At 50.3% G+C, this 56,541-nt stretch carries 55 protein-coding genes (1 of these 55 only partly in view); 34 read left to right on the forward strand and 21 right to left on the reverse strand.

The window, feature by feature from the left end; genetic code table 11:
- Positions 1-238 precede the first annotated feature (238 nt).
- Genes ABD028_RS02255 through imuA form a run of 3 tightly spaced genes read right to left on the reverse strand, consistent with a single transcriptional unit; the run spans position 239 to position 5,414 of the window.
- Positions 239-3,316 (reverse strand): error-prone DNA polymerase, encoded by a 3,078-nt coding sequence (locus ABD028_RS02255; protein ID WP_343841254.1) that lies wholly within the window; start codon positions 3,314-3,316, stop codon positions 239-241.
- On the reverse strand, positions 3,316-4,722 hold the full coding sequence (locus ABD028_RS02260) for a Y-family DNA polymerase (RefSeq protein WP_343841257.1): 1,407 nt from the start codon (positions 4,720-4,722) through the stop codon (positions 3,316-3,318). Before ABD028_RS02260 ends, ABD028_RS02255 begins: the two co-directional genes overlap by 1 nt.
- 8 nt (positions 4,723-4,730) lie before the next feature.
- Positions 4,731-5,414: a translesion DNA synthesis-associated protein ImuA gene (gene imuA, locus ABD028_RS02265; protein WP_343841260.1), complete on the reverse strand. Its 684-nt coding sequence runs from the start codon at positions 5,412-5,414 to the stop codon at positions 4,731-4,733.
- A 96-nt stretch (positions 5,415-5,510) separates the two neighbouring features.
- Between imuA and ABD028_RS02270 the strand changes: the two genes are divergently transcribed.
- Positions 5,511-5,975, forward strand: coding sequence for an EVE domain-containing protein (locus ABD028_RS02270; protein WP_343841263.1), 465 nt, complete (start codon positions 5,511-5,513; stop codon positions 5,973-5,975).
- Between the two features lie 44 nt (positions 5,976-6,019).
- Here ABD028_RS02270 and ABD028_RS02275 read toward each other — a convergent pair whose 3' ends face one another.
- The 3 genes from ABD028_RS02275 to ABD028_RS02285 form a co-directional block, all read right to left on the reverse strand.
- Positions 6,020-7,702, reverse strand: coding sequence for a DUF885 domain-containing protein (locus ABD028_RS02275; RefSeq protein WP_343841482.1), 1,683 nt, complete (start codon positions 7,700-7,702; stop codon positions 6,020-6,022).
- A gap of 162 nt (positions 7,703-7,864) precedes the next feature.
- Positions 7,865-8,188, reverse strand: a complete 324-nt coding sequence (locus ABD028_RS02280) for a DUF1820 family protein (protein ID WP_102798532.1) — start codon at positions 8,186-8,188, stop codon at positions 7,865-7,867.
- Between the two features lie 65 nt (positions 8,189-8,253).
- Entirely contained in the window at positions 8,254-8,829 is a 576-nt protein-coding gene (locus tag ABD028_RS02285; RefSeq protein ID WP_102798533.1) for a TetR/AcrR family transcriptional regulator, read from the reverse strand.
- Between the two features lie 125 nt (positions 8,830-8,954).
- Here ABD028_RS02285 and ABD028_RS02290 point away from each other — a divergent pair, with 125 nt between their 5' ends.
- Entirely contained in the window at positions 8,955-10,580 is a 1,626-nt protein-coding gene (locus ABD028_RS02290) for a M28 family metallopeptidase (RefSeq protein ID WP_343841269.1), read from the forward strand.
- A 58-nt stretch (positions 10,581-10,638) separates the two neighbouring features.
- On the opposite strand, the gene slmA is transcribed toward ABD028_RS02290, so the two are convergent.
- Genes slmA through coaBC form a run of 3 tightly spaced genes read right to left on the reverse strand, consistent with a single transcriptional unit; the run spans position 10,639 to position 12,897 of the window.
- Positions 10,639-11,229 carry a nucleoid occlusion factor SlmA gene (slmA, locus tag ABD028_RS02295; RefSeq protein WP_102798535.1) on the reverse strand — a complete coding sequence of 197 codons (591 nt, stop codon included), beginning with the start codon at positions 11,227-11,229 and terminating at the stop codon, positions 10,639-10,641.
- An 11-nt stretch (positions 11,230-11,240) separates the two neighbouring features.
- Complete coding sequence (gene dut / locus ABD028_RS02300; RefSeq protein ID WP_102798536.1) at positions 11,241-11,696, reverse strand: dUTP diphosphatase; 456 nt, start codon at positions 11,694-11,696, stop codon at positions 11,241-11,243.
- Positions 11,653-12,897, reverse strand: coding sequence for a bifunctional phosphopantothenoylcysteine decarboxylase/phosphopantothenate--cysteine ligase CoaBC (gene coaBC / locus ABD028_RS02305; protein WP_343841275.1), 1,245 nt, complete (start codon positions 12,895-12,897; stop codon positions 11,653-11,655). The genes dut and coaBC overlap by 44 nt, the downstream gene beginning before the upstream one ends.
- Before the next feature lie 134 nt (positions 12,898-13,031).
- Between coaBC and radC the strand changes: the two genes are divergently transcribed.
- From radC to mutM, 5 genes are all read left to right on the forward strand, one after another.
- Entirely contained in the window at positions 13,032-13,706 is a 675-nt protein-coding gene (gene radC / locus ABD028_RS02310; protein ID WP_343841277.1) for a RadC family protein, read from the forward strand.
- Positions 13,707-13,851: 145 nt separating this feature from the next.
- On the forward strand, positions 13,852-14,088 hold the full coding sequence (gene rpmB, locus ABD028_RS02315; RefSeq protein WP_102798539.1) for a 50S ribosomal protein L28: 237 nt from the start codon (positions 13,852-13,854) through the stop codon (positions 14,086-14,088).
- Between the two features lie 10 nt (positions 14,089-14,098).
- Positions 14,099-14,254 carry a 50S ribosomal protein L33 gene (gene rpmG, locus ABD028_RS02320; RefSeq protein WP_102798540.1) on the forward strand — a complete coding sequence of 52 codons (156 nt, stop codon included), beginning with the start codon at positions 14,099-14,101 and terminating at the stop codon, positions 14,252-14,254.
- 143 nt (positions 14,255-14,397) lie between these two features.
- Positions 14,398-14,856 (forward strand): hypothetical protein, encoded by a 459-nt coding sequence (locus ABD028_RS02325; protein ID WP_343841284.1) that lies wholly within the window; start codon positions 14,398-14,400, stop codon positions 14,854-14,856.
- Entirely contained in the window at positions 14,856-15,668 is an 813-nt protein-coding gene (gene mutM / locus ABD028_RS02330; RefSeq protein WP_343841287.1) for a bifunctional DNA-formamidopyrimidine glycosylase/DNA-(apurinic or apyrimidinic site) lyase, read from the forward strand. Before ABD028_RS02325 ends, mutM begins: the two co-directional genes overlap by 1 nt.
- Before the next feature lie 10 nt (positions 15,669-15,678).
- On the opposite strand, the gene coaD is transcribed toward mutM, so the two are convergent.
- Positions 15,679-16,164: a pantetheine-phosphate adenylyltransferase gene (gene coaD / locus ABD028_RS02335; protein ID WP_343841290.1), complete on the reverse strand. Its 486-nt coding sequence runs from the start codon at positions 16,162-16,164 to the stop codon at positions 15,679-15,681.
- Between the two features lie 123 nt (positions 16,165-16,287).
- Here coaD and ABD028_RS02340 point away from each other — a divergent pair, with 123 nt between their 5' ends.
- Positions 16,288-17,766 (forward strand): capsule assembly Wzi family protein, encoded by a 1,479-nt coding sequence (locus ABD028_RS02340; protein WP_343841292.1) that lies wholly within the window; start codon positions 16,288-16,290, stop codon positions 17,764-17,766.
- Between the two features lie 7 nt (positions 17,767-17,773).
- Here ABD028_RS02340 and ABD028_RS02345 read toward each other — a convergent pair whose 3' ends face one another.
- The 3 genes from ABD028_RS02345 to ABD028_RS02355 are packed head-to-tail and all read right to left on the reverse strand — an operon-like array spanning position 17,774 to position 20,664.
- Positions 17,774-18,865, reverse strand: a complete 1,092-nt coding sequence (locus tag ABD028_RS02345) for a glycosyltransferase (protein ID WP_343841294.1) — start codon at positions 18,863-18,865, stop codon at positions 17,774-17,776.
- Positions 18,858-19,934 (reverse strand): glycosyltransferase family protein, encoded by a 1,077-nt coding sequence (locus ABD028_RS02350; RefSeq protein ID WP_343841296.1) that lies wholly within the window; start codon positions 19,932-19,934, stop codon positions 18,858-18,860. Before ABD028_RS02350 ends, ABD028_RS02345 begins: the two co-directional genes overlap by 8 nt.
- Entirely contained in the window at positions 19,915-20,664 is a 750-nt protein-coding gene (locus tag ABD028_RS02355; RefSeq protein ID WP_343841298.1) for a 3-deoxy-D-manno-octulosonic acid kinase, read from the reverse strand. Before ABD028_RS02355 ends, ABD028_RS02350 begins: the two co-directional genes overlap by 20 nt.
- A 117-nt stretch (positions 20,665-20,781) precedes the next feature.
- Between ABD028_RS02355 and ABD028_RS02360 the strand changes: the two genes are divergently transcribed.
- Positions 20,782-21,750 (forward strand): glycosyltransferase family 9 protein, encoded by a 969-nt coding sequence (locus tag ABD028_RS02360; protein WP_343841485.1) that lies wholly within the window; start codon positions 20,782-20,784, stop codon positions 21,748-21,750.
- 19 nt (positions 21,751-21,769) lie between these two features.
- On the opposite strand, the gene waaA is transcribed toward ABD028_RS02360, so the two are convergent.
- Positions 21,770-23,080 (reverse strand): lipid IV(A) 3-deoxy-D-manno-octulosonic acid transferase, encoded by a 1,311-nt coding sequence (gene waaA, locus ABD028_RS02365; protein ID WP_343841301.1) that lies wholly within the window; start codon positions 23,078-23,080, stop codon positions 21,770-21,772.
- 108 nt (positions 23,081-23,188) lie between these two features.
- On the opposite strand from waaA, the gene ABD028_RS02370 reads away from it, so the two are divergent.
- The 9 genes from ABD028_RS02370 (at position 23,189) to glpG (ending at position 33,047) form a co-directional block, all read left to right on the forward strand.
- On the forward strand, positions 23,189-24,238 hold the full coding sequence (locus ABD028_RS02370) for a glycosyltransferase family 9 protein (protein WP_343841303.1): 1,050 nt from the start codon (positions 23,189-23,191) through the stop codon (positions 24,236-24,238).
- Positions 24,219-25,304, forward strand: a complete 1,086-nt coding sequence (locus ABD028_RS02375; RefSeq protein WP_343841305.1) for a glycosyltransferase — start codon at positions 24,219-24,221, stop codon at positions 25,302-25,304. The genes ABD028_RS02370 and ABD028_RS02375 overlap by 20 nt, the downstream gene beginning before the upstream one ends.
- Positions 25,305-25,437: 133 nt before the next feature.
- Complete coding sequence (locus ABD028_RS02380) at positions 25,438-25,893, forward strand: hypothetical protein (protein WP_343841308.1); 456 nt, start codon at positions 25,438-25,440, stop codon at positions 25,891-25,893.
- Positions 25,886-27,079: a TonB-dependent receptor gene (locus ABD028_RS02385; RefSeq protein ID WP_343841311.1), complete on the forward strand. Its 1,194-nt coding sequence runs from the start codon at positions 25,886-25,888 to the stop codon at positions 27,077-27,079. Before ABD028_RS02380 ends, ABD028_RS02385 begins: the two co-directional genes overlap by 8 nt.
- Position 27,080: 1 nt before the next feature.
- Positions 27,081-29,543, forward strand: coding sequence for a putative bifunctional diguanylate cyclase/phosphodiesterase (locus ABD028_RS02390; protein WP_343841313.1), 2,463 nt, complete (start codon positions 27,081-27,083; stop codon positions 29,541-29,543).
- A 124-nt stretch (positions 29,544-29,667) separates the two neighbouring features.
- Positions 29,668-30,864 carry a glycine C-acetyltransferase gene (locus tag ABD028_RS02395; protein ID WP_343841316.1) on the forward strand — a complete coding sequence of 399 codons (1,197 nt, stop codon included), beginning with the start codon at positions 29,668-29,670 and terminating at the stop codon, positions 30,862-30,864.
- Complete coding sequence (gene tdh / locus ABD028_RS02400) at positions 30,861-31,883, forward strand: L-threonine 3-dehydrogenase (protein ID WP_102798556.1); 1,023 nt, start codon at positions 30,861-30,863, stop codon at positions 31,881-31,883. Before ABD028_RS02395 ends, tdh begins: the two co-directional genes overlap by 4 nt.
- 5 nt (positions 31,884-31,888) lie before the next feature.
- Positions 31,889-32,209, forward strand: coding sequence for a thiosulfate sulfurtransferase GlpE (glpE, locus tag ABD028_RS02405; RefSeq protein WP_343841319.1), 321 nt, complete (start codon positions 31,889-31,891; stop codon positions 32,207-32,209).
- A 4-nt stretch (positions 32,210-32,213) separates the two neighbouring features.
- On the forward strand, positions 32,214-33,047 hold the full coding sequence (gene glpG, locus ABD028_RS02410) for a rhomboid family intramembrane serine protease GlpG (RefSeq protein WP_343841322.1): 834 nt from the start codon (positions 32,214-32,216) through the stop codon (positions 33,045-33,047).
- Between the two features lie 2 nt (positions 33,048-33,049).
- On the opposite strand, the gene ABD028_RS02415 is transcribed toward glpG, so the two are convergent.
- Positions 33,050-33,403 (reverse strand): flagellar basal body-associated protein FliL, encoded by a 354-nt coding sequence (locus tag ABD028_RS02415; RefSeq protein ID WP_102798602.1) that lies wholly within the window; start codon positions 33,401-33,403, stop codon positions 33,050-33,052.
- 199 nt (positions 33,404-33,602) lie between these two features.
- Here ABD028_RS02415 and ABD028_RS02420 point away from each other — a divergent pair, with 199 nt between their 5' ends.
- Together ABD028_RS02420 and ubiA are read left to right on the forward strand one after the other, a co-directional pair.
- Positions 33,603-34,169: a chorismate--pyruvate lyase family protein gene (locus tag ABD028_RS02420; protein WP_343841325.1), complete on the forward strand. Its 567-nt coding sequence runs from the start codon at positions 33,603-33,605 to the stop codon at positions 34,167-34,169.
- Complete coding sequence (ubiA, locus tag ABD028_RS02425; RefSeq protein WP_343841328.1) at positions 34,162-35,031, forward strand: 4-hydroxybenzoate octaprenyltransferase; 870 nt, start codon at positions 34,162-34,164, stop codon at positions 35,029-35,031. The genes ABD028_RS02420 and ubiA overlap by 8 nt, the downstream gene beginning before the upstream one ends.
- On the opposite strand, the gene plsB is transcribed toward ubiA, so the two are convergent.
- Positions 35,011-37,452 carry a glycerol-3-phosphate 1-O-acyltransferase PlsB gene (gene plsB, locus ABD028_RS02430; protein WP_343841490.1) on the reverse strand — a complete coding sequence of 814 codons (2,442 nt, stop codon included), beginning with the start codon at positions 37,450-37,452 and terminating at the stop codon, positions 35,011-35,013. The two genes, ubiA and plsB, sit on opposite strands and share 21 nt — an antisense overlap.
- A gap of 164 nt (positions 37,453-37,616) precedes the next feature.
- On the opposite strand from plsB, the gene lexA reads away from it, so the two are divergent.
- The 5 genes from lexA to ABD028_RS02455 all read left to right on the forward strand — a co-directional run bounded on the left by lexA (position 37,617) and on the right by ABD028_RS02455 (position 42,824).
- Positions 37,617-38,243 (forward strand): transcriptional repressor LexA, encoded by a 627-nt coding sequence (gene lexA, locus ABD028_RS02435; protein ID WP_102798562.1) that lies wholly within the window; start codon positions 37,617-37,619, stop codon positions 38,241-38,243.
- Positions 38,244-38,692: 449 nt separating this feature from the next.
- The gene (gene coxB / locus ABD028_RS02440; protein ID WP_102798603.1) at positions 38,693-39,769 is read left to right on the forward strand and encodes a cytochrome c oxidase subunit II; all 1,077 of its coding nucleotides are present in this window, start codon (positions 38,693-38,695) and stop codon (positions 39,767-39,769) included.
- A gap of 10 nt (positions 39,770-39,779) precedes the next feature.
- A complete protein-coding gene (gene ctaD / locus ABD028_RS02445; RefSeq protein WP_102798563.1) occupies positions 39,780-41,369 on the forward strand; it encodes a cytochrome c oxidase subunit I in 1,590 nt (529 codons plus the stop codon).
- Positions 41,370-41,372: 3 nt separating this feature from the next.
- Positions 41,373-41,930, forward strand: coding sequence for a cytochrome c oxidase assembly protein (locus tag ABD028_RS02450; RefSeq protein WP_343841331.1), 558 nt, complete (start codon positions 41,373-41,375; stop codon positions 41,928-41,930).
- A 12-nt stretch (positions 41,931-41,942) separates the two neighbouring features.
- Positions 41,943-42,824 (forward strand): cytochrome c oxidase subunit 3, encoded by an 882-nt coding sequence (locus tag ABD028_RS02455; protein WP_343841334.1) that lies wholly within the window; start codon positions 41,943-41,945, stop codon positions 42,822-42,824.
- A 15-nt stretch (positions 42,825-42,839) separates the two neighbouring features.
- Here the strand turns inward: ABD028_RS02455 and ABD028_RS02460 are convergent, their stop codons facing one another.
- Positions 42,840-43,049 carry a DUF2909 domain-containing protein gene (locus ABD028_RS02460; RefSeq protein ID WP_102798566.1) on the reverse strand — a complete coding sequence of 70 codons (210 nt, stop codon included), beginning with the start codon at positions 43,047-43,049 and terminating at the stop codon, positions 42,840-42,842.
- 12 nt (positions 43,050-43,061) lie between these two features.
- Here ABD028_RS02460 and ABD028_RS02465 point away from each other — a divergent pair, with 12 nt between their 5' ends.
- From ABD028_RS02465 to ABD028_RS02485, 5 genes are read left to right on the forward strand one after another with little or no spacing between them, the layout of a single operon-like run.
- Entirely contained in the window at positions 43,062-43,787 is a 726-nt protein-coding gene (locus tag ABD028_RS02465) for an SURF1 family protein (protein ID WP_343841338.1), read from the forward strand.
- Entirely contained in the window at positions 43,765-44,316 is a 552-nt protein-coding gene (locus ABD028_RS02470) for a hypothetical protein (RefSeq protein ID WP_343841341.1), read from the forward strand. Before ABD028_RS02465 ends, ABD028_RS02470 begins: the two co-directional genes overlap by 23 nt.
- Positions 44,317-44,328: 12 nt before the next feature.
- The gene (locus ABD028_RS02475) at positions 44,329-45,306 is read left to right on the forward strand and encodes a COX15/CtaA family protein (protein WP_102798569.1); all 978 of its coding nucleotides are present in this window, start codon (positions 44,329-44,331) and stop codon (positions 45,304-45,306) included.
- An 8-nt stretch (positions 45,307-45,314) separates the two neighbouring features.
- The gene (cyoE, locus tag ABD028_RS02480; protein ID WP_102798570.1) at positions 45,315-46,226 is read left to right on the forward strand and encodes a heme o synthase; all 912 of its coding nucleotides are present in this window, start codon (positions 45,315-45,317) and stop codon (positions 46,224-46,226) included.
- Positions 46,223-46,849, forward strand: a complete 627-nt coding sequence (locus ABD028_RS02485; protein ID WP_102798571.1) for an SCO family protein — start codon at positions 46,223-46,225, stop codon at positions 46,847-46,849. The genes cyoE and ABD028_RS02485 overlap by 4 nt, the downstream gene beginning before the upstream one ends.
- Here the strand turns inward: ABD028_RS02485 and ABD028_RS02490 are convergent.
- Together ABD028_RS02490 and ABD028_RS02495 are read right to left on the reverse strand one after the other, a co-directional pair.
- Positions 46,846-47,913, reverse strand: coding sequence for a polysaccharide deacetylase family protein (locus tag ABD028_RS02490; RefSeq protein ID WP_343841347.1), 1,068 nt, complete (start codon positions 47,911-47,913; stop codon positions 46,846-46,848). The two genes, ABD028_RS02485 and ABD028_RS02490, sit on opposite strands and share 4 nt — an antisense overlap.
- 35 nt (positions 47,914-47,948) lie before the next feature.
- Entirely contained in the window at positions 47,949-49,160 is a 1,212-nt protein-coding gene (locus tag ABD028_RS02495) for a DUF418 domain-containing protein (RefSeq protein ID WP_343841350.1), read from the reverse strand.
- 201 nt (positions 49,161-49,361) lie between these two features.
- On the opposite strand from ABD028_RS02495, the gene ABD028_RS02500 reads away from it, so the two are divergent.
- Positions 49,362-50,438, forward strand: a complete 1,077-nt coding sequence (locus tag ABD028_RS02500; RefSeq protein ID WP_343841353.1) for a helix-turn-helix domain-containing protein — start codon at positions 49,362-49,364, stop codon at positions 50,436-50,438.
- Positions 50,439-51,779: an MATE family efflux transporter gene (locus ABD028_RS02505; RefSeq protein WP_343841355.1), complete on the forward strand. Its 1,341-nt coding sequence runs from the start codon at positions 50,439-50,441 to the stop codon at positions 51,777-51,779.
- A gap of 16 nt (positions 51,780-51,795) precedes the next feature.
- Here the strand turns inward: ABD028_RS02505 and nfuA are convergent, their stop codons facing one another.
- Positions 51,796-52,371, reverse strand: a complete 576-nt coding sequence (gene nfuA / locus ABD028_RS02510; protein WP_102798574.1) for a Fe-S biogenesis protein NfuA — start codon at positions 52,369-52,371, stop codon at positions 51,796-51,798.
- A 250-nt stretch (positions 52,372-52,621) separates the two neighbouring features.
- On the opposite strand from nfuA, the gene ABD028_RS02515 reads away from it, so the two are divergent.
- Positions 52,622-55,147, forward strand: a complete 2,526-nt coding sequence (locus ABD028_RS02515) for a M14 family metallopeptidase (RefSeq protein WP_425542049.1) — start codon at positions 52,622-52,624, stop codon at positions 55,145-55,147.
- A 77-nt stretch (positions 55,148-55,224) separates the two neighbouring features.
- On the opposite strand, the gene ABD028_RS02520 is transcribed toward ABD028_RS02515, so the two are convergent.
- On the reverse strand, positions 55,225-55,920 hold the full coding sequence (locus ABD028_RS02520) for a ComF family protein (RefSeq protein ID WP_343841361.1): 696 nt from the start codon (positions 55,918-55,920) through the stop codon (positions 55,225-55,227).
- A 40-nt stretch (positions 55,921-55,960) separates the two neighbouring features.
- Between ABD028_RS02520 and bioH the strand changes: the two genes are divergently transcribed.
- Positions 55,961-56,541 carry the 5' portion of a pimeloyl-ACP methyl ester esterase BioH gene (gene bioH, locus ABD028_RS02525; protein ID WP_216362620.1) on the forward strand. The gene runs 199 nt beyond the window's last position, so 581 of the gene's 780 nt are visible here — the first part of the coding sequence; it begins with the start codon at positions 55,961-55,963; its stop codon lies beyond the right edge, outside the window.

The following is a 56,541-nucleotide window of genomic DNA, read 5'->3' on the forward strand; positions in this document are numbered from 1 at the left end:
GCTCCCAATACGAAGAAGGGCTATCCGATTGGATGGCCCTTTTTTATTGCCTCTCGTTTACCCCAATCGTCAGAACGCTAAAAAGCTGTCGGAATGAATTCCGACCCACGCCGACTCAAACTTTAGGCATGGCCCGGGCGATAATTGCTCTGGCATCAATACATTCAGGCAGGGTACCGTACTGGTGGTAGTGTTTATCGCTGAGTCTGGCTTGAATAAATGCTTTGGCAATAAAATCTTAATGAAAGTCTCTGGACTTGAGTCTGAGCTTATCCAGTAAGTGGCTTAGATCTTCCAGCTTGCCGGCAATAACATGAATAACGCCACCGTCGCCTTTTTCCAATAGCCCTGAAACCTTAAGGACACTGGCCTTCAGGTAAGCTTGCTTTTGAGCTCTGGCCGTGGCCAGCCAGACAATCACATTAATATTGCCGGTGTGGTCCTCCAGGGTAATAAAGGTCACCCCCTTAGATGTGCCTGGGCGCTGCCGCCCAGTGACCATGCCTATCACCGTAACCGGCTTTCTGTGTTCCTTATTGGCAAGCTGCGTAGCTGATGTATATTTTCCTAACAGCGCTGCTTCATCCAGCAGTTGAATAGGATGCTTGGCAAGGCTGAAACCTGTCGCCGCGTAATCCTCTGAGAGGGTTGCCAGCTCATCAGGTTGAAATAGCCAGCCCTGTTTGGAAGGCTCTGAGTGGTTAAATACTGGCAGACTATGGCTGTTGTCCATAAGAGCCCATCTGGCCTGGTAGCGATTGCCCTGAATACAGGCAAGGGCGTCGGCACTGGCTAGCTGTTCCAATGCCTCTTGAGGGACATTACTCTCGCGCAGTTGCTGAATATGACTGAATCCCTGTTCGGGGCGAGCCGCGAGAAGGCTCAGTGCCGCTTGCTGGGCCAGTCCTTTAATCTGGCGAAAGCCCACCCGAATCGCCAGTTCATCATCCTGTTTTTCCAGTCTATAGTCATAGTCTGAGTGGTTTACACAGACCGGAAGCACCTTAATATGATGACGCCTGGCATCCTGAATGAGTTGGGAAGGGGTGTAGAAACCCATCGGCCAGCTATTCAGTAACGCAGTATAGAAGGCGGCTGGGTAATAATGCTTTAACCACGACGAAACATACGCCAGCACCGCAAAAGAGGCGGAGTGGGCTTCGGGAAAACCGTACTCACCAAAGCCACAAATCTGCTGGAAGATGCGTTCAGCGAATTCCCGCTCGTAGCCTCTGACCAGCATACCGTTAACCAGCTTCTCGCCGAATCGTTGTAGCTCGCCGGTTTTCTTCCAACTGCCCATAGCGCGACGCAGTTGATCGGCCTCTCCGCCACTAAAGCCTGCGGCGACCATAGCCAACTGGATTACCTGTTCCTGAAAAATAGGTACGCCCAGTGTGCGCTCTAATACTTTTTCTACCTCTGATGAGGGGTACTCAACCGGCTCCTGACCATGGCGTCGGCGCAGGTAGGGATGCACCATATCGCCTTGAATAGGGCCGGGGCGTACGATGGCAATTTCAATCACAAGATCGTAGTAATCCTTGGGTTTTAGCCTGGGTAACATGCTCATCTGTGCGCGGGATTCAATCTGAAAGACCCCTACGGTATCTGCATTTTGGATCATGGCATAGACAGCTGGGTCATCGCCGCGGTTACTGATTTCAGCAATCGACAGGGCCTGGCCATAATGTTGTTGAATAAGGCTAAAGCACTTGCGAATAGCAGTAAGCATGCCCAGGGCCAGTACATCGACTTTGATCAGGCCCATGGCTTCCAGGTCCTCTTTATCCCATTGAATCACAGTACGCTCTGCCATGGCGGCATTCTCTACTGGCACTACGTGATACAAGGGGCCGGAGGCAATCACAAAACCACCAACATGCTGGGATAAATGGCGCGGAAAGCCAATCAGTTCGTTGACCAGTTCAATAAAATGCTGGCCAAGGTGGGACGATGGATCCAGACCTAACTCGCTGAGCTGGGCCTGCCAGTTCAGACCACTGTCGCGGTGATTGATGTTCTTAATAAAGAAGTCCAGTTGCGTCTCATTAATACCCAAGGCCTTGCCCACCTCACGTATGGCACTTTTTCGCCTGTAGGTAACCACTGTAGCGGCCAGGGCTGTGCGCTCACGGCCGTACTTCTGATAGATGTATTGAATGACTTCTTCGCGGCGTTCATGTTCAAAGTCCACATCAATATCCGGTGGCTCATCCCGTTCTCTGGAGATAAAACGCTCGAACAGTACCTCGCTTTTTTGCGGGTTTACCGCGGTAATGCCCAGGCAATAGCATACCGCCGAATTGGCGGCCGAACCCCGCCCCTGATAGAGGATGTCCTGCCGACGGGCAAACTCAACAATGTCATGAATAGTCAGAAAGAAATATTCGTAGCCAAGCTCTGAGATCAGACAGAGTTCTTTATCAAGCAGTGCTTGTACCTTGGCCGATACGCCCTCGGGATAGCGCCATGCTGTACCTGCTTTAACTAATGCCCGTAGATGCTCACTGGCGGTTTTACCCTGAGGTACGACTTCCTGGGGATACTGATATTTGACTTCATCCAGTGTAAAGGTGCAGCGCTCAGCGATACTCAGGGTAGTCTGTATCCACTGTTGAGGGTAAAGCTTCATCAGCTTTTCCAGTGGCCGCAGGCAGGCTTCCGCGTTGGCCTGGAGTTGATGACCTAGCTTTTCCACTGGCTTACCCTGGCGAATGGCCGACAAGGTGTGTAGCAGCTTGTGGCGGGCTTCATGGTGCATTAACACCCCGGTGCAACAGCAAACCGGCAACTGATACTGTTCGCTTAACTGCTGACAATGTGCCAGATACTCCTGTTCATCCGCCTTGAGTAGGCGTCGACAACCAAGCCAGAGACGTTCTCTCTGATGTTTAGCTAACCAGTCAGCCCAATAGTTATCTTGTTGCTTCTCCCCGCTGGGCAGCCATAGCAGTAGGCAGTGGCGTAGGCTTTTTAGATCCCACTCATGTATCTGGTAGCTACCTTTTTCTGAACGGCGTCTGGCATTAGTGATCAGTCGGCAAAGCTCGGAATAGGCGGATTTGTCCGGGCAAAGCAATACCAGTTCGAGACCCGGTGCGAGCTTAATTAAACTACCGACAATTAACTTGATATCCAGTTGTCGGTCTCTGACTTCTATATAAGCTTTGACAATACCGGCCAGGGAGCACTCGTCAGTGATGGCCAGTGCCTGATAGCCAAGATAGTCGGCTTGCCTGATCAGTTCTTGTGGATGGGATGCCCCGGTCAGGAAGGAAAAGTTGCTCTGGCAGAATAACTCAGCGTAACACATCAACTGAATAATCCTTGGATGTACCACTGGTTATCGCGGGTACGATAAACCCACAGCCACTGGCCCTGGATATTGCGGGCAATAAAATAGTCCCGGTCAATGGCCTGATGGTCCCACCACCCTGTTTGGATACGCTCCGGTCCCTGCAAAAGACTGACTTTTTCGTTTAAGGGACGATGGGGGTCTAATAGCAGACTGGGTCTGAGGACGGGAATAGGCCAATCCTGTTTATCAAGGCGCTCAAAAGGGCGGCAGTAGTCACTACTGTATTCAGGGCGAAAGTCATCGCGCAGTTGCAATCCCAAGACCGCGTTTGTGCCTAAGCGAGCCTGCAGTAGCGACAGCAACTGGCGGTGATTCATTTGCCCTTGCTTACCGGCGAACAGATCATTTGCCTGCGCTTGTTTGGCTTGCATATGAGTCACGGCCAGCTGAATGCCATACACGGGCTGTGCAAGCACCAGATTTTCCAGTTTAAGGCTGACCAGGGATTGCCATTGCTGGGCCTGATATTCCCCTTGCGCAGAACATACGGTCAATGAAATGGCGTCGCTATCTCGCTGTGAGAAGCGAAATTCGAGCACGGTGGCCAGCTTGTCGCGCAAGCGTAAAAAATGCTCCAAATCGTTCAGCAAGCGCTTGATGGGGTGTAATAGTATTGGGCTGCTGTCTATTTCATACATCAGCTCAAGATACTGACTGAAAGTGGTCGGAGGGTGATAAAAGTCCACCGGGTGATGGAATGTGCCCTGCAGCTTGCCTATATAGGTCACCAGTTGGCTGTCAAAGCGTTTCGCCAGCTCGCCGGGGGGCACGTTCAGCAGTTGGTGCAGGCGTTGAATGCCCACTCTGGCCAGCTTCTGGCACATGCTATGGGGGAGGTCGGTTTGTTCCAGTGTACATAAGCTAACCTTCTCTCGCAGTAGCTCAGGATCCTGACTGATGAGGTTATGTCCGCTTCTGGCCAGCAGCCTTGCACCCAAGGGGCTGGCACCGCAAGCATAACGCATGGTTAGTTTTAGGGGGCTGAGTCTGTCTTTGAGCGCCTGCCAGTAAGACGGCAAGCCACCATACATGGATAGCATGTGCTGTACGCGCAGCAGCAGGCCGTTAGGTGACCAGAAGGCAATATCTGAGGTGACAAAGTACAGCCATTGTGCGATCTCGGCTAGCTTAGCGGTTTCAAGTTCCTGCCGGTATTCAATCACTTGTAGATCTTTATGCAAAGCGGCCGCACTGCCAAGCCCCATGCCTACTCTGACTCCATGGTGATATGCCTGAGTATTTAGCTGGATGACCTGGTTGCACTCTTTACTCAGGATAATGACAGGGCAGGATGCTTGTTCCTGGTATAAGCTGTCGAGTTGTAGACTGGGAAAGTCCAGATACAGCCAAAGGGGCGTCATATGGAAGCTCAGCTTGCACGATGCAGAGGGATCACATTGGCTGAGGGCTGTGTTGGCTGGGGCAGACACAGTTTCGGCCAGCGCTGCCGCATATTTAAAATAAAGGGCGCAGGCGGCCAACTCCCGCGGCATTTAGTGACTTTGATCTGAAGACCCTCTGCATGGGCTTCAAGCTGCAAGCTTAACGATACCGGCAAGGATTGGGAGATGCTCTGTCTGGTTCGCAACAGAAACAGTTGCGCCCGGCCTTGCTGACAGGCCTGCTGCAGGCGTTTCGCCTGAGCGACTTCTATATCTCCATGCCAGAGTAAAACCGAGTGGCAGGTTCCGCTTTTCAGGCACTGCTCGGCGGCCCACAGGGCCTCTTTGCCATCTCGAGGGTGTAGGATAAGTACACGGGACAGATCTATCCCTGTCTGGTGCAGGCATTCACCATTGATTTTATGGGGTGGCGCAACCCACACCAACAGTCTGTGGTCTTGACCATTGGCTGCCAGGCGAGGAAGGAGCAGACGAACTTCACCTATACCAATCTGGCTGTGAATTTCTACCAGGGCATGTTCTTTCAGCCCGCCGGGGATGAATTGACTTAGTTCATCCAGAGAGCCGGGCTTGTCGGTCAATAAAGAGGGACTAAAATTCGCTTGCCAGACCCAGCCTTTATTTTTTAAATGGTCGATAAGATTGTTCATAACAAAAAACAAAAACTGTATATATGTACAGTATATTGATGATTGCTTGTTGCGCAAGCCCAACGCAAAGGGCGGACCAGAAAATGGAGGCAGAAAATGCACTATTGGTTGTTTAAAACAGAACCCGATGCTTTTGGGATCAATGACTTAATTAAAAGGCCCAAACAGACTGAGCATTGGGATGGGGTGAGAAATTATCAGGCAAGAAACTTCCTGCGGGATCAAATCAAGCTGGGTGATCAGGTGTTTATTTATCACTCCAGTTGTGATCAGGTGGGGATTGCCGGTATTGCCGAGGTGGTAAAAGAGGGCTATGTGGACCACACCCAATTTGATCCTGAATCCAAATACTATGACCCCAAAAGTAGCCCGGATAAGCCGCGCTGGTATATGGTGGATGTTAAGTTTGTGCGTAAGTTTGACCGGGTGCTGAGTTTGCAGGCCATTAAGGCCAATGCTGAGCTGGCTGACATGCAACTGGTACAAAAAGGCAATCGCCTTTCTGTGATGCCAGTGGCGGCCCGGGAATGGGCGGTGCTGGTGAAGATGGCAAACGAATAGAAGCCATGGCCCGGTTAATCCGGGCCATCAGTATCCTGTCTCTATCAGCTTTGTTGCCTGATATAGTCCTGTACCAGTTCTTCCAGCACGCTAAGGGGCACAGAGCCGTTTTCCAGCAGCATATCGTGAAAAGCGCGTAAGTCGAATTTCGCGCCCAGCGCTTGCTCTGCCTGTTTACGTAAACGCTTGATGGTGATTTCGCCCAACTTATACGACAGCGCCTGTCCTGGCCAGGAGATATAGCGATCGATCTCGGTGGTGACGTTATGTTCCGACAATGCGGTGTTTTCCAGCATATAGTCAATGGCCTGCTGGCGTGTCCAGCCTTTCATATGCATACCAGTGTCGACCACCAGACGACAGGCCCGCCACATTTCGTAGCTCAGGGCGCCAAACTCGTCATAAGGGGTCTGATAAAAGCCGATTTCCTTGCCCAGGTATTCAGAGTACAAGCCCCAGCCCTCACCAAAGGCCGAGATATAGGTGTAACGCCTGACCGGTGGCAGATCGGTCATTTCTCTGGCCAATGAATTTTGCAAGTGATGACCAGGTACGGCCTCATGTAAGGTTAATGCTGGCAACTCATATAAAGGACGCTTGTCCAGTGCATAGGTATTGACCCAGTAATAGCCAGGCTGATCGTCACGGGTAGGGCCAACATAACGACCTGTGGTGTATTTGGGCGCGATGCTGTCTGGTACTGGCGCCACCCCATAAGGGGTGCGAGGCAATTTATAGAAAAGCTGAGGCAGTTTGGCATCAATCTGTTTGGACAAATAGGCAGCCTGTTTTAACAGTTCTTCAGCGCTCTTTGCATAAAACTGCGGATCGGTACGCAGAAAGTGAACAAACTCGTCATGACTGCCTTTAAAACCGGATGCCTGCATCACTGTCTGCATTTCAGCACGGATACGTTTAACTTCGGCCAGACCAAGCTGGTGGATCTGTTCGGCACTGATATCAAGGGTGGTGTAGTAACGGGCACGATTTTCGTAATAGGCCGCGCCATTAGGCCAGTTCTTGGCGGCAATATCCTGCTTGGCACCGGGAATATATTCATTAACCAGGAAGTCATAAACCATCTGGTAAGCCGGAAACACCTGCTGGCTTAAAACCTTGGCAGCTTCGCTTTTGAGTTGCGCCTGCTGGGTGGCATCGATATGGGCGGGCATATTCTCAAAGGGCGCGTAAAACACGCTGTCTTGCGGTTTATCCTGAATAAAGGCCTGGGCTGTCTGTTCAAAGTCCTTCAGTACCACCTGTGGCTGGGTAAAGCCGGTTTTCAGCCCTTCCCGCATCCAATCAATATTTTGTTTAAAGTAAGCTTCAATGGCTGACAGTCTGGCCAGATAATTCTGATAATCTTTGAATGTATCGAACTTGCTGCTGCGTGGCAGAAAGGCCAAGGCACTGTGAAAGCCATACTCGGAGGTGATGGGCATATAATGGGCGTGAAACGCATAACTATCGACTATTTCCTGCAAACGACGGCGTTGCATCAATAAATTAATACGGTCGTCCTTATCCAGTTTGGCGTCGGCCAGCACATCCAGTTGTCTGATATAAGCCTGTGCCTGATCGCTGTCGCGTTTCAGACCCTCAGCAGACAAGTCAGCAAGCAGATGATCATAATCATGCACCCCTTGAGAGGTGGCCATGGTAGGGGAACTTTGCAGCTCAAATTGCCAGATTTCGTCCAGCAGTTTGTCCAGTTTTTCGTTAGCCATAACGGCGCTGCTGGTCAGCAGAGCGGTAGCGGTTATCCAATATTTCAACACGGTAATGACCTTATCCCTTGTTATTATGCTCCGAGCTTAAGGTATCTATGCCTGAATGTGTATCGGTCTGAGACCAGTCCGCGTTGTCAGCAGATAAAATTGCGTCAGGAGTCAGCTTTTAGGGGTATAAATGGGTTTGGGGAAGGGGGTGACCTTATCAGACAATTCGGTCACTTTGGCATTGCCCTGTTTTTTAACTTCATCGATACGTAATACATTGTGCATGGGAATATAGGTACGCACGACAGTGTCAAACTCTGTCTTGAGTCGTTCCTGGCTGGGATCCACCAACAATGTGCTGTGGTTATCCCAGACAAAGTCACCAATTTCCACAAAGCCAAACAGGGCACCCTGACTGACTTCGCGCACATACACCTCATAGCGCTCTGCGTTGCTGATAAACTGAACCTTATACAAGGGCTTACTTTTGTTCATAACACCATTTGCCGTTGGATAACCGGGCGGCGATTTTAGCCGCTGTGAAGGTAACTGCCAACCACTTAAGCTTTTGCTGACAGCGGGCCCAGTAAAGCCCGGGTTGCCAGTTTAAGCTCATCGGTTTGGGCGGCCAGAATGCCGTTAACCGCAAAGCCCTGCACATAACAAGTGAGCTGCAAAGCCGTAGCTTCAAGCTGGATATCTTTGCGTACTTCGCCATGCATCAGAGCGCGCTCCAGGCAACCGATAAAGCCGAGTTGCAGATTATCCAGATAATGGCGGCCCATTTCCCGAATCCGGTCGTCGTCAAACCCCAGCTCGGTGATGCAATTGACCAGCAGGCAGCCTCTGCCCTTAATCAGCAGAATATAATCATCGAAGAAACGCTGAATCGACAGCAACCCCTGATTTTCAGTGAGATGCGCTGTTATAGGGGTCAGTCTGTGTTGCTGATAACGCTCCAACACCAGATAAAGGAAATTCTGCTTACTACCAAACTCCAGATAAAAGCCGCGGCGGTTGAAGTCTGTCCTGGCAATAATCTCATCCATGATCGAGCCGTGAAAACCGTGTTCCAGCAGAACATCCATGGCCTGATCCAGGACCTGATTGACATCATATTGTGCTTTTCTTGGCATGAGGATGAACCAAAGAACAATTGTTCTTTGCAGGTTAGTGCAATGGCCGTACAAGTCAACCTAAATAGCCGACAGTCTTGGAAAAATATGCGAGACTAAGGCCATCAATAGTCAAGAGAGATAATATGAAATCTTCAATATCCGCGCTATTTTTGCTGCTAAGTTTTGGGGCTCATGCCGCAACTGAGCAAGTGTTGCCCAAGGCCGATGCCAATCGTATCCAGGCACATCTGCGTTTCTTGTCCCATGACTTATTGGAAGGGCGGGATACCGGTTCCAAAGGCCATGAGATTGCGGCCCAGTATATGGCTAGTCAGTTTGCTCAGTTGGGCTTACAACCTGCGGGTGACAAGAACGATTATCTGCAGCAAATTGCTTTTCGTCAGGCGCATCTGGTACAGGATTCGGCCAAACTGGAACTCAACGGGCCGGATGGCAAGACCGCTCTGGAGTATCCCCGTCAGTATTTGACCTCGGCCAGTTTAAGCAGCGAAGTATCAGAGTTGCAGGGTAAACTGGTCTTCGCGGGTTACGGCATTGTGGCACCAGAGCTTCAGCATAATGACTATGCCAATCTGGATGTAAAAGGCAAAGTGGTCGTGATACTGTCAGGTAAGCCAACTTCCTTCCCCAGTGAAGAGGGGGCGCATTTTGGCTCTGGCAGCGAGAAAAACCGTCATGCCGTGGCCAATGGTGCGATTGGCATGATTACCATCAGTACGCCGTTGGCCGAAAAGGTCAGGCCTTACCAAAATCTGCTTAATTACCTGCATATGCCCAGTGTTAGTTGGTTACAGGCAGATGGGCAGCCAGCTAACCAGTATCCGCAACTGCAAAACTCAGCATATTTTTCCCAGGAAGCGGCCGCGTTACTCTTTGCCGGAGCCGAGCGCAGTCTGGCTGATATCTACGCGGACCTGGAGCAGAATACATCCCCGGCCGGCTTTGCCTTGCCAACCAGCATTCACTTCAATAAACGTAGTGAGCATAAAACCATCAGCAGTCCTAATGTGGCTGCTATTCTGCCTGGCTCTGATGCACAACTGAAAGATCAGTATGTGGTCTATACGGCGCACCTTGACCATATTGGCCTGGCCAAAACCGTCAAGCAGGACAAGATTAACAATGGTGCCATGGATAATGCCAGTGGCAGTGCCGTGTTGCTCGAAACGGCCAGGTTGTTGAGTAACCTGCCACAGGCACCGGCACGCTCCGTGTTATTTCTGTCGGTAACCGGAGAAGAAAAGGGCCTGCTCGGGGCCGATTATTTTGCCCATCACCCCACTGTGCCACTGCAGTCTATGGTGGCAAATGTGAATCTGGATATGCCGATTCTTACCTATGAAGCTGCCGATGTGATTGCCTTTGGTGCTAACCACAGCTCGTTACAGAGCGCGGTTGCTGATGCGGTGGCTAAATTGGGGATGAGTTTGAGTCCGGACCCTTGGCCTGAACAGGCGCTGTTTACCCGCTCAGACCATTATATGTTCGTGAAAAAAGGTATTCCGGCCGTGTTTTTGGTACCTGGCCTGACTTCCATGGACCCGAATGTCGACGGTGCTAAGAAATTTGGCGAGTTTCTGCATAGCGACTACCACAAGCCTTCCGATGAGCTGAACGACAAATTCAACTGGCGCGCCGCCCAGCGCTTTACCGAAGCGAATTTGCAGATAGGTCTGACGATCGCCAATGACCCGGTCAGACCAACATGGAATGAAGGCGACTTTTTTGGTACGACCTTCGGGCAATAAAAAAGGGGCACATGCCCCTTTTCAACATCTATACCCAGAAGATCTACAGGCTCTGGTGCTAGACGAAAAAACGCCCTTTCAGCAATTGCCACTGCTCAGCAAAACCCTCGGTGGGGCGACGGGTAAATTCGCTGCGAATAAACTGATTAATACGGCCATCGGCAAAGCAAATCAGAATGTTGGCGATCAGCCCTTCGTCGGCAATCATCGGTTTACCTTCACGCAGCTTGCGTTCCCGCAACACCTGACGTAACTGGGTTTCCAGACGTTCAAACAACTGCGCTATACGGGTGCGCAATCTGTCCTGTTCACCCATCAGAGCATCACCATTGAGAATCCGGGTAATACCGGGGTTACGCTCAGCGAAACCCAGAATCAGATGCAGAATATGCTGACAGCGAAGCGCCGTATCTTTTTCATCTTCGAGTATTTTGTTGATGCGCGAAAATAAGGTTTCTTCGATAAACTCGATCAAGCCCTCGAACATTCGTGCCTTACTGGGAAAGTGCCGGTACAGGGCGGCTTCCGACACCCCTACTTCGGCAGCCAGCTTGGCCGTGGTAATACGCTGGCCGGGGCTGGTTTCCAGCATACTGGCCAGACACTGGAGGATCTGCGCGCGACGATTAGTGCGTTTGCTTGCTGGCATGCTGCTTCCTGTTAGTTGCGGCCGGAGGAACCAAAACCACCCTGGCCCCGGTTGCTGCTGTCGAATTCATCCACAATGCTGAATTTGGCCTGGATAACCGGCAGGATCACCATTTGCGCGACCCGATCACCTGGCTGGATAATAAATTCCTCATCACTGCGGTTCCACACTGACACCATCAGCTGGCCCTGATAATCGGAGTCAATTAACCCCACCAGGTTGCCCAGCACAATGCCATGCTTATGGCCAAGACCAGAACGCGGCAATATGGTGGCGCAAATGCCAGGGTCAGCAATATGAATGGCGATGCCGGTGGGCAGTAGTTCAGTTTGCCCCGGTGCCAGCAGCAGGGGTTCATCCAGGCAAGCACGTAAATCCATACCTGCAGAACCTGGTGTGGCATATTCGGGAAGTGGGAACTCGTTACCGATCCGCGGATCCAGTATCTTTACGTCTATCTTGTGCATCTTGTTTTTCTTTATATTGTTCTGCAATTACCTGAAGTAACTGCAGTGCCAGACTGTGCTTATCGCATAGCGGCAGTTGGGTTTCACCTGAAGGCCAGAAAACAGACAAGGCATTCTGCTCACTGTTGAAGCCGATATTCTGCTTGGATACATCGTTGGCTGCAATCATATCCAGCCTTTTTCTGCTCAGTTTATCGCGCGCATAATGTTCCATATCTTGCGTTTCGGCGGCAAAGCCCACCACAAAAGGGCGATCAGGCCGGGCGGCGACATCACTGAGGATATCCGGATTTTTTACCAGGCTCAGGGTCATCTCATCGCGATTTTTTTTGATTTTTTGCTCTACCTGCTGGGCAGGCCGATAGTCAGCCACCGCCGCACAGCCGATAAAGATATCCATATTGGCCACTTCAGCCATAACCGCCTGATGCATCTGCTGAGCGCTTTGTACATCGATGCGCCGACACCCAAAAGGCGTACTTAATGCTACCGGACCACTGACCAATGTGACCTGCGCACCCAACTGCTGCGCCGCCTTGGCCAGGGCATAGCCCATCTTTCCGGAGCTGTGGTTGGACAAATAACGTACCGGATCTATTGCTTCCCGGGTGGGACCTGCGGTAATCAGCAGACTAACACCTGCCAGCAGTGGCGTTGTTACCGCACTGGCCATAAGATCGGTCAATTCCTGAGGTTCCAGCATGCGCCCAGGTCCGGTATCTCCGCAGGCCTGTTCACCTTCGGCGGGTCCCAGCAACGTTACCCCCCGTGTTTGTAAGGTGTGCAGGTTCTGCTGTGTGGCAGCAGCCCGATACATTTGTTGGTTCATGGCCGGGGCTAAATATAAAGGGGCGCTGGTGGCCAGACAAAGCGTGCTGAGCAAGTCATCTGCCATGCCGGCGGCCAATCTGGCAATAAAATTGGCGCTGGCGGGGGCGACAAGCACCCGGTCTGCCCATTTAGCTAGTTCAATATGCCCCATGGCAGCTTCTGCCGCAGGATCTAACAACTCAAGTGAAACCGGTGTTCCGGAAACCGCCTGCAGGGCCAAAGGGCTGACAAACTCTTTAGCCGACGGCGTTAATACCACTCTGACATTGGCACCTTGGGCTTTTAGTTTGCGCACCAAATCGGGAGTTTTATAGGCCGCGATCCCCCCGGTAATGCCAAGCAAAATATTGGTTTCATTTAACCTTTGCATAAAAACAAATCCGCTGCGGATAAGTGGCTTAGCCTATCATTAATGGGGTAGGTATAGGTAGAGCACTGATGGCATGAAGTGAATCGCGTTGCTTGCCGATAGGCTGAATAAAAAGCAAAGCTGGGGAATTGAATATGAAGCTACAGGATTGGCCGGACCAGGATAGACCCAGGGAAAAGCTACTGGCGCGTGGTGCGCAAAGTTTGTCTGAAGCGGAACTGCTGGCGATTTTTCTGCGTACCGGGGTTCAGGGCATTAATGCCGTGGATTTATCCCGGCAGGTACTGCAAAACTTTGGCAGTCTGCGTGGGTTGTTTGCGGCCAGTCGCGAAGACTTTTGTGCGGCCAAAGGCTTGGGCAATGCCAAATATGTGCAATTACAGGCGGTACTGGAGATGGCCCGGCGTTATTTCCAGGAAACCTTGTTGCGCAAGGATGTGTTTACCAGTGCTCAGGATACCCGTCGATTTCTGGTCAGCCAGCTCAGGGATGAACCCAATGAAGTGTTTGCAATGCTGCTACTCGACTCTCAGCATCGTCTAATTGCCTTTAAGCCCATGTTTTTTGGCACCTTGGATGCAGCCTCTGTGTATCCCAGGGTGTTGGTTAAAACGGCGCTGGACGCCAAAGCAGCCGCAGTGATCCTGGCGCACAATCACCCTTCCGGGGTGGCTGAACCCAGTCAGGCTGACCGATTAATTACCCGTCGCATTGTTGATGCGATGGCGCTGTTGGATATTCGTGTACTGGATCACTTTGTGATCGGCGATGGCGAAGCCGTTTCTTTTGCCGAAAGGGGCTTGCTATAAGCGCTGGCGCCGCGTGATTAAATGGAAAAGAGTTGATCTTGGTGGGGCTTTGCTGTATAAAATGCGCCCTCTTGTCACTAGCGTGAACTGGTATAGGTTGTATATTGGCCAGCCAGGATTGATTTAAAGTAATTTGGAGACAAACATGTCCAGAGTATGTCAAGTAACTGGCAAGCGTCCAGCGGTAGGTAACAACCGTTCACACGCAAAGAACGCGACTCGTCGTCGTTTTCTGCCAAACCTGCAAACCCACCGTTTTTGGGTTGAGAGCGAGAACCGTTTCGTTAAATTGCGCCTGACTCCAAAGGGTATGCGCATTATCGATAAGAAAGGCATCGATTCAGTTCTGTCTGATATCCGTGCCCGTGGCGAAAAAATCTAAGGAATAAACCATGCGCGATAAGATCAAGTTGGTTTCTACTGCTAATACTGGGTATTTCTATACCACTGACAAGAACAAGCGCAACATGCCTGGCAAAATGGAGATCAAAAAGTTTGATCCCGTTGTGCGCAAGCACGTGCTGTTCAAGGAAGCCAAAATCAAGTAATTTTGCTTGCTTTTGTCTCCAAAAAAACCCGGCCAGCCCGGGTTTTTTTACGCCTTGATTAAAGTGTAAGTCACCCGTTCCTAAGGATTTCGGGCCATATATTTGATATAAAAGCGGCTCATATCTTTACCGAGCAAAAGCCTATGATTCGTCTGTCGCGCCAGGGCTGGAACAATGTCCTGATTTTTGCCACGTTATTGCTGATCATCCTGTTTAACCAAAGTGGCAAGTTTCTCTCTGACGCGCCTGACAGTGAAAGTAACCTGCTCCTACCCGCGGATATTCCAGTGATGAAGATGGAGTTTGGTCATCACCAACTGGAGCGTATTGGCCAGGGCTGGCGCCTGCGACCTGCAACAGCCGCAACAGAAGCACAATTGCAACAGTTGGTAAATCAGTGGCAAAGTGCCAGTATGCAGGCCTTAGGGCCAGGGCGACTCGAATCGCCCATCGTGGTAGTGGTCTGGCTGGCGGGTGAAAGTCAGGGCAGGGTATATAGCATTCAGCAAAGCGCCGATGGGCTGCTGGTGGCGCAACAGGGCCAGCTTTATCAGTTACCCGGGGCGGACTTATCCAATTTTGTTCCCGCAGGAGTGTATTAATGCCTGAATTACCAGAAGTGGAAGTCAGTCGCCTGGGTATCAGTCCGCATCTGATTGGTCAGCGTATCCAGGCCATAGTCGTACGCCAGACACAATTGCGCTGGCCGGTACCCGGCGAGGTACAGTTTGCAGTGGGCAGAGAGATCCTGGATGTTCGTCGCCGTGCCAAATACTTGCTGGTGGATACTGCCAGCGGCAGCCTGATTCTGCATTTGGGCATGTCCGGCAGTTTAAGGGTTTTGGATACCGACAGCCCGGTGCAAAAGCATGATCATCTGGATATTCAACTGCACAATGGTAAGTGCCTGCGGTTTAATGATCCGCGCCGATTTGGTGCCTGTTTGTGGCAGGGAACGGATACCGAACCACTGGCGCTGCTAAGTCGCTTAGGGCCTGAACCCTTAACCGACGCATTTGACGGGCAAAGATTGTTTGCTCTATCCCGAGGCAAGCAGGTGGCGGTGAAGAATTTTATTATGGACAACCATATTGTGGTAGGCGTCGGCAATATATACGCCAGTGAATCTTTGTTTATGGCGGGTATTGATCCACGCAAGGCGGCTGGCAAGGTTAGCCAGGCTGCTTATCTTAAGCTGGCGGCGGCCATTAAACAGGTCTTAGCACTGGCTATTCAACAGGGCGGGACCACCCTGAAAGATTTTACCCAAGCAGACGGCAACCCCGGCTATTTTGCCCAGGAATTGCAGGTGTATGGCCGTAGCGGTGAACCTTGCCGGATATGCCAGTCACCGCTGCAGGCTGTCACTATCGGACAGCGCAACAGCTTTTTTTGCCACAAATGCCAACGATAGTTAAGTTGGTTTATCTGTCTTTAAATTTGATACGTAATGCTTCTTGAACCACTGGGTGACAAAAACCGCTGACATCACCACGGTGTAATGCCACTTCTTTTACCAATGTGGAGGATATAAAGGAATTTTCTTCGGATGGGGTAAGAAACACACTTTCCAGATTAGGATTCAGGCGCCGGTTCATATTGGCCAGTTGGAATTCATACTCGAAATCGGATACCGCACGAAGTCCCCGGATAAGAATAGTGGCATCATGTTTTGAGGCGAAATCAACCAGCAAACCGGTGAAGCCCAGCACTTCCACATTGTCCAGATGAGAAGTCACCTTCTTGGCCAGTTCCACTCGCTCTTCCAGGCTGAATAATGGCTTCTTACTTGGGTTAGAAGCAATGCCCACAGTCACATGCGCGAACATATTGGCTGCCCGCTCAATCAAATCGGCATGACCGTTGGTGATAGGATCAAAAGTGCCCGGATAAATGGCCTTGGTATGCATAAAGGTGCCGCTAGCTATAAACCAGCGCCAAGCTTAGCTTAGCTCTTTACAGAATTTAACCCTTTAGTTGGTATTTTTAATGCTAGAATGCGGCCTCTTCCGAGGATGTATAGGGTTAAGTTAATGTCTGAAAAAGGAATGATTTTGCATAAGACGCTGCTTTATTCATCTGTCCTGGCTGCTTTGGCTACCCCAGTGACCACATATTCCTCTCCTTGGATAGGAACTATAGAGCCAGCTTTACACTCCGATCTGACATTGCTGGCCGAAAAAGGCCATATCAGGGTGGCTGTGACCAGTTTTCCTGTGCCATGGAAGGGGGTTGACCGTGAACTTGAGCAACTGGACCCAACCAGTCTGGATGCGGAGGCCTGGATTGCCTATTCACGCTTACGTCATTACCTGCAGCAACAAAAAAACGCCAAATCTCTGAAAGTACTAACGCTGCAAGCCAGCAGCGATGACAAACGCTTTAAGAGTTTTGATGAGGTGTCGGCTGAAAAAGGCCTGGCTCGCCTCTCTGCCAGTGGCGATTTGGGGCCGTTGGCTTATCAGATTACGACTAACTTTGCCCCAGGTGGCGAGCGTTATTTAGATCAAAGCTTTGTGGCTTACCAGTTTGGTAATTGGAATATCAGGCTTGGCGCATTGGACCAATGGTGGGGCCCTGGTCAGGCCAGCAGTTTGATATTGAGCAATAATGCCAGGCCGGTACCGGGTGTAGCGGTTTCGCGCTCCATGGCAACGTTGTCCGACGGCCTTTTGAGCGTACTTGGCCCCTGGTACTTCACCGCGCAGATGGGCAAGCTGGAAGGCAATCGGACGGTGCCGGACACCCGCTTATGGCAAAGCCGGCTTAACTTCCAGCCATTGAATGGTTTGGAAATAGGACTCTCCTGGGCCGCTATGTGGGGGGGCCAAGGGCGAGGTAACAGCCTGTCTGATTTCTTTAAGATTCTGACGTTCAAAAATGAATGTGCCAATGGCGAGGAGCAATGTGACTCCGCTCTTAAAACCCAAGCAGGAAATCAATTGGCCGGCTATGACATACGTTACAGCTTTAGCCTGTTCGACCTGGATATGAGTCTATATGGCCAACAGATAGGTGAAGATGCCGTTGATTACTACAAGGTCACGGATAAAGGCCATTTGTATGGCTTTTCGGTTTATGCCTTTGGGGCTAAATGGTTTGCTGAAACCAGCGACACGCAGGTTGCTTGCGGTGGTAAGGACTCGAATTACTACGATTGCTACTATGAGCATAATGTGTATAAAAGCGGTTATCGCTATCATCAGCGAGCTATCGGCAGCACCTTTGATTCCGACGCCAAGACAGTTACCTTAGGCATGCGCCAGCACTTTAAAGACGGAGACACATTGGTTGTTGAACTGGCACAGTTGAAGCTGAATCCCGATGCGTCCAAACCTTCGCCTGTCACCCAGGGAAATTCAGAAGAGGTGGTTTATCTCAAGGGGCAGTATCAATGGCCCATGGATAATTGGTCACTGAAGATGGGGCTGTATATTGAACACAGCCGTATTGTTGAACAAAAGTCGGATTGGGGCGCAGACGTTAGCGTTACGGCCAGTTATAAGTTTTGAAACTAACCTAGTTGAGCAGTGCCAGGTATGACTCAGCAACATTGTCTGCGCTGACTTGACTCAGAACCTCTGCAGTTTGTGTATCGGGATATTGAGTCAACGCCTTATCCATGGCCATTGCCAAGCTTTTTGGATCACGACATGGAACCAGAAACTCGGCCAGTGGCCCGGTCATTATCTCATTCGGACCGTGAGGGCAGTCAGTACTTACTACTGGCGTGTTGCAAATCAATGATTCTATCAATACCGTTGGTAACCCTTCGCAGTCAGAGCTGAGTGTAAGTAGTTTGGCGTGTTTTATCCATGGGTAAGGATTCCCTTGGAAGCCTGGTAAGATAATCCTGTCTTCAACACCATATTTTTTTGCCATTTTTTTAGCTTTACCGGTGTTGTTACATAACAACACCATGGGCAGTTCGTTATCCATTTTTCGCAAGGCCTGAAACAGAATGTCGTGCCGTTTCTGTTTAGCAAAACGTCCTACATGCACCATATAGTCACCCTGCGGTAAGCCATTGACTTCGGCTTGTGCCTGCCGTTGGATCTCTTCAACATTAAATGGGTTATAGATAGTCTGCACAGACTGCGGGTGGACAAATCCAGAGCTCTGAATTTCTTTTTCTATACCGTGTGACACGGTAATAAGCTTTTTACCGTCTAAGGCTTTTTTTGCGCGCCACATTTTAAAATATTTAACCGGCCCCAACCTCCTTTCTTTCTTCAGTTCTTCAGCTACCGCGTTGTGCACAACAAAGTAGGTGGGCTCAAGCTGAGAGCGGCTCATCAATAAGTTGCTCTTGTCCAAATTGGAAATGAATAAATCAAATTTTCCTACTTGCCGCTGAATACCCTGTACCCAAACCAGGAATTCTTGGGTTAATTTATCCATTCCCCATAGTGCATCACATCGCTCATTCTTACTGGCTTTCCAGTAATGCACAGACAAGTTATCTGGTACTTCATATAAGCCAAAGTTTTGTAAGACCAATAGATGCACATTATGGCCACCTTGAAGCATAGTCTGCGCCAGGGTCAGCATAACCTTTTCCGCTCCACCTCCGGCCAGGCTGTCTATTACTATGGCAATTTGTTTAGTCATTTTGAACGGCTTCCAAAAGTTGGCGAATATCCCGCATGGCAGTGTGCAGCCCGTTTAACGCAGGAATTGCGGCCATCTGTTGTTTGAGTTTGGCAGCTTCAGCCGGGCTATCTAAGAGGAGGCAAGCTTGCGTCATGGCGTCAATCTCACAGGCGCTTTGTTGAATTAGCTGTTGCTGTGCGCAGGCAGCGATACGTTTTGGCTGATCTTTGGATACCGGCACCGCCAATGTCGGGACCGACAGGGCGATAGCCTGCAGTAAGGTATCACCGCCACTGAGGACGGCATACCGGCATGCAGCCAACAGGGCAATAAAATCGCGGTTATTTACCTGACCCAGACATAACACTCCGGGTATCTGGGGTAAGGCGTTAGGATAATTGGGGCCAAGCACTAATACCGCCTGACGCCCCGCCTCGGCAATCTTCCTGGCTACTTCGGCAAAGCGGTCAGCGGCCAACTCATTTGCCACTTTATGGCCGCCTGAGCCGGCATTGAGTAACACAAACTCATGCTGTTTAAGCGCATGATGGACGAGCAGACTGACTTGTTTATCTGGTTGCGGATTGGTAAATACCGGGCCGATGCATTGCGGTTCGGTGAGCCCAAGCCATTTGAGTTTGGTACGGGACAACCAAGATGGCGGGCCGATAACAAATTCCGGTTGCACTACCCAATGCCTGTCGGTATGCCGCGCACGGCCTATTTTCATTCCCCGGCGGCGCTTGCTCTGGTGCTGGCTGATAAAAATGACCTTGGCACCAAGGGCCTTGGCTTGAGCGAGCTGAGATTGACGGCCCGAGGCGTCAAAAATAACCAGTGTGGGACAATATTCCCGTAAGTACCCGTTAACCTGTGCTTCGCATTTTGTGGGGGAGGCATTCAGTAACAATGCCGGGTAAGGACAAGAAGCGGCATAGGGAGCGTGACGATTCAAAACAAAGCCTATTTCAGCCTCTGGCCATTTCTCCTGAATGGCATCGGCGAGAATCACGCTGCGCATATATTCGCCAATTCCCTCCGGTGAGGAAACTGGGATAAACAACACTTTAATTGGTCGCATCGTCATGCTTATTCTCGTTCAACTGCTGGTGGTACCCATCTAGCAAGTAGTTAAAATCTTCCGGCTGGTAATGATACTGGTGCATGCGCGCTGCCTCTTTTTCCAGGGATCGTTTCAGGCGGGCCAGATTATTGGGCTGCCAGTGGCGGCCCAGACGCCTTTGGCAACGGTCAAAGTCAATTAGCCAAATCTTACGCTGTCCATCCAGTATCAGATTGTGGATGTTTAAATCATGATGATAAACCTGTGCCAGGTGCATTTGTGCGATGGTTCGCCCGACCTTCTGCCACAGGTCTTTTGCCAGTGCCGCAACACACAGCAACTGATGCAGATCCCGGGCACGCTCTATTTGCTCGAGTAACAGATCGGCGCGATAAATAAGCCCACTGCGTTGCACATGGGCGGCAACAGGGCGGGGCACTGGCAGTCCTGTTGCATACATCCAGCTCAGCAAACGAAATTCCTGAAAGGACCGGCAACTATCCAACCCGGTGTACAAGTATTGATCGGACAACAACTTGCCTACCAATCCGCCGCGATGGTAGTGGCGGAACACCAGCGGCACATTGTTGTGGCGGATGAAATAGGTGGTGCCACGGCCACGGGAATGCCCCGTCACCAGGCCAGCAGATTGCCAAAACCCGATGTCGAAATGTTGGGGGCTAAGGTCAGGTATTACGTCTGCATCAACCAACCAACTGTGTGGCCCTTGATGACCCTGCTTAACAGACGACATCTTGTTCCTGCTTTGTGGTAAATTCGCCATTTTACACTATCCACCCTGGAAGATTGAGTGAAAAACCTCTGTATTCTGCGCCTGTCCGCCATTGGGGATGTTTGTCATGCCGTTGCTATGGTGCAGCGTATTCGCCGCCAATGGCCAGAAACTGGTATTACCTGGGTCATTGGTAAGGTTGAACATCAGTTGGTCGGCGACCTGCCTGGGGTCACTTTTGTTGTCTTCGATAAAAAGCAGGGCCGTCAAGCCTATACACAGCTAAATCGTCAACTGGCTAATCAGACGTTCGATGCCTTGTTAGTTATGCAAGTGGCTCTGCGCGCTAATCTGGCGGCCCGGCAAATTCGGGCCAGACGTAAAATAGGCTTTGACTGGCAGCGCAGTAAAGAGTTGCACTGGTTGTTTACCAATCAGCGTATTCAACCACAGCAGCATGCACATGTGCTGGATGGCTTTATGGCCTTTGCTGATGCCATTGGTGTACCTGCCGAAGCACAAGTGCAATGGGATATTCCCATCGAATTGGCAGACAGGCTGTGGGCAGACGAACAGGCTGCATCTCTTGGGAACTTTGTAATTATCAGCCCAACTGCCAGTAAAGCGGAGCGAAACTGGTTACCAGAGCGCTATGCCCAGGTTGCAGAATACTTACATAATCAGGGCAAGAAAGTGGTGCTTTGCGGAGGGCCGGCCAAGCTGGACCGACAGGTAGCCGATGCAATTCAGGCCCATACCTCTGTGATCCATACCGATTATGTCGGCAAGACCAGTCTCAAACAAATGTTGGCTCTGATTGCCCAGGCTGAGCTGGTAATTGCACCAGACACTGGCCCTGCACATATGGCCACAGCGGTGGGTACTGCTGTTATCGGCTTATACGCCCATAGTAATCCAAGGCGCACTGGCCCCTACTTGGACCAGCACCGGGTGGTATCGGTTTATGATCAACAGGTGGTAAGCCAAAAGGGCAAAAGCTGGCAGCAATTGCCCTGGGGTACCAGAGTAAAAGGTCAGGACTTAATGGCAGCTATCAGTGTTGAAATGGTGCTGGATAAAGTGAATGAGTGGTTATCCGGGGGCTAGAAGTGCTCCAGTACAGTCTTTAAGTCAGCTTAAATAAGCAGGCAAGCGTAGCATCAATCGCCCCTCTGTTGGCTTTGAGTACCGCCAGGCCAGCTTCCCCAGCCTGCTGCATGCCAGATGGATTAGTCAGCCAGTTTCTGGCCTGCATAACGATGTGCTGACTATCGGTTACGTTCTTTAATGCCCCGGCTTGCTTAAGTATCTGGCATATCTGAGGATTGTTGTGTTGGGAAGGGCCCATCAATATAGGTACAGCCAGTGCCGCAGGCTCCAGCGCGTTGTGTCCTCCTCTTAAGGCCAGACTGCCACCAACAAAGGCGATGTCTGCAACGGCGTAAAGACGGGCTAGTAAACCCATTTCATCGGCCAGTAAAATGTCGCTGCCAGTATTGCATGGCTGTTGGGCACTAGTGCGGCAAAGGGTCAGACGTTGCTTCTGACATAGCTGAGCGACCAGATCAAAGCGATGTGGGTGTCTGGGCACCAGTACAAGCAGCAGATCGGCAAACTCAGTTTTAAGCTTTTTATAAGCGTCCAGCAAAATAGCTTCTTCCGGCTCATGGGTGCTACCAGCAATCAGAATCCTGCGGTTTGCCAGCCCATATTGAGCCAGGGTGTCGGCTCTTAGTAACGTTTTCTCCGGAATCTCCAGGTCAAACTTGATGTTATTTGTGAGGTGCAACTTTTCTGGGCTGATACCCAATTGCAGATAGTTGTCATAATCGCGTTGCCCTTGGGTACATACCTGATGCAGCTTATGCAGCATAGGGGCTGCTAGCATATTCAGGCGTTGATAACCTTTTACCGACCTGTCTGTCATGCGGGCGTTAATGACAGATACCGGGATACCCTTCTTCCAGCAGGCATGGATTAGATTCGGCCAAAGCTCGACCTCCATTATTAACACCTGGCTGGGTTTGACCCGGCTTAACATCCCTGCCATGGCCATGTGCAAGTCAAAAGGCAGGTAGAAGTGATGTACGGAATCGCCAAAGGTCTGTTTTACCCTGTCCGAGCCGGTTGGTGTGGTGGTGGTAATCGTAATCTGCAAATCTGGCTGTAAAGTCTGAATTTTTTTTATTAAACCTGTGGCGGCAACCACTTCTCCCACTGACACACAATGCAGCAATATCCCACCTGCTTTCGGCGCGCGGGGAATAAAACCAAAACGTTCAAAACGACGGCGGTTATATGACTTGCTGCGAATGGCTGCTTTGACCAGTAAGCTGGCAAAGGCAAAGGGAATGAGTAACGTCAGTAACAGTGAATAGCTCCAGCGCAACATATCCTGGACCAGGGTTGGGCGATAAGCTGAGGTAAGCAAGGGCATTACATTTCTTGACCGGCTGAAAGGTGGCCACTTTAGCAGAAAATTCATCATTCTGTATTAATGCTCTGTTACCTAATACTGCTTATGGCGGCTGAAATTTCGAAATCTATGCAGAGCCCTCCCTCTAAATTATTGATTGTCAGGCTAAGTGCTATTGGTGATGTGGTGATGACCACAGGGCTGTTGAATCCACTCAGGGCAGCCTACCCGAATTGTGAGATAAGTTGGTTGATTGATGAGTCTATCGCCGATCTATTGTCCGAAAACCCGTCGGTACATTTAATTAAATGGCCAAAGCGTCATTGGCAGCAGTTGTGGCGGGATCGTCATTGGTCACGTCTTTTTAAAGAGGTGAGGGCTTTTCGACGCAGTTTGAAAGATGCAAAGTTTGATTGGGTTATTGATGCGCAGGGATTATTAAAAAGTGCCTTGCTGGCCAGATTTACCTCTGCTAACCGGCGCATTGGTTTTGCTGGCAAGGAAGGCAACGATTATCTGATGACCGAAGTGCTAGAGCGTCAACAGGGCAAGCAGATTGGTAGTGAATATCGTGGGCTACTAAGCTACCTGGGGTTGAATCCACAGCATTATCGAATGGCGCTGCCATCCGCTGTTGAGACCCAGAGTCATACGGCGGCCTTGCGGGCCAGGTTGTTCGCTGGGTCGAACTATATTTGTCTTGCTCCTTTCACCACTCGAGCGCAAAAGCATTGGCCTCACTCATATTGGCTGCAATTGTTGGCGTGGCTTAGCCAACATAATGGCTGGCCTTGTCTGATTCTGGGCGGACCCGGGGATCGTGACTTGGCAGAGCAGTTAACCCGTCAGCAAGCAAATACTTACCATTTATGTGGCCATACCAATCTATTGCAAAGCAGTGAACTGATCCGTACCTGCCGTTTGTTGGTTGGCGTCGATACCGGCCTGACGCATATGGCGGTTGCTCATGGGGTTCCGCTGGTGGCGCTGTTTGGTTCGACCCGTCCTTATCTTCAAACCTACCAGGACAATGCCCGGATTTTGTATGACAACAGGTCTTGCTCTCCTTGTCGGCGACATCCGGTTTGTGATGGAAGATTTGATTGTATGCATGAGCTGACACCTCATAGAGTTTCTGTGGCCATCGAGGAATTGCTAAATGAAAGTTCTGCATCTTGAACTGGGGCGACATCTCTATGGTGGCGCCAAACAGGTCGTGTATTTAATGCGGGGCTTGCTTGAGTTCCAGGTAGAGAATGTCTTGGTTTGTGCCGCGCAGAGTGCAATTGCTGATACCGCCCAGCCCTATGCTCGGGTCGTTCCCATCCTGTATGGCGGAGAATGGGACCTGCGCATTCTGTACCAGCTGTTTAGCATTATTGGTCGGGAAAAGCCTGATCTGGTGCACCTGCATAGTCGTCGCGGTGCAGATACCTGGGGATTGCTGACTACCAGACTGGCGGGGGTACCTGTCGTCTGTTCCCGAAGGGTAGATAACAAAGAGCCTGCGTGGTTGGCCAGATTGAAGTACCGCAGTTGCAATAAGGTTATTTGTATCTCTGACGGAATTCGTCGGGTACTGATTGACGAAGGTATACCGGCCTGTCATCTGCACCGTATTCACAGTGCGGTTGACTTAGCTGAATATCAGCCAGTGCAGGACAAAGCCTGGTTTCTGGACACGTTCAAATTGAGCGGCAAAGAATTGGTTATCGGCTGTTTTGCCCAACTAATTGACAGGAAAGGGCAATCACTGCTGATTCGAGCGATTGCCAACCTGTGGCAGCGACACCCGAACATCCGTCTGTTGCTCTTCGGGCAGGGGCCCAATGAACAGAAACTCCGGGTATTAATCCAAGATTTAGGTATGCAGGGTGTAGTGCATTTCATGGGGTTCAGAAAGGATGTTGCGCGGATTATGCCGAATATCGATTTGGTTGTTCATCCCGCCTTCGCAGAGGGGTTGGGCGTAGCTTTACTGCAAGCGGCAGCTTGTGGCATTGCGGTTATTGCTTCCCGTGTTGGAGGCATTCCAGAAGTTATTGAGGATCAGAAAACCGGACTGTTGGTTGATCCCGGCCAACTTGGACAACTTCAAAGTGCCATAGAGCAGCTGCTGGAAACACCGCACTTGAGAAGACAAATGGGCGCCAGAGCGAGAGAAAAAATGCAACATCAGTTCTCACCGCAGGTTATGAGCGCGCAAAACTACCACCTTTACCTTGAAGTGCTCGCCAACATTTAACTACATGCCATTTAAGTCCGAGTTAAAAAAACAAAGTAACAGTTTGATTTCAGGTGATAAATACTTTTGAATTGGGAGAGTTGCGCTATGCTTGAAATGTAAACAGCGTGGCAAAGGCACATAAGGCAGGGAAGTGAAAACCAGCAAATATTTGAAACTGATAATTGGCCTGTTGGTGCTCAGCTTGTCTGCCGCTGTATCCGCCAGTGATGCCGAGGTTATTGTCAACGCGGACAGCCAGGTTTTACATCTGTCACCGGCGCAACTTCGGCGCATTTTTACCATGCGTCAACGTCAGTGGCCAAACGGCACGCTGATCAAAGTTTTCGTATTACCCAATCAAAACCCGCTTCACCAGCACTTCTGTAAATCTCAATTGAATATGTTTCCTTATCAGTTGGAACGGCTGTGGAACAAATTAGTGTATTCGGGTTTGAGTGAACGTCCTGTTGAGGTTTATGACCAGCAGCAAATGCTTCAGGTTATTGCACAAACCCCAGGTGCCATAGGCTACATTGGCAAAGGTATGGATATTCAAGATGTCGGGGTGTTACTTATCACTATCAGTGAGGACGACAGTAATGAATAAACACAACAATATTGGGTTACTGTTGAGCTGTTGGTTGGGCTTGAGCGCTGTCGCATCTGATTGTTGGGCAGAAGAGGACATAGTCTGGCATGGCTTTTTATCGCAGGGCTTAATGCAGGCAAGTAAGAGTAACTTTGTTAATGATGATGGGGATATTTCCTACCGACTTACCGAAGCAGGGATAAATCTCTCTTATCAGATTAATCCCAGCCTGCGACTGGCTTCTCAGGTTGTCTATCTGAATGGCGGCAATCGTTATCCTGAGGGTTTACGCCTTGATTACCTGTTTCTGGACTGGAGTGTATACACCAGTGATAACTGGGAGCTCAGGCTCAACTTAGGCAGATTTAAAAATTATCACTGGCTGTATTCATCAACCCGGGATATTCCTCACACGCGTCCTTCAATAGTTTTGCCCCAGTCACTCTACTATGATGCTTTCAGAGACTTTGCTAAAGGCAATGATGGTCTTGCCGCCCTGGCACAGGGCGATAGTCGTTGGGGAAATTGGGAACTGAATTGGAGTTATGGAGCTACTCCTATTGAAAAGGCATTGACCAGAACCTTGTTGGGCGAATTAGCCACCGGAAAGCTTGAGCAAGTTTTCGACCATCAGGCGAGCTTTTATTTTCAGCCCAAAGACAGCTATAGCCAGTTTGGTATTGCCATGGTCAGTTCCGACTTCAGGTATAAAGTTGGCAATACGGACTTTTTTGTCGATGGCGATGCCGGTACCAGGCGCTGGATAGCAAGTTATAAATACAGTGCGGAGCATTGGGATTTGTCAATGGAAGCCGTTCACGAGCAACTTAGCTACGACAACATCCTGTTTCCTGGCTATTACTTAAATACTTACTCTCAAGGTATTTATTGGCAAGGTCGGTGGTTTGTCAGTGACGCACTTACATTGCTGGGCCGCATAGACGTGGCTGATATAAATAAGGACGACCGAAGTGGCGTCTGGCTGGAAAAAAACAGCGAAGGACGAATCCCGAGGTATTTCGGCTATTCCGATAGCCTGACCCTCGGAATGACGTATTTACTATCTGAAAATTTTGCCCTTCAGGCTGAAGTACATCGGGTCAAAGGAACAGGGCGGCTGTCTCCTGCTGTTGTGCCCAACACCACTATTAACCGCAGTGAATATTGGAATTTGTGGGCGGTGCAACTGATGTATTGGTTCTGATATGCAGGTATTTATCAGCCTGCCGTGGAAAATCCTTGGCTTGCTTATTGCCGGTTTGCTGCTGGGCAGCGTGCTTCTCACTTACACCTGGCTGGATAAACTGGATGAAGATTTTGCCAAGCAACAGGAGTTTCTGCTCAACAAGGACGCCCAGCAGTATAAGCTGTTGACAGATATGCTGTTAAATCGCATGGAGACCAGGCTTGAGTCTTTGGTCCGGTTTCGCAGTCTGGATGGGCAGAGCAAAGAGCAGGTGGCCCAACTGGTGGAAGAGGAAATTGAGCATCTGCAAATGAATTGGCAGGTTGGCGATTTGTGGTTGTTCAAACAAGATGGTGAGTTACTTTACGGCACCACCTCAAAAACGCCGGCACATATTCTCAGAGATAAGCAAAAGGTGGCTGATCAACAAATGTCGGTGGCCAATATCCGCTGTGATCGCATTTGTGAACTGTATGTCAGTGTGCCTATCCTACTTGGTCAGCAGTCCTGGGCCATTCTGTCTTCAAGCAGCTCTTTATTGGAAACCCTGGCCTACCTGAACCAGGCAACTGGCGCCGATCTGGCACTTTTTAAAGACACCGCAAATCACCAGCGTGGAAGTTTGTTCAGTGACCTCAGGCTGCAAGAACCCCTGGCTATTAGTAAGAAGCATAAATTGCAGTATGTTCTCAGTCAGATGCCGGAAAATTTGTACCTAAAAGATATGCTCGAGAATGGCGCCCGACTGGAACTGGAGGACAGTATGTTGCTGCTCAACCTGTTACCTTTGCAACAGGAGCAGCAGAGCGCTTATTTGCTGTTGATGCACGATATCACTGAGTTTAGTCGTGCACATAAAGCCTATCAACAGCGGGTACTCTGGATTGCAGTCAGCGTATTTTTGTTACTGCTGGGCTTGTTTTTCTGGTTGACGCGGCGTTTTCGCCGACGTTTGGTATCGTTAGCCGGAAGCTTGCCGTTATTAGCACAAAAACGTTATCAGGACTTTCACAAGCGGCAAAGTCAGGCCACAACGTTGTTCCGTGATGAACTGGAAATACTGCAGGATTCAGCCACGTCTCTTGGCGAAGAATTGGAACGATTGGATGGTCAGGTAGAAGCCTATACCCGGGAGCTGGAGAACATCGCCATGTTCGACAAACTGACCGGTCTGCCCAATCGCAATAAACTCAGTTTTTATCTGGGTGACATTTTACCAACGCTAGTTGATAAGCACGGCATCCTGTCGGTGTTGTTCCTTGATTTCGATAATTTCCGCAAAATCAATGATAGTCATGGTCATTCTTTGGGTGATGATTTTCTCGTGACCGTTACCAAGGAACTCTACTTATGTATCGAGAAAGAGGATTTTATTTGCCGTTTTGGCGGAGATGAGTTTGTACTGGTTTTAGCTCCGCGCAAGGATGAGCGGCAAATATTAAAAGTGGCAGAGGCTATTCAGCGTCGTTTCTGCCAGCCTGTGCAGGTGCAAAATCTGAGCTTTCATGTCTCGGTGAGCATTGGCATTTCGGTCACCATGGAACCCACAGCAGAGCCTGAAGAGTTAATTCGCCAGGCAGACATGGCCATGTATCACGCAAAAGATCAGGGTGGCAATCGTCCCTGCCTTTATAATGAGCAAATGTACCGGGCTTTGACGCGTCGAACACAACTGGAAGAAGAGGTTCGGGAAGCCCTGAATTACGACGAACTCAGCTTTGCGTTGCAGCCACAGATAGAGATTCTCACTGGCCGACTGGTTGGCTTTGAAGCTTTGTTGCGCTGGATCCATCCACAGAAAGGTTTTGTGCCACCCGACGAGTTTATCCCCTTACTGGAAAATACCGAAAGCATGTTAAGAATTGGCTATTGGGGGTTAAGAAAAGCCTTTGAAATTCTGCAGCGCTTAAGAGCAATGGGTTTAATGGGATGCAAAATAGCAGTGAACCTGTCTGCTGAACAAATGTTAGACAGTCGGTTAGGTCCTTATTTACAAGAACTTCTGGCAGAGTTTGGTCCTTACGCACAGTGGGTTGAGTTGGAACTGACCGAGCGCACACTGGTGATGGATATCGACCATTGCCTTGGCATTATGCACCAGTTGCGGGAGATGGGATTTAGTTTCTCCATTGATGATTTCGGAACAGGTTACTCCTCATTGAGTTATCTGAAAAAGATGCCGGTTGAGGTGATAAAGATCGATCGTAGTTTTGTTGCGGGTATGTTGGAAAATCATGCTGATTATCAAATCGTATCGTCCACCATTGCCATGGTGCATAACCTGGGCATGCGTGTTGTGGCAGAAGGGGTGGAAAATAAAGATCAACTTCGCTGCCTGAATGAGCTGGACTGCGAAATCGGCCAGGGATATTACATCTCCCGGCCTATTATGGAGTCTGACTTATTCAGTATTCTTTCGAGCAAAGTCAAGGACGGTATCTGGCAAGGCCTGGGGCATGCTGCCCAGATTCCGAACCTATAAAGTATCACCAGCGCTCGTTTGACCTCTGCAATGGTCTGACCGGGCAATTCCATCGCATCTATATACCTGCACCTGACTAGTCTTTTACAATAAGCCTTTGGCACAGTCCTAATGGAGCAAAACAATGAATAGTGGTTTTACTGCGCACCTGCAACAACAACTGGCAGACGTGCGGGAGCAGGGCCTGTATAAGGCAGAAAGAGTCATCACCTCTCAGCAGCAGGCAGACATCCGGGTTAGCAGCGGCGAGCAAGTACTGAACTTTTGTGCCAACAACTATTTAGGCCTGGCCAACCACCCTGAATTAATTGAAGCTGCCAAGCAAGGACTGGACAGCCATGGATTTGGTATGGCGTCAGTAAGGTTTATTTGTGGCACTCAGGAAATTCACAAACAGCTGGAAAACAAACTCAGCGAGTTCCTGCAAATGGAAGATACCATTCTGTATTCTTCCTGTTTTGACGCCAATGCCGGTTTATTCGAAACCTTGCTGGGGCCGGAAGACGCCATTATCTCAGATGCTTTAAACCATGCCAGCATCATTGACGGTGTCCGCCTTTGTAAAGCTAAACGTTACCGCTATGCCAATAACGATATGCAGGAGCTGGAGACGCAACTGCAACAGGCACAGGCAGATGGGGTCAGGTTCAAACTGATCGCCACTGATGGCGTGTTTTCCATGGATGGGGTGATTGCCAACCTGAAAGCGGTCTGTGATTTGGCTGATAAATACGATGCCCTGGTGATGGTGGATGACTCTCACGCGGTGGGATTTGTCGGTGAGCAGGGGCGTGGTAGCCATGAACATTGTGATGTAATGGGGCGGGTAGATATTATTACCGGTACCTTGGGTAAGGCCCTTGGTGGTGCTTCAGGTGGTTTCACTTCTGGCAAAAAGGAAGTGATTGACTGGTTGCGGCAGCGTTCACGTCCATATCTTTTTTCAAATTCTCTTGCGCCAGCTATTGTATCGGCGTCTATCCGGGTGTTGGATATGTTGGCCGAGGGCGGCGAGTTACGCCATCGTCTGCGCGAAAACAGTCAGTATTTCCGTCAGCGCATGACAGAGGCCGGTTTCACATTAGCAGGCGCAGACCATGCCATTATTCCGGTGATGTTGGGCGATGCCAAGCTGGCCGCACAAATGGCGGAAAAAATGCTTGAACGTGGTATTTATGTGGTGGGCTTCTCATTCCCCGTGGTACCTCAGGGGCAAGCCAGAATCCGTACCCAAATGTCCGCCGCGCATACTCGCGAACAGTTGGATTGTGCCATAGACGCCTTTATTGCTGTGGGTAAAGAATTGGGAGTGATAGCATGAAATCCCTGTCAAAACTGCATGCCAAACCAGGCATTTGGCTGACCGAGACAGATAAGCCGGAAGTGGGTCATAACGACCTGCTGATTAAGATTCGCAAGACCGCCATTTGTGGCACTGATATGCATATTTATCATTGGGACGAATGGTCACAAAAAACCATTCCTGTGCCCATGGTGGTAGGGCATGAATATGTCGGTGAAGTCGTCGACATGGGGCAGGAAGTGGCTGGTTTTAAAGTTGGTGACAGGGTATCTGGTGAAGGCCATATTACCTGCGGATATTGCCGTAATTGTCGGGCCGGACGCCGTCATCTGTGCCGCAACACCACGGGTGTTGGGGTTAATAGAGCCGGGGCGTTTGCCGAGTATCTGGTCATTCCTGCCTTTAATGCCTTCAAAATTCCAGACAATATTTCCGATGAACTGGCTTCCATCTTCGACCCATTCGGTAATGCCGTGCATACCGCGTTATCTTTTGATTTGGTGGGTGAAGATGTATTGATTACCGGTGCCGGCCCTATTGGCATTATGGCTGCCGCTGTCGCCCGTCATGTTGGGGCCCGCCATGTGGTGATCACCGATTTAAATGACTATCGTCTGGAACTGGCCAGAAAAATGGGGGCTACCCGGGCAGTGAATGTGGGTAAGGAGAACCTTGCCGATGTTATGAAAGAACTGGGCATGACTGAGGGGTTCGATGTTGGCCTGGAAATGTCCGGCGTACCTGCAGCGTTTCGGGATATGCTGGCCAAGATGAATCACGGCGGTAAAATTGCCATGTTAGGTATTCCTTCCGGTGAGACCGCCATTGACTGGAATCAGGTGATTTTCAAAGGGCTGATTATTAAAGGTATCTACGGACGGGAAATGTTTGAAACCTGGTATAAGATGGCCAGCCTGATCCAAAGTGGCTTGGATCTGAGCCCCATTATTACCCATAGATTCGCCGTTGATGATTTCCAGCAAGGCTTTGATGCGATGGCGTCGGGGCAGTCTGGTAAAGTCGTGTTGAGTTGGTAACGGGGATGGCGCAGTTTTTACACATTCAGGCAGATGCGGCCAGCAAAATGCTGGCCGGGGATCAAGCCACATTAGTGGATATTCGTGATATCCAGTCCTTTAATGCAGCCCATATTCAGGGCGCAATGCATTTGTCCAATGAGTCTCTCAATGGCTTTATGCAAGAGACCGCCAAAGACCGTCCGTTGATTGTTTGTTGCTATCATGGCATCAGCAGCCAACAGGCAGCCCAGTTTCTGGTCCAGCAGGGGTTCAATGAAGTGTACAGTCTGGACGGCGGATTTGAAGGCTGGCGTCAGAACTGGCCTTTTGTGAGCGGAGACTGAACATTTGCAGTTAGTGGCATTCAGCCAGGAAGCGCCAGCGCACTTACTGGCTAACTACCTGAATCAGCAAGGCATCATCGTAAGCTACCAATTGTTGGAAGGTGAGCATCCCCACGCCGTATTGCTAAAAGATGATAAGCGCTGGGAAGAAGCCCGGCTCATCACCCAGGACTTCCTACGCGACCCACGTCAGGCCAAATATCAGCAGGCTGCCTGGCAGCAAGGGCAGGTGGTGAACATGCAGCGTAGCCAGCAGGATATGTCGCCACAATTGCAAATGCTGATGCGTAGCCCGTTTACGCTGTTGGTACTGGTAGCTTGTACTTTGGTGTATTTGGGCAGCCTGATGGGGTGGTTCAGCCAGTTACAGCACATGTTATCTTTTCAGCCCCCGGCATTGCTGGTGGAAAACCAGCAGTGGTGGCGGCTGCTCGGGCCTGCATTTCTGCACTTCTCGGCGCTGCACATAGTCTTTAACCTATTGTGGTGGGCGATTCTCGCCAGCCAGATAGAGCAGAAATTCGGCACCCTGAATCTGTTGCTGGTGTTTGTGGTTACGGCCTTGCTATCTAACTACACACAGTATCTGCATACCGGACCTAATTTTGGCGGCCTGTCTGGCGTGGTTTATGGGGTGATGGGATTTGTCTGGTGGTGTGGTTGGCTGCGCCCGCAGTGGGGCTTACATCTTTCTAAACCACTGGTAGGGTTTATTCTGTTCTGGCTGATTTTAGGTTATGCCGATTTACTTTGGGTCAGTGTGGCAAATACCGCACATACGGTAGGCCTGGTAAGTGGCTGCTTACTTGCTCTAATTTATACCAGGCTGGGACGCTGAGCTCAACCTTGATAAAGGTACTTGGTAAATATCACATCCTTGATCATCTCTGAGCCGGTTTCCTGTTTCATCAGTTGCCGTAGCTTTTGCAGGCAATCCCGGCGAATTTCTTCGCGACCAGTAAGAGATTTAACTTTTTCTTCCGGCTGACGGCCAAAAATATCAATAGTCGTGGCCCTGAGCAGCGGTGAGTGATGTTCAGCTGCTTCAAGAAAAGAAGCGTCTTCAAGCATTAGTTCCACCGTGACCCTCACATACCCCAGGTTGCGGCTGCTGGTGCTAACATAATTAGTGACAATATCGGGTTCCAGACCAAAATAGGCGTAGGCTGCCATCGCCCGGGGTGAAATCAGCATCAGGGGTAGCAAAACCAGTACGACTATTTGTCTGTTGAACATAAGGTATAAGTTCCGGGTTTCTATTCACTATGGGTATTTTATCAACAAAATCATACAGACGGACAGTTCCGCACAGGTATTTTTCCGCCCACCTGATTTGCTGCTATGCGGCACCACGGGTATTATGACCACTATATCGTCTGAGTCACAAACCACCTTGAATTTATCTTTAGACTTTCCCTTTTCCCCTGCCGTCACCTGGCACAGTCCGGAGTTTATTGGGATACCGGATTTTCATCTGAAGAACTGGCTGTTGGATACCAGTTCCCTGACCGAACGCTTGCAGTCCCATTGCAGACACTTTCGTGTCCAGCTTCTTGGTCAGCAGCTTTTGCCCTTGCTGGACAATGAGAAAGCGCCTATGCAAAACCAACCCTGTCAGGTCAGGGAAGTGTTGCTGTGGGGAGAAGAGCATCCCTGGGTTTTTGCCCGCTCGCTGTTACCTGAGTCTTTGGTGCAGGAAGGCATGCGGGAACTGGCCGCACTGGGGGAGCAATCACTGGGTAAGGTATTGTTTAACAACAGTGATTGCCTGCGAGAACCCTTTGAGCTGACCAGACTGGGTACCGAACATGAGCTGATGACCAGGTTGGGGCTGCGTTGCAGTCATGATTTGTGGGGGCGCCGTTCTCGTTTTAGTTACAAGCACTGGCATATGATGGTGGCTGAGATATTTTTGCCGGGTTGCCCGGCCTACAAACAGTTTGGGGCTACGTATGTATAGCCGCACCAAGCTGGCTGCATTCGCGCGTCTGGCGCGAATGGATAAACCCATCGGCACATATTTGTTGCTTTGGCCAACATGGTGGGCGCTATGGATGGCGGCTGACGGCATGCCGGATTGGCCGTTGATTGTCATATTTAGCCTGGGGGTGTTTCTGATGCGCTCAGCTGGCTGTGTCATCAATGACTATGCCGACCGCCATGTGGATGGTGAAGTGAAGCGCACTGCGTCGCGTCCCCTGGTTAGCGGTGAAATCACAGAGCGACAAGCGCTGGGCTTTTTCACCTTGTTAGTACTGATGTCCTTCGGTCTGGTGCTGTTTTTAAACTGGCAGACTATTTTGCTGTCCTTTGGCGCCCTGGCGCTGGCGGCTTGCTACCCTTTTATGAAGCGTTACACACATTTGCCGCAATTCGTGCTTGGTGCCGCGTTCAGTTGGGCGATTCCCATGGCATGTATGGCCAGCCTGAGTTTTTTACCCTGGTGGAGCTGGTGGCTGTTTACTGCCAATATCCTATGGACGGTGGCCTACGACACTATGTATGCGATGGTGGACAGGGACGATGATCTTAGAATTGGTGTTAAGTCCACCGCTATCCTGTTTGGGCGATTTGACAAATTGATCATCGGCTGTTTACAACTGATGTTTCTCGGCATTCTGGCCTGGCTTGGCTTCTACCTGGCCTTTGGGGCGCTATACTTTGTCGGCTGGACTATAGCGGTATTGCTGTCCGGCTATCAGCAGTGGCTGATTGCCGGACGGGAACGGGAACCTTGCTTCAAGGCCTTCCTCAACAATCATTATGTGGGGTTGGCCATTACACTGGGATTGATACTCGATCTAGCTGTGCGGATGGTGTAACTGGTGCAGTTTCTGCACGATCCCGGAACTGACCAGAGACAGCACCATTTCTTTTAAGGCGGCACTTTGAGCAGACTGCTGTAACGCCCCGTCTTCGTCTGCTGCTACCAGGCCGTTGTCTTTGAGTGCATTCACAAAGCTTGAAAAGACGTTCTTATCGTAGAACTCTGGCGCATTGATGCCATTTACCGCACTCAGATGTTCTGCCAATTCGCGGCTCTGTTTCTCCAAGGTCGCGCGAGGGATTGATTGCTCCTTTTCCAGCAGTGTCAGTACGATGGCATAACGTTGTAAGGTTTGCTGGATGGTCTCGCTGAGTACTTGCAAAGTCCGGTAGTCCGCATCTGTGCGAGGTGGGGCAAGCAATTTGCCGTCAAGCTCTTTAATCAAGCCAAGTTCCAGCATCTGCTGCATTAACTGCTGACAATAGGTTGTCGCCTCGGTTAAGGTGAAATGCATAAACAGTTCACGCTTTAACAAAGGATAGATTGCCTTGATGTAATCTATCACTGCCGACTTTGGCGGCCCTGTCATTACTGCGGCGGCAATCAGGCTGGGTAATGCCAGCAGGTGCAAAATATTGTTGCGATAGTAAGTTTGAGTAATGGCACTATGTTCATTCAGTGACACTACCCGGCCAAATGCATCATCGCGGATACTGAACTTATTCAGAGCCAGGGTTTGTTTCAGCAGCGTATGACCATCAACATCAGGAATACTGCTTAACTGGCTATAGGGCGCCGCACGGAGCAGGGTCAGCAACTGATTAAGACTGCCAGCCAGATCATCTTCTTCCATTGCATGATTTTCTGCTGCTAACAGTACTAAGGAGCACAAGGCCATGCCGTTAATGGCGGCAGTCTGATTAATACGGCACATCACTTGATTGGCCAGATGGTTGACGGTGGGGGTGAGCCAGCTCGGTTTGCGTTCCACAGATAATGCATCGTCACGCCAGTTTGGCACCCGGCTGTCGAGATAACTGTTAAGCTGAATCGGTTCACCAAAACTCAGAAAACCATGACCATAATTCTTTAATTTCTTAATGGCGGAAAATACCTGCCAGAATGATTCTTTCTGTTTACTGCTGCCTTTTAGCTCTTTCAGGTAGCTACCTAATTCCATTACGTTCTCGTAGCCAAGATAGACCGGTACCAAACTCACTGGACGTTTTACCCCCTTTAACATGGCTTGTAATGTCATCGCCAGCATGCCGGTTTTTGGTGGTAACAACCGACCGGTTCGACTGCGCCCCCCTTCGGGATAGTACTTAACCGGGAAACCACGATTAAACAGAAACTCCAGGTACTCCTTGAAGACTGCGGTATAAAGTTTGTTACCGGCAAAGCTACGACGCAGGAAAAACGCGCCACCGCGGCGGAAGATTCCGCCCACCGGCCAGAAATTCAAATTGATACCTGCAGCAATATGTGGCGTGGCCAGTCCCTCATGGTAGATAACATAAGTCAAAAGCAGATAATCCATATGACTGCGATGGCAGGGGACATAGATGATTTCATGTCCGTTTTGCGCCAACTCACGGATGCGTGCCGCATTGTGCACTTCTATACCGTTATAAATCTTGTTCCATACCCGGGTCAGTAATCTGTCTGCCAGGCGAATGGTGCCTTCCCGATAATCTGCGGCAATCTCTTTTAAATAGCTCTCAGCCCGTTGTCTGGCTTGTTCAGCACTGAGCCTTTTATCCTGTTGTTCTTCAGTGATGGCATCTTTAACCGCTCTGGCGCCAAGAATGGCATTCTGCAGTTGCAAACGATCAATGCTGCGCGGCCCGGTCATCGCTTGTATACGGCGATAAAAATGTGTCCTGGCGACTCTGATTAACTTATGTGCAATGCGTTCATCACTGCCATTTTCTTCGAGCATGCGCCTGGAGGAAACGGCGCGGCTGAAATAGACAAAGTTGTCGCGACCTAAAAACAGCACAATAAAAAACTTTCGTAACCAACTTGGCGAGGCGCGGTCAGCCAACAAGTCAGACCAACCCGGTTTGGATTTGCCCGGAGCCCGGCCCCAGAAAATCGCCGTCGGTACTATTTGCATATCTATATCCGGCGTCTGCCGCTGCAACTGCAAAATATGTTGAAAGCTGTTCGCTATATCCGTTGCATGAATACGACGACTTATTAACCCCTGCGGTTCTTCCAGACTCAGGTTTGCCTGCAGCACCTGGCCGTTTAACTGCAAGGGGCGCAGGGGATCCGGTAAACCCAATTGCTCGGTTGCTTTCTGCAATGCAATCAGGTCGGTGGCAGAGTGGGTGTGCAACAAATAGATTATGGGTTTGTGTTGATCAATGCCCAGTTCCTGATGAATATCGGCAGGAATGCTTTTGGTTTTGACCAGCAAACGGGTTGGGTATTTAATCAGGTTTAGTAGCAGCTTGTGCAACCAGAACATCGCCAATGGACCTCCTGTAAAAGTGCGCGAAGCATAGCATCTTCTTGGTTTAATGTCCTTGTGCAGCATCAGCCCCTAGCATTTCAGACAGAATAAACAACAAGAGTTGCTATCTTGGTATAACTGGATATACTCACAGTAAAACTGTATGGAAAAACAGGCTTATGCGTCCACTTACACCCCGGCAGGAAGAAGTTCTGCAACTGATTAAAGATACTATGGCTCATACAGGTATGCCGCCTACCCGCGCAGAAATTGCCAAGCAGTTGGGGTTTCGTTCCGCCAATGCCGCCGAGGAACACCTTAAAGCTCTGTCCCGTAAAGGGGTGATAGACATTTTACCGGGCACGTCCAGAGGCATAAAGCTCAACATTCCAATGGACGGACAGGTTGAGGAGGAAGGCCTGCCACTCATCGGCAGAGTTGCTGCCGGTGAACCTATACTGGCACAACAGCACATCGAAACTCACTACAAAGTAGACCCGGATTTGTTTAAACCCAAAGCGGATTTTTTGCTCAGAGTGAATGGGATGAGCATGAAGGATATCGGCATTATGGACGGCGACCTGCTGGCAGTGCATCGTACCCTGGACGTGCATAACGGTCAGGTGGTGGTGGCCAGGGTCGATGATGACGTCACCGTCAAGCGTATTGAGCGACGTGGTCGAAGCGAAATTCTTTTACATGCGGAAAACGAAGAATTCGCGCCGATTAAAGTAGACTTAGCCACCCAGCCTTTTTCGATTGAAGGTATCGCGGTCGGGATTATCCGTAACAGCGATTGGATGTAATCACCTAACAATTATATCCAGGGACGGATGGTATGCCGATGTAGCAGGAGCACTCATCGGCGATATCCAGAGCCTGCTCTACAGGCGCTTCTGCCTGAACCATAGACCCCCATTTAATAGCCGCTCCTAATGGGCAACTTTCCCTGCACAATAAAACAATCAATAAATTAGCAGCTTAGCGAAAATTCGTGATTCCTGCTCACTTATGGTTAAAATTTGAGCGCTTGATTGTTATCCTCTCAGAAATCGCTGGACGCGCCCCGTACAGTTGAGTAATTCTTGTACTGCATTTAACAAAAATATAACAAGAAAGTGTCATTTTGTGTCCAACGGTACTTTCGATTTTCCGGGTTTCTGACACCGGAGTCTTTCAGTTCTGACATAGGAGACGTCACGTGGCCAGAAGTGTGTTGACCGCATTATTCGCAACCCTGCTGAGCGCTGCTGCCATGGCGCAGCCTTCCCAGTTGAACTTGCGCAAGGGGGTAACAGACATCAGTGCGCAGGTTTATGATCTGCACATGACCATTTTCTACATTTGCGTGGTGATTGGCATACTGGTCTTCGGCGCGATGTTTTTTGCGATGATCTTCCATCGTAAATCCAGAGGGGTAAAACCAGCCAATTTCCATGAAAGTGTCAAAGTGGAGGTGGCCTGGACGGTAGTGCCGTTTCTCATTCTTATTGGCATGGCGATTCCTGCTGCCAGTACTTTGATTGCCATGGAAGACACCAGCAAAGCGGATGTAACTGTGTTGGTCACCGGGTCTCAATGGAAATGGCACTATAAGTATATGGAAAACGAGGTGGAGTATTACTCGGTGTTGGCTACCCAACAGGAGCAGATTCACAACAAATTCAGCAAAGGCGAAAACTACTTGCTGGAAGTGGATCGTCCGCTGGTCATCCCCACAGATAAGAAAGTCCGCTTCCTGGTGACCTCTGATGATGTGATTCACTCCTGGTGGGTACCTGATTTTGCCGTGAAAAAAGATGCGAACCCAGGCTTTATTAACGAAGCCTGGGCCCGTGTTAATGAGCCTGGCATTTACCGGGGGCAGTGTGCAGAACTCTGTGGTAAGGACCATGGCTTTATGCCTGTGGTGGTAATAGCCAAGACTCCGGCTGAATACGATGCCTGGATTGCCGAGCAGGAAGCGATTCAGCGCAAAGCCAAAGAGGAAGAGCAAAAGCTTCTGGCCATGAATATGGACATGACCGAATTGATGGATTTGGGCAGTAAGGTTTACCAGAGTACCTGTGCTGCCTGCCATATGCCAAACGGTGAGGGGCTGCCGGGCGTGTTTCCTGGTTTGAAAGGTAGTGCCATAGCCACTGGCGATGTGCGCAAGCATATCGATGTGGTGGTCAACGGCGTTTCCGGTACTGCCATGCAGGCTTTTGGCAAGCAATTGAGCCTGAAAGAACTGGCCGCTGTGATTACATATGAACGTAATGCCTGGGGTAACAACACGGGTGAAACGGTGCAGGCCAAAGATGTCAACGCCGTCCAGACAGGCAAATAGGAGAATTATGATGAGTACCGCAGCAGAGCACCTGCACCACGACGAACATCATGACCATAAGCCATCCGGTATTAAGCGTTGGCTGTACACCACCAACCACAAAGATATCGGCACCCTGTATTTGTGGTTTGCCTTTATTATGTTCCTGATTGGCGGGGCCATGGCGATGGTGATCCGCGCTGAGTTGTTTCAGCCCGGCCTGCAGCTAGTGGATCCCAACTTTTTCAACCAGATGACCACAGTACATGGGCTGATTATGGTTTTTGGTGCGGTAATGCCGGCCTTTACCGGTTTAGCCAACTGGATGGTGCCACTGATGATTGGCGCGCCGGACATGGCCCTACCGAGGATGAATAACTGGAGTTTCTGGATCCTGCCTTTTGCGTTTTTGATCCTGCTCTCTTCGTTGTTTCTGGAAGGCGGTGGCCCGAATTTTGGCTGGACCTTTTATGCGCCGCTGTCCACCACCTACAGCAACGACAGCACGGCTTTATTTGTGTTTTCTGTGCATATTATGGGGGCATCCTCCATTATGGGCGCCATCAACGTTATTGTGACCATTTTTAATATGCGCGCACCAGGCATGACCTGGATGAAGATGCCGCTGTTTGTATGGACCTGGTTGATCACTGCCTTTCTGCTGATTGCGGTTATGCCGGTGTTAGCCGGGGCGGTGACTATGGTGCTGACAGATAAATTCTTTGGCACCAGCTTCTTTAATGCCGCGGGTGGTGGTGACCCGGTGCTGTTCCAGCATATTTTCTGGTTCTTTGGGCACCCGGAAGTCTACATCATGATTCTGCCGGCATTCGGCATTATCTCGCAGATTGTGCCAACCTTTTCACGTAAGCCATTGTTTGGTTATGCATCTATGGTGTACGCCACGGCTTCCATCGCATTGTTATCCTTCATTGTGTGGGCCCACCATATGTTTACCACGGGTATGCCGGTGGCAGCAGAGCTGTTCTTTATGTTTGCCACTATGCTGATTTCCGTGCCTACCGGCGTGAAGGTCTTTAACTGGGTGGCGACGATGTGGCGTGGCGCCATCAGTTTTGAAATTCCCATGCTGTTTGCCCTGGCGTTTATCGTGCTGTTCACTATAGGTGGCTTTTCCGGATTGATGCTGGCGATTACACCTGTGGACTTCCAGTACCATGATACTTACTTTGTGGTAGCACATTTCCACTATGTTTTAGTGACCGGGGCAGTGTTCTCCATTATGGCGGCGGTGTATTACTGGCTACCCAAATGGTGCGGTAAGATGTACGACCTGACGTTGGCCAAATGGCACTTCTGGTGTTCGCTGATCTCTGTCAATGTGCTGTTCTTCCCTATGCACTTTGTTGGACTGGCCGGGATGCCCAGGCGTATCCCTGATTATTCGCTGCAGTTTGCTGACTTTAATAAATGGGTCAGCATCGGTGGCTTTGCCTTTGGTCTGTCGCAGCTGATATTCCTGGCCTTGTTGATTAAAGCCTGCCGCAAACAAGGTGAAGCGGCCACAGATCAGGTTTGGGAAGGCGCTGAAGGACTGGAATGGGAAATCCCTTCACCTGCGCCTTACCATACCTTTGAAACACCTCCGGTGGTGAAGTAAGCCATGAATACGCCCACCCCGAATAATGGCAAGCTGGTGATCAAGTTAGTTGCCGTGGTGCTGGGCATGTTTGGCTTTGGTTTTGCGCTGGTGCCCTTGTATGACGTGTTCTGCGACGTGACGGGCATCAATGGCAAAACCAACCCCTATGCGGCGACCTATCAGGTGCAGGACATTGATACCAGCCGCACTATTACGGTGGAATTTATTACCCGCACCAATACCGGCATGCCATGGGAATTCAAAGCCAGAAGCAGGCAGGTTCAGGTTCATCCGGGGGAACTTAAAACCGTCGAGTTTTATGTGCGTAACCCAACCGGTAAAGATATCGTTGGCCAGGCCATCCCTTCCGTCTCACCAGGTACGGCAGCGTTGTACCTGAATAAGACAGAATGTTTTTGTTTTAATCAGCAGCCTCTGCCAGCAGGTGAAGAGGCATTAATGCCTATGCAGTTTTATGTGGATCCACAACTGCCGGAAGATATTGAGATATTTACTCTGTCCTACACTTTTTACGATGTGACTGAAACCGCGTCGACTGTGGCAATGAACCGCGGCTAAATGGAGAGCGACATGTCAGAACAACAATACGAAAAATATTATGTACCGGCCCAAAGCCCATGGCCCTTTGTCGGGGCAGTAGCATTGTTTCTCATTGCCGTCGGGGCTGGCAATTTTGTTATCGAATCCACCAAGGGCAAGGACGGCTACGGAGGTTGGATCCTGGTGGCGGGCCTGGCTGTGCTGCTATTTATGCTGGTCGGCTGGTTTCGCGATCAGATTGAAGAGTCTATGACGGGCATGCACTCCAGCCAGTTGGGGCGTTCGTACCGTCAGGGTATGAGCTGGTTTATTTTTTCTGAAGTGATGTTCTTCGCAGCATTCTTTGGCGCACTATTTTACGCCCGTATGATTGCTGTGCCCTGGTTGGGAGGCTCGTCAAACAATGCCATGACCAACGAGGTGTTGTGGCCGGGTTTCGAAGCTATGTGGCCCTTGGTTAAGACCCCTGATGGCACGACAACTGAGGCCATGGGCTGGTATGGGCTGCCGCTGATCAATACCGTGATTCTGCTGATTTCCTCCGTAACAGCGCACTTCGCTCATGTGGCGTTGGAGGAGGGAAAACGCAAACAACTGACGTTGTTCCTGGGGCTGACCATCTTGTTAGGTATCGGCTTTTTGACACTGCAAGTGGAAGAATACGTGCATGCCTATCGTGAGATGGGACTGATGCTGACTTCAGGGGTGTATGGCAACACCTTCTTTATGCTGACCGGCTTCCATGGCTTGCATGTTACGCTGGGAACTATTTTACTGATTGTGATGTTCTTCAGGGTACTTAAAGGTCATTTCAATAAAGACAACCAGTTTGCGTTTCAGGCTGCCAGTTGGTACTGGCACTTTGTTGATGTGGTGTGGGTATTGCTGTTTATCTTTGTTTACATACTTTGACACTAAGGCGAGCCGTTAGTAAGGGCGGGGGTTGGGTGTAATCCAACCCATCGCCACGGCAATTATCAACAGCAGTATTATAATGGCTGACGTCAGAACCCGCCGACCAATAAACTTGGTCATTGATGTACCGCCACTGTCCCCTTTTAACATGATTTTCATGGCGCGAAAGAGGTTGAACACCATAAAGATCAACAGACAAACTATCAGAATCTTTAATAACAATGTGCTTCTCCTATGCTCAGTCGTCTGAAAGCCATACCCTGGATGACCGTTGGCATTGCCTTGCTGGCCATACTGCTTATGCTGCGATTGGGATTCTGGCAATTGTCCCGGGCCGAGCAAAAACAACTGCGTGCCCAACAACTTGAACAGCGTGCCGCTAACAATCCACTTTCTTTACAAGATATTAACAGACAGCCAGGGAATGTCGCGGATTTTCCGGTGCAGGTCAGTGGTCACCTTGATATTGGTAAAGTCTTTTTATGGGACAACCGGGTGTTAAAAGGTCAGGTGGGCTATGAAGTGCTAGTGCCAATGACGACCAATGCCGGAGAAGTGCTGATTAATTTTGGCTGGATAAAAGCGCCGCCACTGCGAACTCAACTACCTGAAATCGATTTGCCCACAGCCCTGTTAACGCTGCAAGGTGTGGTGGTTATGCCGGGTGATAATCTTGTCAGTCGGGAAGTATCTGAGTCGGGCTGGCCCAGGAGAGTGCAGCAACCTTCGCCTGAGCAATTGGCAAAACAATTAGGACGCGATCTGTTGCCCTATATTGTGCAACTGAATGACAGCCAAGCCTATGGTTTTACTAACAACTGGCATCCACTGGTAATGCCTGCTGAGAAACATCTGGCCTATGCGGTGCAATGGTTCGGCCTGGCTTTAGCCTGCTTTATCATCACCCTTATTGCTTTGCATAAACAAAGGAAAAAACATGGTAATTCAAGGGCATCGTAAAACATTTATATTAGTTGCTGTGATTTTTATCCTGCCGGTACTGTTGGCCAAACTGGCCCTGGAAATGGGCTGGTTCAACCGGGCTTCCACCAATAACGGGCAACTACTGGAGCCCAGTCTGGACTTGTCGATGCTTGACTCCCAGCACAAGTGGCGGTTGCTGTATCTGCTGCCGGCAGACTGTGACAGCAGTTGCGAAAATGCACTGATAGCCATCAATCAGGTATGGGTCGCGCTGGGCAGAGAGCAAGACAGAGCTGAGCCCGTGGTGATTCTGACCGACAACAGTGATAGCCGACCGCGGCAGCAATTGGACAAGTTAACAGGGGTACGACTGCTGAATGTGGCATCCCAAGATGTTAATGAAGTGTTTAAAGATGTGCCGACTGATGGTATTTTTCTGGTAGACACCCTGGATAATGTGATTTTGCGTTATCCGCTACAAACAGAACAACAACAAGCCGTGCTGCATAGCCGGGAAATACTGGCCGATCTGCGAAAACTGCTGAAGCTTTCCAGAATCGGATAAGGGAATGCGCTGATGAGAAAGTTGGTGTTGGCAGCCTTGCTGCTGGCTTTCGTCGTAGTGATTTTAGGGGCTTATACCCGTCTTACCGATGCCGGTCTGGGCTGCCCGGACTGGCCTGGCTGCTATGGTTTTTTGCATGTTCCTGTGCATGACGAACATGTGCAAATTGCTGAACAGGCTTTCCCTGAGCGACCGGTTGAAGCGCACAAAGCCTGGAACGAAATGATTCACCGTTATTTTGCTGGTGCGTTGGGTTTAGTCATTCTCGCCATATTCGTATTGAGTTTATTGCGCCGCGCCCATCATCGTCCACTGAAGCTGCCGTTCGTGCTGTTATGTCTGGTCTGTTTTCAGGCATTGCTGGGTATGTGGACGGTAACCATGAATTTAATGCCGCTGGTGGTAATGGGGCATCTGCTGGGTGGTTTTACAGTGCTGAGCTGTTTGTTCTTATTGTTGCTGCGACTGACCCCTTACCGTATTCCCGGTGGCGATGCCAACCTGCGCAAATTGGCTGGCTTTGCCATGTTGGGACTGATTATCGTCATCGGGCAAATTGCCCTGGGAGGCTGGGTATCGGCTAACTATGCCGCATTGGCTTGCACTGAGTTACCCATTTGCGAAACCAACTGGCTGGAACGACTGGACTTCAGTGGTGCTTATTCGGTGGTAGCCACTGATAACTATGAATTTGGTACGCATGATTACGATGAACGCATGACTATGCACATTATGCATAGATTTGGAGCCTTGCTGACCTTTATTTACCTATGCTGGCTGGCTATTGGCCTGTATAAAGGGGCCTCGTCCAGCTTGTTCCGACAGTTAGCGGTGGTGCTGGTGCTGGTATTGGGATTACAAGTTGCGCTGGGGATCAGCAATGTTGTTTTCAGTCTGCCGGTGTTTGTCGCAGTGGCGCATAACGCCGTCGGTGCCTGCTTGCTGCTAACCATGGTGATGATCAATTACACCCTGCTAAGAAAAACCTAGGAGGCAATATGGATAAGACAGTCGGTATTAACCACAGTGAAAACCTCCAAAAGGCCGGTTGGCGGGATTACTATGAGATGACCAAACCTAATGTGGTGTTGCTGTTACTGCTGACCGCATTGGTAGGTATGTGTTTGTCCCAGCCTGGGTGGTTACCCTGGCAGCCATTGGTGGCGGGCTTATTTGGTATTGGTGCACTGTCTGCATCGGCTGCAGTGATTAATCATGTGATGGACAGGCGCATTGACGCACAAATGGCCAGAACCTTTAATCGCCCGGTACCCAAGGGTAAGGTCAGTCCCAGACAGGCGCTGACATTCGCTCTGGTGCTGGCTTTACTGGGCTATATGGTACTGGAGATCTGGGTGAATCGCCTGACAGCCCTGCTGACTCTGGCCAGTCTGGTAGGTTACGCAGCCATATATACCCTCTATCTGAAACGGGCGACTCCACAGAATATTGTTATCGGTGGCCTGGCGGGTGCTGCGCCGCCGCTGCTTGGCTGGACAGCCATGACCGGTGAGGTGCATGCCCATGCCATGTTGCTGGTATTGATAATTTACACCTGGACCCCTCCGCACTTCTGGGCGCTGGCAATTCACCGGGAGAAAGACTATGCCAGGGCAAAGGTGCCAATGTTGCCCGTGACCCATGGGGTGGAATACACCAAAGTATCGGTTTTGCTCTATACCGTGCTACTTGGCATTGTATGTTTATTGCCTTATCTGGTGGGCATGACCGGGGTGATTTACCTGGCCGGCTCCAGCCTGCTTAATGCGGTATTTCTCTACTACGCACTGAAGCTAAAATATGCGCCTAAAGAAAATACAGCTATGCAGACATTCAAGTTCTCCATTGTGCATCTGATGCTGTTATTCTTGCTGCTGTTGTTGGATCACTATTTCAAGTTTAGTTTATGAAAAGGACGCTCCTGATAGGCCTGCTGTTGTCATTGGCGCTGGCCGCTGGCATTTATTTGTCGTTAACCATCAAGCCGCCTGCGACACCATCGCATGCCAATATGTACCCTCAGGCCCGTGAGATACCTGCCTTTACCCTGATTGACCAAAAAGGTCTGTCATTTGGTAAAGAACGCTTAATGGGGCATTGGACCCTGGCCTTTACTGGTTATACTTTTTGCCCGGATATTTGTCCCACCACGTTGGCCGAGTTAAAGCGTATTTATCCGCAGCTTAAAGCGATATCAGCGGACATTCAGATACTGTTTTTATCCGTGGATCCTAAGCGGGATACCCCTGAACGCCTGAATGAATATGTCAATTTCTTCGAGCCGGAGTTTATTGCCGCCAGTGCCGAGCATGCCGAGCTGTTTCCCTTTGTTCGTAGTCTGGGCATGATGTATGCCATTGCCGGTAGCACAGAAACCCCTGACTATCTGGTGGACCACAGCGCCTCGGTGAGCCTGATTAATCCACAGGCTCAGGTGATAGGGCGTTTTAAGCCGACTCTGGCACCCGGGGCGATGGCGGTGGTGGATCCCGAGCATATCCTGGCGGATATGCCCTTGCTGATAAACCCTTAGTCCAGCCACAGACCGTCGTTAGTGGGCACAAAAAACGGTTGAGACAGCCAGTAGTAACGGCTTCTGTCCTGTTTGCTGGGGGCGGTACAGTTGACTCTGGCCCGTCCTGGTCCCAGCGGGGCTGGCAGACTTAGGGCGAATACATCTTCCATTTCCCAGATCACATCCAGCTTGTCGCCCTTGAAATAGCAGGCAAGCTGGGCGGGACGAATATCCGAGGTATCGATTTTCGTTGTCCATTGTGGCTGCAGGTTGTCAGGCCTCAGTTCCGGGTCCAGTGGTGCATATAAGCTGGGCATGGCCAGACTGTTCAGTTTTACCTTCAGGGTATTGAGGTTGGCGTATGTACCTGCCGCAGGAAAACGTGGCAGGGCTGTCATGTCACTGTACGGTGCCACGGCACCGGATTGCTGACCTAAGCCGATAAACCCAAGCTCTTTAACCAGTGCCTGCAGGTCGCTGTTATATTCGCCAAAAGGGTAGGCCAGGTACTTTAAACTGTATCCCAGTTCTTCCTGCAGCTTGCTTTCGGCTGACAGAATTTCTTCCCGCAGACTGGCTAACCATTGATCCTTAGTCATATCGCCACGGGTCAGCAGATGCTGGTGGTGATTGCTGTGGTTGGCAAACCATACACCGTCGGTTTTCATCTGCCGCACCTGCTCCCAACTGAGTTGCTGGCTTTCTTTGCCAATCAGGGCCGGATTAATAAACACCGTATAGTTGAAGCCATGCTGCTGCAAAATAGGGTGGGCGTTATGCAGAATATTGGCGTAGCCGTCATCAAAGGTAATTGCCACCGCTTTGTCCGGCAATGCCTGGTGCCGAGCGAGTTTGTAAAGCATGTCCTGCAGGGAAATCACATTGTGATGTTCGGCCAGATACTGCATATGTTCGGCAAACTGTGCAGGGCTGACCGACGTGGAGGCCGGTGTTTCCGTGCTCACATGGTGGTATTGAAGTATAACCCCATGATGTTGAAGACTTATTTCACTTGCTTTCAGCGGCCTGGTAAACATCAGAATTGCCATAAGTGCCAGCAGAGAGAATGCCTGTTTAGCCATAAATATCCATAGGGTGAACCTTTGATGCCAAGAGCTTACCTTGTCTGGGGCTTTTTTTCAGTAAGGCCGGGGACTTTTGCGTAAGTGGCCAGGTGCCAAAGTGCTTCTACGGGGCCTTTAGCATGTGTTTGCAACCACCAGTGTGTGAGCAAGAACTGTAGCAGCCATACTATGACTACCACCAAGGCGGTGAGATAGGGAGGCATGCGGGCAAATCCCCAAACCCCGTAAAAAAAAGCTGTGCACAAAATGCTTTGTAGCAGGTAGTTAGACAACGCGGTGCGGCCAATACCTTGGATGAACCGCGCCAATGGCTGACAGCATCCGCTGGCCTGCCATAACGTGATCAGCGCTATCAGCCCTACAGCCGTGCACACCGCCCCCCAGTAATTAAATAGGGTGTGGCCAAAGAAGTAATGGGGAAACTGCCAGGCGGTTTGCTCATTCAGATAATAGCCATAAAGCGATAACAACATACCGGAAATAATGCCGGTCCAGGCCGTTTGTTGGTAAAAGAGTATGCTGAATTGCCCGCGCAGAAAGCCACAACGATACAAGCCAAGCCCTAATAACATCATCCCGCTTACGCGCCATATTCCCCAGTTTGGCAGTACATCGGTATGAAAATGCCAGGCTGCACTGATTCGGTAGCTGAGCTGTTGTGCCCAACTGCCGTTCAGGGCAGCAATTTCCGTTTCGGATACTTGAATCATACCAGGCAAGCTTTGCGTGATAATCTGCTGTTGAATGGCTGCTGGCAACGACACCATGCTCAGATACGTCAGGTAGCTTTTAAGCGAGCCAACACCGAGACAGAGCAGACCAAACATTATGCATATGCGCCAGTTCAAATGGCGGAAAACAAAGGGAATAACCCCGCAAAGTGCATAGAACACCAGAATATCGCCATGCCAGATGAGATAAGCGTGCAACAGGCCTATCAACAACAAGACCAATAAACGTCTTGTATAGATACGCCAGGCACAAAGCCCTTTGGCATCCAGTCGGTCGCAGATAAGCGCGGTACTGGCACCAAACAACATGGAGAAAATCGCCATAAACTTCTGGTCGGCAATAAAATATTGTAAGGTCCACCAGATCTTGTTTAACTGCAGTTGCTCACCATATACCAGCGGGCTGAAGTAAGCGGCTTCGGGGGCAGAAAACAGGCGTATGTTCATTAGCAATATGCCCAACAGGGCAATGCCGCGGAGCAGATCGAGCAATTGAATGCGTGGTTGGTTCATTGTTGCGGTCTCACTGATTTTTCGCCAACCTTAGCCGCAAAGCTAGGTATTGGGCGTCTGTCCCGACCGGAATTTACCTGATGCCGTTTAACTTTTACGTTGCCTGGTGTGTTCAGCCCCAGCCAATGTTAACTATGCTGCTGGTCTGATTGCGCTAAGCCAAGCTCAGGCAATAGCGACAAGAGAAACTGAAAAGAGTCCATGGCCATACAACTGCTTGAAATCATTACCACCTTTGCTTTTACCCTGTGCTTCTCGATGGTAGCGGTATTGGCTTGGCTGCCCGGTATAGACAAGACCGAGCACCGGTACTTACAGCTCTATCTGGCTGCAATTGGTGTCATCCTGCTGATTGACCAATTAACACCGGTGCATCACGCACTGCATCTGAGTTTGCCTCCCTTGCTCTTTATGCTGGGGCCATTGCTGTTCGCTTATACAAGGCAGCAGTGCCGCTTACCGCTCTCGGGCGCAATTCTAGGTTTTTTGCTGATTCCCAGTCTGGTGCTTAGTCTGTTATTGGTCTTGCAGTGGCTACAGCTTATGTCCTGGTCCAGCGTAATGCATTTGTCGCTGCTTTACTGGTATGCGGCGTATGAGATGCTGTTTACTCTGCTTAGCCTTGAGTGTCTGCGGCACTTTAGCCAGCAGGATAAAGATAGCCAGGGGGCCAATCTGCGCACCCGCTTGCTGTGGCTTAAAGGTTATTGCTGGTTCAACCTGCTGCTATTGTCAGTGGATCTAATCAGCCCTTGGTGGTGGGCGGCCTATGCACCTGGATTACCTGTCAGATCGCTGAGTTTGTGCATATTAACGGTAGCGCTTATCTGGTTTGGCCTGACGTTAGTGCGCAAACCGCACCTTTTGCTACTGGATCATCTGCGTCAGGTGGCAAAGTATCGCCATTCCGGGTTAAGGCCTGATAGTCAGCGCTATTACAAACAAAAACTGGACAGCCTGATGCAAACGCAGAAAATCTTTCTGGATCCGGAGTTGAGCCTGGCTTCTCTGGCCACCCAGGTTGGGTTGAATAGCCACAATCTGTCGCAATTGTTAAACGAAAGTTGTGCACAGTCATTTTATGATTACCTGAATGCTTACCGGATAGCACATGCTCAGCAGCAACTGCTATGCAGCGATGCCAGTGTGGTGGATGTGGCAATGGCCTCCGGCTTCAATAACAAGGCTTCCTTTTACAAAGCGTTTCGCAAACAATGTGGTATGACGCCGACCCAGTGGCGCCAACAAGCACTGACAACCAACCACCAGGAAAGCTGAATGTTATCGGTGTTTACAAGCGGCAGCCGCACAGAGCACAAACGTATTCTGGCATTGGCATTACCAATGATCTTGAGCAATATCACCAACCCCCTGCTGGGTATGGTGGATACGGCTATTGTTGGTCATCTGGGCGCCAGCTATTTTTTGGCCGGTACGGCAGTTGCCAGCATGCTGATCACACAGATTTACTGGTTGTGCGGATTTTTGCGCATGTCTGCTACAGGGCTCAGTGCACAGGCACTTGGCACTAAAGATAAACGTGCTGCAGCCAGGATTTTTTACCAATTACTTGTGCCAGCCTGCTTGTTAGGCACCCTGGTACTGATCTTTGCGCCTGTGCTGGAAACCCTGGCAATACGTTTTGCTGATGCCGATATACAAACCGCTGGGGTGATCCATCACTACCTGGTGGTAAGGGTATGGGGCGCGCCAGCCGCGTTAGCTAATCTCTTGCTGATGGGCTGGCTAATAGGCCAGCAAGCTACCCGCACTGTGATGCTGATTCAGATCGCCGCCAATCTGGCGAATGCTTTGCTTAGCTATGTTCTGGCCATAAAGCTGGGCTTTGCGGTGCAAGGGGTAGCGACAGCCACTGTGCTGGCGGAATATGGCATTTTGGTAGCGTCATTGTGGGCGGTGCTGAAGCGCATTCACTGGATTGGACCCCAATCCACCTGGTTCTCTGCTGCCGGGTATCGAGCCGTGTTGGGCTTAAACCTGGATATTCTGCTGCGTAACCTGGCTTTACAACTGACCATGGCCTTTATGGTGTTCCAGGCTGCCCGGCTGGATAGCCAAATTGTGGCCCTCAACGCCCTGCTAATGCAGTTTTTTGTCCTCACTGCATTGGGCCTGGATGGTATTGCTTACGCGGTTGAGGCTCTGGTTGGTGAGGCCCGGGGCAGGCAGCAATATCAGCTGTTACATCAGCGCGTTGTGCGGGGATTGTGGTGGTCCGGCCTATTGGCGTTATTATACAGTCTGGTGTTCGTTATCTTTGACCGGGCTATCCTGACACTGCTCACTGACCTGCCAGAGCTTATTCATCTTGCCCGCGACTATCTGCATTATATTTGGTTGCTGCCGCTGGTTTCCCATTGGTGCTTCTTAATGGACGGGGTGTTCATTGGCCTGACGCAAGGGCGGGCGATGCGCAACACTATGCTGATGTCGGCTTTTGGCGTGTTCCTGCCTTTGTGGTGGTTGTGTCAGACAGCCGGCAATCACGCCCTGTGGCTGGCATTTCTGGCGTTTTTGGCGGCCAGGGGAATAGGTTTGGGATGGGTTTATTGGCGACGTTGGCAGGTTTGGCAGCAGGGCTCAGGTGAGCCCGGCTGAAACGGAGTAACGCGGTTTAATAGTAAGAGTGTTCACCAGCCTGGTGTTCAGTGGCATCCAGCACTCCCGTCAATTCCGGGAACTGAGCCAGCATCTGCTTCTCAATGCCTTCTTTCAGTGTCACATCGACCATAGAGCAACCGTTACAACCACCACCAAATTGCAAGACGGCCTTACCGGCCGGTGTGATCTCAATCAGCACTACCTTTCCGCCGTGGTTGGCCAATTGCGGATTAATTTCTGAGTCAATCATATAGTTGACCTTTTCAATCAGCGGCGCATCATCTGCCACTTTGCGCGTTTTGGCATTGGGGGCCTTAAGTGTCAGCTGTGAACCCATCTGATCCGTGACAAAATCAATTTCCGCTTCTTCCAAAAAGGGGGCACTGTCCCGGTCGACTACTGCATCGAATCCGTCGAATTCGAGGCTGATGTCCGTATCTTCAACTGCGTCTGGCGGACAATAAGACACACCACACTCAGCGGTTGGTGTACCAGGGTTGACCACAAAGACCCGGATATTGGTGTCCGGCTCTTGTTTTTCCAGAAGTTTTCTAAAATGCGCCTGTGCGGGATCGGAAATGCGAATCATCATGTTGCCTTAACTGCCAGCTTGGGCGTTATCATAACAAAAATTACCTGAGTAAAACACTCGGGTAATTACTTTCCTGCATATTCTTGTCTTGCTATTGCCGCCAGGCTGATTGTAACAAAATGCGACAAAGCGGCTTATATTTGCTGTTACATCACTGGTCGCAACGTAATGAAGCTGCTAGTTTGGGTCAAAAACAACAAGCAAAGGCCTGAAGATGCACAGACTTCATTATTTCTACCTGCTAATTATGTTGGTACTCGTTACCCCCATTGGGGTTGCGCAAGTCAGCAGTGATCTGGATTACCTGCCCAGCGATATTCAATACGACCCTAAGGTGCCAAAACCTGAAGCCGTTCTGGGCTATCCGGTGGGTACCTGGCATGTGCGGCATGATCAGATAGTGAATTATCTATACAAACTGGCCGACAGTTCAGACCGGGTCAGTATTGAGGAGATAGGCCGTTCCCATGAACAGCGCCCCATACTACTGCTGACCTTTAGCTCGGCCGCCAATCAAAAGAACCTTTCAGCACTACGTCAAACCCATCTGGCCGCATTAGAAGGCAACAAAGCTGCCAATGCGCCCTTAGTGCTGTGGATGGGTTACAGTGTGCATGGCAATGAGCCATCCGGTGCCAATGCTGGCCTGCTGGTGGCTTATTATCTGGCGGCGGCCCAGGGGGAAGAGGTAGAAAAACTACTGGATGAGGCGGTCATATTGCTGGAGCCGGCGCTTAATCCAGATGGTTTATCCAGGTTCGCACAGTGGGCCAATATGCATAAGGGCTTGAATCTGGTATCTGACCCCAACCATAGAGAACACTGGGAAGATTGGCCAAGCGGCAGAACCAACCATTATTGGTTTGACTTGAATCGTGATTGGTTATTACTTACTCACCCTGAATCCCGTGCAAGGATTGCGAAGTTTCATGAGTGGCGGCCGCAAGTGTTGACTGATTTTCATGAAATGGGCACGAACAGCACTTTCTTCTTTCAGCCCGGTATACCTTCACGCAAAAATCCATGGACGCCTGACGCCAATGTGGATCTGACTCATGCTCTGGGGAAATTCCATGCCGCCGCACTGGACAAAACTGGGCAGCTTTATTTCACCCAGGAAAGTTTTGACGATTTTTACTATGGCAAGGGTTCAACCTACCCGGATGCCATGGGCAGTGTCGGCATACTGTTTGAACAAGCCAGCAGCCGTGGTCACCTGCAGGATTCTATTCATGGACCTCTGAGTTTTCCTGCCACTATCCAAAATCAGGTGACCACCTCATTATCCACTTTCGCCGGTGCACTGGCGAATGCCAAGGCGCTGAAAGACTATCAGCGTGGCTTTGCTGCTGAGACAGCCAGGTTAGCCGACAAAGATGAATTATCCGGGTATCTTTTGAGTGAGAGCCAAGATAAAAGCCGCTTTCAGGCCCTGCTGGATATCCTCAGGCAGCATAAGATTCAACTGCATGGCCTGAGCAAAGATTTGCAACTGGATGGTAAGAAATTTTCCAGTGACAGCACGGTATTCGTGCCGCTGGACCAGCCACAGTATCGCCTGCTGAAATCTATTTTTTCTACCCGTACCAGTTTTCAGGACAATACGTTTTACGATGTGTCTAACTGGAATCTACCGCTGGCATTTAATATTGACTACCTGCCAGTGGCGCGCAGCAACTGGCGCAAGGTGCCAATAAGCGACACACTGCCAACGCTGACAAGTAGCCCGTCATCACTGAAGGAAGGCGCCTACGCTTATGCGTTTTCCTGGCAGGATTCTAAAGCACCCATGTTGCTGCAATCATTGCTGGAAGCTGGTATCAAGGTAAAAGTTGCCGGAGGTGCTTTCACTGCAACAACAACACAGGGCAGCGTGGCTTTTGCCGCCGGCAGTATTGTCGTTCCCCGTGCCTTGCAACAACCGGCTAATTGGGTAGCGAGTATTGAGAAGTTCAGTAAGGCCGCTGATATCAAAGTTTGGTCAATTGAATCCGGCTTAACCGCACAGGGCAGTGACCTGGGAAGCCGCAGTATGATGGTTTTGGAAACACCCAAATTATTGCTGGTGGGCGGCGTCGGCACTTCTCAGTATGAAGTGGGTGAGGTCTGGCATTACCTCGATCAGCATGTCGGCTTGCCAGCCACGATAGTCGATATGGACAGATTGAGCAGAATCACCTTGTCTGACTACAGCCATATTGTGATGGTGGACGGGGATTACCGCCAGTTAGATGACAAGCTGGTGGACAGGATACAAGACTGGATAAAGCAAGGTGGCGTTTTGATTGCCCAAAAAGGTGCGGCAAAGTGGGCCAGCCAGCAAGAGTGGCTGCAGGCCAGCTTCCTGTCTGACAAGGAAATCAGTGCAGCCTTCGACACTAGCCAGCTCAGCTTTGCCGACCAGGAAGCGTTACAAGGCAAACAGCGTATAGCCGGTGCAGTATTAGCCGGTAATGTCGACCTCAGCCACCCTTTGGCTTTTGGCTATGACAACACCGATGTGGCTTTTTTACGCAACAGCAATCTGGTCATGCGTGCGAATGCTAAACCTTTTATTCAGGTATCTGGATATTCGCAAAAACCTCTCAGGGCCGGTTATGTCAGCGATGAAATGCAGAAACTGCTGGCTGGCAGCAGTAACCTGGTGGCAAATAAGTTGGGTAAAGGTAAGGTGATCGGTACCACTGACAACCTGACCTTCCGTGGCTACTGGTATGGCACCAGCCGTTTCCTTAGTAATGCCATATATCTTGCGCCTTTGATGGATAACTAGCGGTTGTTTATCTTTCGAGTATAATTTTGCAGCACTATTGGTCTCCTTACCAACCTTGTCGGGAGGCCTCTGGTGCTCTATTCAAGGGGCGACTTTAGACTGATAGCGATGCACCAGACTTCAATATGCAAATCGACCCTGGCGCACCGCAGCGTATGACACAGACTGCTGATGGTGGTGCCGGTGGTGATGACATCATCTAATACGGCAATATGTCGGTAGGGAAGGGGTCCATTCAGGCAGAATGCGTCACGTAAATTGTGTCTGCGCTGTGCCCCCGTCAGTTCGGTCTGCGGCAACGTCGCCTTGCTGCGCCGACATAAGTGGTGGTCTACTGGAATATGACTCAGCCTGGACAATTGCCCGGCAATTTCGCCTGCCTGGTTATACCTGCGCCGCATGTAGCGACTGGCATGTAAAGGCATGGGCAATATGGCTTCAGGTAAATCTTGCCTGGCAAACAGTGTCAGGCGGTAAAACTGTTCGGCCAGAGCCTTGGCACAGAGCAACCTCTGGCTGAACTTCAATGACGTGATTAGTCGGTCCCAGGGCCACTGATAAGGGGCGCAGGCCACCAACCTTTGGTAGTTTATGTTTTCCAGACCCTGTGCAATGTCAGGCCGGTTCAACAGATTGTGTTGGTATTGAGCCAGGTTAAGTATTGGTAGATCTGCCTGGCAATGCTGGCATAACAGCGTGTGGCTGTCCTGCAAACATAGCAGGCAAGCCTGGCGGTGCATTCCCTGCAACAAGCTTCGAATTGAAATTGGCATCCCTGAGATTAAACTATATGGCCCTTATGAATAAGAGTAGATGACTTTGTCTTTAACCTGCGACTCCATAGGCTGCGGCCCCGATATATTGTTACTGCATGGCTGGGGGCTGAATAGTGAAGTCTGGCAGCCGCTACTGGATCGTCTGCAAAGCCATTTCTGTTTTCATTTACTGGACTTACCTGGATTTGGTGTGAATCATCAGCTTGCACCCGACCACTACAATCTGGCCACCGTAACTGAACTGGTTGCCCGGCATTTGACGCGGCCAACTGTGGTACTGGGCTGGTCTTTGGGGGGCTTGGTTGCTCAGCAGTTGGCATTACAGTATCCACAGCGGGTGCGTGCTTTAGTTTGTATAACCAGCAGCCCCAGGTTTTTAGCCGATGATAACTGGCCTGGTATCAAAGACGATGTACTTAGAGCCTTTGCCGCCCAATTGCGTTCAGACCCGGCGGCAACAGTGGAAAGATTTTTAGCCATACAGGCGCTGGGTAGTGAAAGAGCCAGGGCGGATATTCAATTGTTGAAACAGCAAATAAGCCGACGCCCAACGGCCAACCCTGTTGCTTTGAAGCAAGGCCTTAATATTCTCAGGGAAGCTGACCTTCGTCATCAGCT

Source organism: Bowmanella denitrificans, from assembly GCF_039522935.1.
In the GTDB taxonomy this organism is placed as follows: Bacteria; Pseudomonadota; Gammaproteobacteria; order Enterobacterales; family Alteromonadaceae; genus Bowmanella; species Bowmanella denitrificans.

Bases quoted from the DNA above. Each gene is read 5' to 3' on its own strand.
- ABD028_RS02255 (WP_343841254.1), bottom strand. From the start codon at position 3,316: ATGTGTTACGCTGAGTTATTCTGCCAGAGCAACTTTTCCTTCCTGACC.
- ABD028_RS02260 (WP_343841257.1), bottom strand. From the start codon at position 4,722: ATGACGCCCCTTTGGCTGTATCTGGACTTTCCCAGTCTACAACTCGAC.
- imuA (WP_343841260.1), bottom strand. From the start codon at position 5,414: ATGAACAATCTTATCGACCATTTAAAAAATAAAGGCTGGGTCTGGCAA.
- ABD028_RS02270 (WP_343841263.1), top strand. From the start codon at position 5,511: ATGCACTATTGGTTGTTTAAAACAGAACCCGATGCTTTTGGGATCAAT.
- ABD028_RS02275 (WP_343841482.1), bottom strand. From the start codon at position 7,702: ATGGCTAACGAAAAACTGGACAAACTGCTGGACGAAATCTGGCAATTT.
- ABD028_RS02280 (WP_102798532.1), bottom strand. From the start codon at position 8,188: ATGAACAAAAGTAAGCCCTTGTATAAGGTTCAGTTTATCAGCAACGCA.
- ABD028_RS02285 (WP_102798533.1), bottom strand. From the start codon at position 8,829: ATGCCAAGAAAAGCACAATATGATGTCAATCAGGTCCTGGATCAGGCC.
- ABD028_RS02290 (WP_343841269.1), top strand. From the start codon at position 8,955: ATGAAATCTTCAATATCCGCGCTATTTTTGCTGCTAAGTTTTGGGGCT.
- slmA (WP_102798535.1), bottom strand. From the start codon at position 11,229: ATGCCAGCAAGCAAACGCACTAATCGTCGCGCGCAGATCCTCCAGTGT.
- dut (WP_102798536.1), bottom strand. From the start codon at position 11,696: ATGCACAAGATAGACGTAAAGATACTGGATCCGCGGATCGGTAACGAG.
- coaBC (WP_343841275.1), bottom strand. From the start codon at position 12,897: ATGCAAAGGTTAAATGAAACCAATATTTTGCTTGGCATTACCGGGGGG.
- radC (WP_343841277.1), top strand. From the start codon at position 13,032: ATGAAGCTACAGGATTGGCCGGACCAGGATAGACCCAGGGAAAAGCTA.
- rpmB (WP_102798539.1), top strand. From the start codon at position 13,852: ATGTCCAGAGTATGTCAAGTAACTGGCAAGCGTCCAGCGGTAGGTAAC.
- rpmG (WP_102798540.1), top strand. From the start codon at position 14,099: ATGCGCGATAAGATCAAGTTGGTTTCTACTGCTAATACTGGGTATTTC.
- ABD028_RS02325 (WP_343841284.1), top strand. From the start codon at position 14,398: ATGATTCGTCTGTCGCGCCAGGGCTGGAACAATGTCCTGATTTTTGCC.
- mutM (WP_343841287.1), top strand. From the start codon at position 14,856: ATGCCTGAATTACCAGAAGTGGAAGTCAGTCGCCTGGGTATCAGTCCG.
- coaD (WP_343841290.1), bottom strand. From the start codon at position 16,164: ATGCATACCAAGGCCATTTATCCGGGCACTTTTGATCCTATCACCAAC.
- ABD028_RS02340 (WP_343841292.1), top strand. From the start codon at position 16,288: ATGTCTGAAAAAGGAATGATTTTGCATAAGACGCTGCTTTATTCATCT.
- ABD028_RS02345 (WP_343841294.1), bottom strand. From the start codon at position 18,865: ATGACTAAACAAATTGCCATAGTAATAGACAGCCTGGCCGGAGGTGGA.
- ABD028_RS02350 (WP_343841296.1), bottom strand. From the start codon at position 19,934: ATGACGATGCGACCAATTAAAGTGTTGTTTATCCCAGTTTCCTCACCG.
- ABD028_RS02355 (WP_343841298.1), bottom strand. From the start codon at position 20,664: ATGTCGTCTGTTAAGCAGGGTCATCAAGGGCCACACAGTTGGTTGGTT.
- ABD028_RS02360 (WP_343841485.1), top strand. From the start codon at position 20,782: ATGGTGCAGCGTATTCGCCGCCAATGGCCAGAAACTGGTATTACCTGG.
- waaA (WP_343841301.1), bottom strand. From the start codon at position 23,080: ATGCCCTTGCTTACCTCAGCTTATCGCCCAACCCTGGTCCAGGATATG.
- ABD028_RS02370 (WP_343841303.1), top strand. From the start codon at position 23,189: ATGCAGAGCCCTCCCTCTAAATTATTGATTGTCAGGCTAAGTGCTATT.
- ABD028_RS02375 (WP_343841305.1), top strand. From the start codon at position 24,219: ATGAAAGTTCTGCATCTTGAACTGGGGCGACATCTCTATGGTGGCGCC.
- ABD028_RS02385 (WP_343841311.1), top strand. From the start codon at position 25,886: ATGAATAAACACAACAATATTGGGTTACTGTTGAGCTGTTGGTTGGGC.
- ABD028_RS02390 (WP_343841313.1), top strand. From the start codon at position 27,081: ATGCAGGTATTTATCAGCCTGCCGTGGAAAATCCTTGGCTTGCTTATT.
- ABD028_RS02395 (WP_343841316.1), top strand. From the start codon at position 29,668: ATGAATAGTGGTTTTACTGCGCACCTGCAACAACAACTGGCAGACGTG.
- tdh (WP_102798556.1), top strand. From the start codon at position 30,861: ATGAAATCCCTGTCAAAACTGCATGCCAAACCAGGCATTTGGCTGACC.
- glpE (WP_343841319.1), top strand. From the start codon at position 31,889: ATGGCGCAGTTTTTACACATTCAGGCAGATGCGGCCAGCAAAATGCTG.
- ABD028_RS02415 (WP_102798602.1), bottom strand. From the start codon at position 33,403: ATGCTGATTTCACCCCGGGCGATGGCAGCCTACGCCTATTTTGGTCTG.
- ubiA (WP_343841328.1), top strand. From the start codon at position 34,162: ATGTATAGCCGCACCAAGCTGGCTGCATTCGCGCGTCTGGCGCGAATG.
- plsB (WP_343841490.1), bottom strand. From the start codon at position 37,452: ATGTTCTGGTTGCACAAGCTGCTACTAAACCTGATTAAATACCCAACC.
- lexA (WP_102798562.1), top strand. From the start codon at position 37,617: ATGCGTCCACTTACACCCCGGCAGGAAGAAGTTCTGCAACTGATTAAA.
- coxB (WP_102798603.1), top strand. From the start codon at position 38,693: ATGGCGCAGCCTTCCCAGTTGAACTTGCGCAAGGGGGTAACAGACATC.
- ctaD (WP_102798563.1), top strand. From the start codon at position 39,780: ATGAGTACCGCAGCAGAGCACCTGCACCACGACGAACATCATGACCAT.
- ABD028_RS02450 (WP_343841331.1), top strand. From the start codon at position 41,373: ATGAATACGCCCACCCCGAATAATGGCAAGCTGGTGATCAAGTTAGTT.
- ABD028_RS02455 (WP_343841334.1), top strand. From the start codon at position 41,943: ATGTCAGAACAACAATACGAAAAATATTATGTACCGGCCCAAAGCCCA.
- ABD028_RS02465 (WP_343841338.1), top strand. From the start codon at position 43,062: ATGCTCAGTCGTCTGAAAGCCATACCCTGGATGACCGTTGGCATTGCC.
- ABD028_RS02470 (WP_343841341.1), top strand. From the start codon at position 43,765: ATGGTAATTCAAGGGCATCGTAAAACATTTATATTAGTTGCTGTGATT.
- ABD028_RS02475 (WP_102798569.1), top strand. From the start codon at position 44,329: ATGAGAAAGTTGGTGTTGGCAGCCTTGCTGCTGGCTTTCGTCGTAGTG.
- cyoE (WP_102798570.1), top strand. From the start codon at position 45,315: ATGGATAAGACAGTCGGTATTAACCACAGTGAAAACCTCCAAAAGGCC.
- ABD028_RS02485 (WP_102798571.1), top strand. From the start codon at position 46,223: ATGAAAAGGACGCTCCTGATAGGCCTGCTGTTGTCATTGGCGCTGGCC.
- ABD028_RS02490 (WP_343841347.1), bottom strand. From the start codon at position 47,913: ATGGCTAAACAGGCATTCTCTCTGCTGGCACTTATGGCAATTCTGATG.
- ABD028_RS02495 (WP_343841350.1), bottom strand. From the start codon at position 49,160: ATGAACCAACCACGCATTCAATTGCTCGATCTGCTCCGCGGCATTGCC.
- ABD028_RS02500 (WP_343841353.1), top strand. From the start codon at position 49,362: ATGGCCATACAACTGCTTGAAATCATTACCACCTTTGCTTTTACCCTG.
- ABD028_RS02505 (WP_343841355.1), top strand. From the start codon at position 50,439: ATGTTATCGGTGTTTACAAGCGGCAGCCGCACAGAGCACAAACGTATT.
- nfuA (WP_102798574.1), bottom strand. From the start codon at position 52,371: ATGATTCGCATTTCCGATCCCGCACAGGCGCATTTTAGAAAACTTCTG.
- ABD028_RS02515 (WP_425542049.1), top strand. From the start codon at position 52,622: ATGTTGGTACTCGTTACCCCCATTGGGGTTGCGCAAGTCAGCAGTGAT.
- ABD028_RS02520 (WP_343841361.1), bottom strand. From the start codon at position 55,920: ATGCCAATTTCAATTCGAAGCTTGTTGCAGGGAATGCACCGCCAGGCT.